The organism is Bradyrhizobium sp. 170 (genome assembly GCF_023101085.1).
Classification (GTDB): Bacteria; Pseudomonadota; Alphaproteobacteria; order Rhizobiales; family Xanthobacteraceae; genus Bradyrhizobium.
Genome location: NZ_CP064703.1, coordinates 6102275 through 6157052, shown reverse-complemented (window position 1 = coordinate 6157052; position 54778 = coordinate 6102275). Strand labels below are relative to the sequence as shown.

The following is a 54778-nucleotide window of genomic DNA, read 5'->3' as shown; positions in this document are numbered from 1 at the left end:
GGTCGACGTGGCGCAGGACTGCATCATCACGCAGGACGATTGCGGCACCAAGCTCGGCATCAAGATGCGCGCCATCGTCGATGCCGGTACGGTCGTAGCTTCCTTGGCGTCGCGTATCCTCGGCCGCACCACGGGCGAGGACCTGCGCGATCCCGCGACCAACAAGGTCGTGGTCAAGCGCGGCACGCTGATGGAAGAGACGCATGTCGACGCCATCCAGCAGGCCGGCATCCAGGAAGTGAAGATCCGTTCGGCCCTGACCTGCGAACTCGTCAACGGCATCTGCGGCAAGTGCTACGGCCGGGATCTCGCCCGCGGCACGCCGGTCAACCACGGCGAGGCGGTCGGCGTCATCGCCGCCCAGTCGATCGGTGAACCCGGCACGCAGTTGACGATGCGCACGTTCCACATCGGCGGCGCGGCGCAGATCAACGAGCAGTCGTTCGTGGAGTCGAACTTCGACGGCAAGGTGACCATCAAGAACAAGGCCATCGCCAGGAACAGCGAAGGCCACCTTGTGGCGATGGTTCGCAACATGGTGTTTGCGATCACCGATGCCGACGGCACCGAGCGTGCGACCCACCGCATTCAGTACGGCGCGCGCGTGCACGTCGATGAAGGCGACATGGTCAAGCGCGGCCAGCGCATCGCGGAGTGGGATCCGTACTCGCGTCCGGTTCTCACCGAAGTCGAAGGCACCATCGGGTTCGAGGACCTGGTCGAAGGCCAGTCGATCTCGGAAACGCTGGACGAATCCACCGGTATCGCCAAGCGCGTCGTCATCGACTGGCGCGCGTCGCGGGGCGGGGCGGATCTGCGCCCGGCCATCGTGGTCAAGGGCAAGGACGGCAAGGTGCTGAAGCTCGCACGTGGCGGCGATGCCCGCTACATGCTGTCGGTCGACGGCATCCTGTCGGTCGACGTCGGTGCCAAGGTCAAGGCCGGCGACATCCTGGCGCGTATCTCCACGGAAAGCGCCAAGACCCGCGACATCACCGGCGGTCTGCCGCGGGTGGCCGAACTGTTCGAGGCCCGCAAGCCAAAGGACGCGGCGATCATCGCGGAAATCGCGGGCACGATCCGCTTCGGCCGCGACTACAAGAACAAGCGCCGCATCTCGATCGAGCCGATGGACAAGACCGAGGAGCCGCGCGAGTACCTGATCCCGAAGGGCAAGCACATCCATCTGCAGGACGGCGACATCGTCGAAAAGGGCGATTTCATCGTCGAAGGCAATCCGGCGCCGCACGACATCCTGGCGATCAAGGGCATCGAGGAACTCGCTGCCTATCTGGTCAACGAAATCCAGGAAGTCTACCGGCTGCAGGGCGTGCTCATCAACGACAAGCACATCGAGGTGATTGTCCGTCAGATGCTGCAGAAGGTCGAGGTCACCGACCAGGGCGACACCGACATGATCTCGGGCGAGCAGGTCGACAAGATCGAGTTCGACGCGATCAACGTCAAGGCCAAGGAAGAGGGCAAGAAGCCCGCCACGGGAACGCCGGTTCTGCTCGGCATCACCAAGGCGAGCCTGCAGACTCGCTCGTTCTTCTCGGCGGCCTCGTTCCAGGAGACCACCCGCGTGCTCACCGAAGCCGCCGTCAACGGCAAGGTGGACCCGCTGGAAGGCCTCAAGGAGAACGTCATTGTCGGCCGGCTGATCCCGGCGGGCACCGGCGCCTCGATGGCCAAGATCCGCGAAGTCGCGGTCAAGCGCGACAAGCTGATTCTCGACGAGCGCGAGAAGCAGGCGACGATCGTGCCGACCGCTCCGGAAGCGGAACCGCTGGCATTGCCGCCGGCGGAGTAAGGGTTCCGTCAGGTTCCGATCGACAAGAAAGCCGGCTGCGAAGCCGGCTTTTGCTTTTTCAACGGCGTGACCCGTGCTTCACCCATAAGGGTGATACATGCTACCAAGTCACGACGTGATGTCTATGTCGGCAGTCCCTCCGAGTCCCCATGAACGCATCAATTGATTCAGAACGTCTGATCGACCGCATTTATGAGGCTGGACTGGTCCCGTCGCTTTGGCCAGCTCTGCTCGGCGAACTCAGTGCGGCGGTCGGCGGCAACGGTGGCTTTCTGTTCGGCGTGCGCGACGGATACACAAGCGCGGTCAATTCCGCCGAATATGACCAGCTGATGCCCGTTTTCTTGAAAGAGGGATGGAGCGAGCGCGATCCGAATCTGCCGCGCGCCCTCGCCCTGAATCGTGCGGGCTTCGTTACCGACCATGACCTCCTCTCGGAGGAGGAGATCGCGACCAACGACGTCTATTGCAACTTTTACCGCAAGCACGGCATTGGCTACCGGGCCGGCACGATCATTCCGATGCCGAGCGGCGATTCAATCGCGATCGTGATGCCGCGGCATCAGGATCATGGCCCGGTACCGCAAGAGGTCGTCAATCTCCTGGATGGACTGCGGCCGCATCTGGCCCGGGCCTCCCTTGCAGCAAACCGCCTTGGCTTCGAGCGCGCACTTGCTCAGGTTGACGCATTGCAGGCGCTGGGCCTGCCGGGCGCGGTGCTGCGCGGGCCCGGCCGGGTGTTCGCGGCGAACGGCCTGTTCGATGCGCTGATGCCTTCGCTGTTCCAGGATCGCGCCCAGCGCGTGACGATGACGGACGTTGCGGCGGATGCACTGCTCGCCGAAGCGCTCGGCACGCTGCCTCTTGCCGGCAGCCGGACCGTGAAATCCATACCGGTCGCGGCGACGCTCGGTCACGTGCCGATGGTGCTGCATGTCATCCCCGTACGCGGTTCCGCGCGCGATATCTTCACGCAGGCCACCGCGCTGCTGGTGGTGACGCCGGTCGATCGCGCCGCGGTGCCGACCGCGGAGGTCCTGCAAGGCCTGTTCGACCTGACGCCGGCGGAAGCGCGCGTGGCGCGGGGCATCGGCCAGGCCGAAACCATTGATACACTTGCCGACGCGACAGGCGTCAATCGGGAGACGGTGCGCAGCCAGCTCAAGGCCGTGCTGTCCAAGACCGGCCTTTCGCGCCAGCAGGAGCTGGTCAGCCTGCTCGCCGGCAAGGCGTTCCGCCGCGGTTAGGTGGCCGTCCCGGCTTCAGGGGCAGAATCGTCGGCCTTTCCGCCGGCGGAATAAGGCCTCCGCAAGAATACGGTGCGAAGACAAAAGGCCGGCACAAGCCGGCCATTTTGCTGCTTTCTTTCATTGCTGCGTTGCGAGGACCTGCTTTGTTCATCTTCCCTTCAGGGTGAAAAGCGCTTTTGCTAGTGTGGATTAGACCGGCTGCTTCCCGAAGGCAGGGGGGCCGGAGGGCGACGGAAAAGACATGTTGGATCTTGCAATCGTAGGCGGCGGCCCGGGCGGGCTGATGAGCGCTTGGTATTTGAAGAAAAAGCTCGGCGATCTCTGCCGCGTCACGATCTACGAGGCGTCCGACCGCGTCGGGGGCAAGATCGTTTCGCGCAAATTCGATTCCGCGCCGGCGATGTACGAGGCAGGCGTCGCCGAAATCTACGATTATTCGATGACCGGCCCGGATCCGCTGCGGGAACTGATCCAGCATTTCGGCCTGCAGACGATACCGATGGACGCCGAGCAGGTGCACCTCGACGGCGAGTTGCTCCACGATGTCCCGGGCATGCGCCGCAGGTATGGTGAGAAGACCGCGGCTGCGATCGAGGCGTTCCGCAAGCGTTGTTCCGATATGGTGTCGCCGATCGAATATTACGAAGGCGTCGGCGCCCACGACAACGAGCACCCCTGGGCCTACATGACCTGCGAGGAAGTGCTCGACGAGGAAGTCGACGATCCCATCGCCAGGCGCTTCTTCAAGGTGATGGCGCGCTCTGATATCGCGACCGAAAGCCACAGCACAAACGGCCTGAATGCGTTGAAGAACTTCGTGATGGATGTCGACGGCTATATCGGCCTGTACTCGATCCAGAACGGCAACGAGCAGCTGATCGAGTGCCTGCGCTCGGAAGTCGATGCCGACATCCAGCTCAACCATCGCGTGCTCAAGGTCGGCAAGACCGATAGCGGCCGCTATCAGCTCAATATGATGAACGGGAAGGGGCCGGAGACACGGGATTTCGATCTGGTGCTGATGTGCCTGCCGCATTCCTGGCTCGGCACCATGCGCTGGGATGGAGAAGAACTGCGCAAGTCGATGGTCAAGCACGTCGCCTATTTCGACCGCCCGGCGCATTACCTTCGGGTTTCGATCCTGTTCGACGAGCCGTTCTGGGGCGAGAAGATCTCCGGCGCCTGGTTCATGTCGGAGGCGTTCGGCGGCTGCTGCGTTTACAACGAGGGCGCCCGCCACGACGTCGGCAAGCACGGCGTGCTCAACTGGCTGATCGCCGGTTCCGATGCGCTGGCGTTTGCCAATCTCAGCGATCAGGAACTGATCGACGCCGCGCTCAAGTCGCTGCCGCCTTCGTTCGGCAACGCCCGCGATCATTTCCTGGAAGGCAAGATCCACCGCTGGCTGTCATCGGTGAATGCGCTTCCGGGCGGCCTGCCGGTGCGCGACGTCATGACCAACCACCGGCCGGAGCCGAAGCAGCATCCGGGGATCGTCGTGGTTGGCGATTATCTGTTCGATTCGACGCTGAACGGTCTGCTCGACTCCTCCGACGCCGCCACCGACATCATTCTGACCGAGATGATGCGGTTGCGCCGCGCCCGCGCGCAGGAGGACGGGGTATCGTCCGACAAGATCGACCGCAGCTATTTCGAGAATTACCGCGGCGCCGGGCCCTACAGTGAGGTCTGGAGCCGGTTTACCGATCCGGCCTATTTGACAGATCTGATCAAGATCGTCTGGAACAGGGCCAGGGGCTACAAGCTGCTCGTTGCCGGCTCCGCCAGCGGCGAACTGGTCGGTGCGCTCCGCGAGCGCGGCATCGATGCCTGGGGTATCGAAAACAACAAGGCGATCCACGCCAAAACGCCGAAGGCGCTGAAAAAGTACAACAAGCTCGGCTCCATCGCCGACATGCCGTTCAAGGACGACGAATTCGATTTCGTGTTCGAGACGAGCCTGTGTCATGTCGCCGAAAAGCAGGTCCCGCGGGCGGTACGCGAACTTAACCGCGTCGTGAAGACCGGACTGGTGTTCGGGTCGGTGACGTCGGACATGGCTCCCGCACTGATCGACCGTTACGACCTGTTGCGCGGCGTGAAGAAGCTCGGCACCTGGTGGGAATGGTCTGAATTGTTCTTCGGCAACGGATTCGACCTCTCGATGCACCGCCGCGACTGCACCGATGCGGTGTGGGCGGCGACGCTGGCTGCCAACAAGGGGCCGGGGCAGTGGTACGCCGACGCCGACAGCCTGCGCTATTCGTTCTTCGACAAGGTCGAATCGGACGATTGAGGTCCGACCGGTTGTATTAAGGCACGACCGGCTCTGATGATTCAGCGCCGGCCGCGCCAAATGTTTGCCGAATTGATCCCGATCGCATAGAATCCGTGGCGGTAGTGCTCGCCGCTGCCGCGTTCGATTTGCGGTCATGCCGGCCGTGCAGCATCGGTTGGTTTCATGGCGCCCAAGCCTCCTTCCTCGGATGATCAGAATCCCGCGCCGGCGGATGATCCTGAGCTTGCCAAGAAGCTTGTGCTGGAGGCTGTCGCGCCGCTTTCCGGCGGTAAGGGGGCCGGTGCGCCCCCCGACGATGCCAAGGACGACAAAGAGGACAAACTGGAGCTCGACGACGATGATGATGACGAGGACCTCGTCGTCTTCACCGCCAAGGAAGCCGCCGGCGCGATGGCGACCATCTACGGCTTCGTCAGGCCGTATCTGGGCAATTACAGGAAGCTGCTCGCCTTCGTGACCTTCGGCGTTCTCGTTGAGACGCTGTTCAACGTCATCATGCCGCTCAGCCTGAAGTTCCTGATCGACGACGCGCTCGGCGAGGAGGACTTTCAGGCGCTCTACAAGATCCTCGGCGTGCTGGCGGTCGCCGGCATCATCACTTCGATTATCGCGGTCTGGTATGAGCGCTGGGATGCGCGGCTGGCGGCGGGCATCATTGCCGATGTGCGGAGCCGGCTGTTCGAACACGTCCAGAACCTGCCGGCGTCGTATTTCGCCCGCACCAAGCGCGGCGAGATTCTCTCGCGCTTCTCGATCGACCTTGCGGCCTTCGAAAGTTCGGTCAAGACCTTCGCCAACAGCGCGGCGCTGCCGTTCCTGGAACTGATTGCCGGCATCATCCTGATGCTGTTCTTGAACTGGCAGCTTGCGGCGGTCGCCTTGCTGGTGTTCCCGATCACGCTGATCGGGCCGCGGATCCTGACGCCGAAGGCGGTGCAGGCGAATTACGAGCAGAAGCTCAACGAATCGGCGCTGCTCGGCACGGTCCAGGAAAACGTGGCCGCGCAGGCGGTGATCAAGGCGTTCAGCCTGCAGCGCCGCACGCTCGGCTGGTTCACCATGCGCAATCAGGAAGTGCGCATCAAGACCGCGTCCGCCGTCTTCCTCTCCACGATGGTGGAGCGCACCGTCACCATTTCAGTATTGCTGCTGCACCTCGTGGTGCTGGCGATCGGCGCCTATCTCGCCACCAAGGGCCAGATCACCATCGGCACCTTCGTCACCTTCGAGAGCGCATTCTGGGAGGTGTCCTACAACATCGCCCATCTGATGCACTTCATTCCGGTATCGATCCAGTCGGCGGCGGCGGTGCGGCATATGCAGGAGCTGCTGGATGAGCCGACGCGCGGCGCCGATCGCCCGGGCGCGCCCGATTTGCCGCGCATCACCAACGACATCACCTTCGACCGCGTCACCTTCGCCTACGAAGGCAGCGAGACGCCGGTGCTCGACAATTTCAGCCTCAAGCTCGGGGTCGGCAAGCGCATCGCGATCGTCGGTCCCAGCGGCTCGGGCAAGAGCACGCTGCTCAACCTGATCCTGCGTCTTTACACGCCGGACGAGGGGCGGGTGGCCATCGACGGCGTCGACATCCGCCGCGTGACCCGCGAATCCCTGCGCAGCGGCATGGCGGTCGTGTTCCAGGAGAACATGCTGTTCAACATGTCGCTCCGTGAAAACATCCGGCTCGGCAAGGAAGGCGCCAGCGACGAGGAGGTCGTGCAGGCCGCGCGCAAGGCCGAGATCCACAGCTACATCATGAGCCTGCCGCAGAAATACGACACGCCGGTCGGCGAGCGCGGCGACACGCTGTCGGGTGGCCAGCGCCAGCGCATCGCGATCGCGCGCGCGATCATCCGCAATCCCTCGCTGCTGCTGCTCGATGAGGCGACGTCGGCGCTCGACCAGACCACGGAAGCCGCGATCAACCGCACGCTTCTGAACGTGGCGGAGGGGCGCACCATGATCTGGTCGACCCACCGTCTGACGTCGGTGGTCGAGATGGACGAGATCATCGTGATTTCAGGCGGCAAGGCGATCGAGCGGGGCTCGCATGCGCAGTTGCTCGCGGCCAACGGCGTCTATCGCAAGCTCTGGGACGACCAGGGCCACACGCAGCACAACGCTGCCGGTCAGGCCGACGACGACAATGAAGACGACGATGACGAGGATGACGACGAGGAGTGAGCCCGGCGGTTTGACCCCGCGCTGCTCCCGTTTCGCATCCGCCGCAAGCAGCCTTCGCCGAACCACGCCAGGAAGCGCGCCCAGCGCTGCGCACGCCAGTATAGCCCGTTCTCGATCGTGACCTTGCGGAAGCTGACGGCTTTGGCCATCGACCAGGCGTCGCAAGCCTGCTTGACCGGATCGTCGTAAAAGGAAGCGATCTTGTCCGCGTCCATGCCCTCGGTCGCAAGCCAGGCGGGGATATGGACGTTGCAGAGCTGGGCTACGTCGGTGAACACCTTGTCGGTGCCGGTGCCGGTAACCGGGCAGGTGGCCGCAAAGGCGTCGCCGACCAGAACGACGCCGCCTTGGCGATAGCCGGTTGAGACATAGAGATCGGCGGGCCGGATCTTGACGTCGCCGGCAACGCCATATTCGCCCGTGATCCGACGCAGCCTGGGCAGCGCGGCGTTCATGGTCTCGACCGGCCGCTTCCGCATCTCGCGCAGCCAGGGATCGTCGACCTCACGGTAGACGAAAAGGTTGGCCCGCATCCGGTTTCCGACAGGGAACAGCGTCACATAGGCGACGCGCTCCTTTGCCCGTTCCGAGAAATAGGTCAGGGCGGGAAATTCGAAGGCCGGACGGCCGACCGGCACCATGTCAAATCCGATCGAGATGGAATGGCTGACGCTGAGGACCTGGCGCTCGATGCCGAGATTGCGGCGCAGCCCGATACTCAGTCCATTGGCCAGCACCACCAGGCGCGCCGAGATTGTTTCGCCGTCGGACAGCGTGAGCTTCTGCCGCTCCGCGCTGGTCGAGACATCGGTCACCTTGGCGTAGATGAGTTCGGCAGGGGCTGCGATTTCGGCGCGGACCGCGCCGATCAGCGCGTCGTACATGATGCCGTATTGGCGACTCGGCTTCTTGTCGAGGAGGTAGCCGAATCGCGCGATCCAGTTTTCGCCGTCGTGGGTGGCCGAGCGAAGCACCGAATCGGCGATTCCGGTCTGGTAAAAACGATCGAGCTGCTCGTCGCCGCTGATTTTTTCGACGCGGAAGTCGAACGGATAGACCTGATGCGGATCGATCAGGATCATCGGGATACCCGCGCGTCCGAGCATGGCGGCCGCGGTCGAGCCGGCAAGGCCGCCGCCGATGATCGCGATGTCGGTGTATTTCATGGGCAATCCCGGCGTCGAAGCGCCAGTTTTGCGCCCCGAAAGGCAAACAAATGCTTAGCCGGGAAAAACTGGAACCGGAAAATGTTGTTTCTGGATATATTTATCCGGGTATAATTACCGACTCGGGCGGCGTCGGGCAAGGCAGGATGTTGCTGATTCCGCGCCTCGCGAATTCATTTCCGCGCTCAGCGGATCGGTGCGAAGTCCTGAATCCGCAGACGCCATAGGCATTTCCAGTGTTCTCGTTTCGCTTGACTTAGCTATCCACCGCTTATAGAAGACGGCCACTTAACGACAGGCGGTGAGCAACGCCAGCGTCGGAACGGAACACCCTTTCAAATCCTTACGGAAGTTTCCTGAAGGACCTGGACGGGCACCAACCTCGACGAATGCCGCTCAAACGCTGTCGATCATATTGCTAGGCACTGCCAGGACGATTTTAGTTCTCTTGAGCACGTTCTCTTGAGAGTGAACTCGGATGCATGACCTCGGTAGCAGGCCGGACAGCGAACGCTGATCGGTCTTCACTTGCGGTCCTCTGTGGCGTCGAAGCGCTTTCCGCTCAGCGATGAGTGGTTGGCGTGATTTCGTTTTGCGTGGAAGTTTTTTCGCGCAAGGCGGGCCGAACGGAACGGCTAGTTCCGAGAAGAATTTGCGAAAGCCATTCAAGGTTTCGCGCGAACTAAAGGGTGAAGGCTGACATGCCGACGATCAACCAGCTGATCGCAAATCCGCGTGCGGTGCAGAAGTCACGCAAGAAGGTGCCGGCGCTGCAGCAGTCGCCGCAGAAGCGCGGTGTTTGCACGCGCGTCTACACCACGACCCCGAAGAAGCCGAACTCGGCGCTTCGTAAGGTCGCCAAGGTGCGCCTGACCAACGGCTTCGAAGTGATCGGTTACATCCCGGGTGAAGGCCATAACCTTCAGGAGCACTCGGTGGTCATGATCCGCGGCGGCCGCGTCAAGGACTTGCCCGGCGTTCGCTACCACATCCTCCGCGGCGTCCTCGATACCCAGGGCGTCAAGAACCGTAAGCAGCGTCGTTCGAAGTACGGCGCGAAGCGTCCGAAGTAAGCGGGAACAGATCAGATGTCTCGTCGCCATTCTGCTGAAAAGCGTGAAGTGAACCCGGATCCGAAGTTCGGGAACATCATCATCACGAAGTTCATGAACTCGATCATGTACGACGGCAAGAAGTCCGCCGCCGAGAGCATCGTCTACGGCGCGCTCGCCATGATCGAAGCCAAGACCAAGCAGGGTCCGCTGCCGGTTTTCGAGCAGGCGCTGGAAAACGTCATGCCGACGATCGAAGTGCGTTCGCGCCGCGTCGGTGGCGCCACCTACCAGGTGCCGGTCGAAGTGCGTTCGGTTCGCCGTCAGGCGCTGGGCATTCGCTGGATCATCACGGCAGCGCGCGATCGCAACGAAAAGACGATGACGGAGCGGCTCTCGGCCGAGCTGCTCGACGCGTCGAACAACCGGGGTAACGCCGTCAAGAAGCGTGAAGACGTGCATCGGATGGCGGAAGCCAACCGTGCCTTCTCGCACTATCGCTGGTAACGGCGAAACACGGATTTTAAGGAACAACCCATGTCCCGCGTTCATGCCATAGAGAACTACCGTAACTTCGGTATCATGGCGCATATCGATGCCGGCAAGACCACAACCACCGAACGCATCCTCTATTATACCGGCAAGAGCCACAAAATCGGCGAAGTGCACGAAGGTGCTGCGACGATGGACTGGATGGAGCAGGAGCAGGAGCGCGGCATTACGATCACGTCGGCTGCGACCACCGCTTTCTGGGAAGGCAAGCGTCTCAACATCATCGACACTCCCGGCCACGTCGACTTCACCATCGAAGTCGAGCGTTCGCTGCGCGTGCTCGACGGCGCGGTATGCGTGCTCGATTCCAACCAGGGCGTTGAGCCGCAGACCGAGACCGTCTGGCGTCAGGGCGACAAGTACAAGGTTCCGCGCATCGTCTTCGCCAACAAGATGGATAAGACCGGCGCCGACTTCTACAAATGCATGCAGGATATTGTCGATCGCCTCGGCGCCAAGCCGATTGCGATCCAGCTTCCGATCGGCTCCGAGAACAACTTCAAGGGTCTGGTCGATCTCGTTCGCATGAAGGGCGTGGTCTGGGAAGAAGAGAAGCTCGACGCCAAGTTCGTAGACATCGATATTCCCGAGGACATGGTCGAGAAGGCCAAGGAATATCGCGAGAAGCTGCTGGAAGCCGCCGTCGAACTCGACGACGAAGTCCTTGCCGCTTACCTCGACGGTAAGGAGCCCGATGAGGCGACGTTGAAGCGCATGATCCGCAAGGCCGTGCTGACTGGCGCGTTCTTCCCGGTACTGTGCGGCTCGGCGTTCAAGAACAAGGGCGTGCAGCCTTTGCTCGACGCGGTCGTGGATTATCTGCCGTCGCCGGTTGACGTGCCCGCCATCAAGGGTGTCGATGAAGACGGCAACGAGGTCGTTCGTCTGCCGAACGACAAGGAGCCGCTGGCTCTGTTGGCGTTCAAGATCATGGACGACCCGTTCGTCGGCACCATCACCTTCTGCCGCATCTATTCCGGCACGCTGCTGTCGGGTACCGGCGTCATCAATTCGACGCGCGACCGCAAGGAGCGCATCGGCCGCATGTTGTTGATGCATGCGAACAACCGCGAAGACATCAAGGAAGCCTATGCCGGCGACATCGTTGCGCTGGCTGGCCTGAAGGAAGCGCGCACCGGTGACACGCTGTGCGATCCCGACAAGGCGGTGATCCTCGAAAAGATGGAATTCCCGGAGCCGGTGATCGAAATCGCGATCGAGCCGAAATCGAAGGCCGACCAGGAAAAGCTCGGCGTCGCACTGGCGAAGCTCGCTGCGGAAGATCCGTCGTTCCGCGTCTCGACCGACCAGGAGTCCGGCCAGACCATCCTCAAGGGCATGGGCGAACTCCATCTCGACATCAAGGTCGACATCCTCCGCCGCACCTACAAGGTCGACGCCAACATCGGCGCGCCGCAGGTGGCGTTCCGCGAGCGGGTCACCAAGCGCGCTGAAGTCAAGTACACGCACAAGAAACAGACCGGCGGTACCGGTCAGTTCGCCGAAGTGTCGATCATCGTCGAGCCGAACGAGCCCGGCAAGGGCTACGAGTTCGAATCGAAGATCGTCGGCGGCGCGGTGCCGAAGGAATACATCCCCGGTGTCGAAAAGGGCCTCAACAGCGTGATGGGCTCGGGCGTGGTCGCCGGCTTCCCGGTGGTGGACGTCAAGGTTCAGCTGGTCGACGGCAAGTATCACGACGTCGACTCCTCGGCGCTGGCCTTCGAAATCGCATCGCGCGCGGCATTCCGCGAAGCGCTGCAGAAGGGCAAGTCCGTTCTGCTCGAGCCGATCATGAAGGTCGAAGTGGTAACCCCGGAAGACTACACCGGTTCCGTCATCGGCGACCTGAACTCGCGGCGCGGCCAGATCCAGGGCCAGGACATGCGCGGCAACGCCAACGTCATCAACGCGATGGTGCCGCTCATGAACATGTTCGGATACGTGAATAACCTGCGCTCGATGAGCCAGGGACGCGCGACCTTTACGATGCAATTCGATCACTACGCTGAAGCGCCGGCGAACGTGTCGGCAGAAGTCCAGAAGAAGTTTGCCTGATTGTCGTTGGTTCAAAGCTAACGACTGAACGGAGAGTCAAATGGCCAAAGCAAAGTTTGAACGTAATAAACCGCACTGCAACATCGGAACCATCGGTCACGTCGACCATGGCAAGACCTCGCTGACCGCAGCGATCACCAAGGTGCTGGCTGAAACCGGCGGTGCGACGTTCACGGCGTACGACCAGATCGACAAGGCGCCGGAAGAGAAGGCGCGCGGCATCACGATCTCGACCGCCCACGTCGAATACGAAACCACCAACCGGCACTACGCCCACGTCGACTGTCCGGGCCACGCCGACTACGTGAAGAACATGATCACCGGCGCAGCCCAGATGGATGGCGCGATCCTGGTCGTGTCGGCCGCCGACGGCCCGATGCCGCAGACCCGCGAACACATCCTGCTCGCCCGTCAGGTCGGCGTTCCCGCGCTCGTCGTGTTCCTGAACAAGTGCGACATGGTCGACGATCCGGAACTGCTCGAACTCGTCGAGCTCGAAGTTCGCGAACTGCTGTCGAAGTACGAATTCCCGGGCGACACCATCCCGATCGTCAAGGGTTCGGCGCTCGCCGCCCTTGAAGACAAGGACAAGGCGCTTGGTCACGACGCCATCCTCGAGCTGATGAAGCAGGTCGACGCGTACATTCCGCAGCCGGAGCGTCCGATCGACCAGCCGTTCCTGATGCCGGTGGAAGACGTGTTCTCGATCTCGGGCCGCGGCACCGTTGTGACCGGTCGTGTCGAGCGCGGCATCGTCAAGGTCGGCGAGGAAATCGAAATCGTCGGTCTGCGCGATACCCAGAAGACCATCGTCACCGGCGTCGAAATGTTCCGCAAGCTGCTCGATCAGGGCCAGGCCGGCGACAACATCGGTGCGCTGCTCCGCGGCACCAAGCGCGAGGAAGTCGAGCGCGGCCAGGTGCTGTGCAAGCCGGGTTCGGTCAAGCCGCACACCAAGTTCAAGGCTGAGGCCTACATCCTGACCAAGGAAGAGGGCGGTCGTCACACCCCGTTCTTCACCAACTACCGGCCCCAGTTCTACTTCCGCACCACCGACGTGACCGGCGTCGTGCATCTGCCCGAAGGCACCGAAATGGTGATGCCGGGCGACAACATCGCGATGGAAGTGCACCTGATCGTGCCGATCGCGATGGAAGAAAAGCTGCGCTTCGCGATCCGTGAAGGCGGCCGCACCGTCGGCGCCGGCGTCGTCGCCTCCATCATCGAGTAAAGAGAAAACGAAAAGCGAATAGCGAATGGTTTCATTCGCTATTCGCCGCTCACTACTCGCATCAAGCGACGAAGAAAGAGACAACGGCAATGAACGGCCAAAATATTCGCATCCGTCTCAAGGCGTTCGACCATCGTATCCTCGATACGTCGACCCGCGAGATCGTGAACACGGCGAAACGTACCGGTGCCCAGGTTCGCGGACCTATCCCGCTGCCCACCCGCATCGAGAAGTTCACCGTCAACCGTTCACCGCACGTCGACAAGAAGAGCCGCGAGCAATTCGAGATGCGCACCCACAAGCGCCTTCTCGACATCGTCGATCCGACCCCGCAGACCGTCGATGCCCTCATGAAGCTCGATCTGGCCGCCGGTGTCGACGTCGAGATCAAGCTCTAAGATTTTCAGGATCGTCCGAAGTTAGCGGACAGAAAGAACAGGAAGCACGCCGATGCGCTCCGGAGTGATCGCACAAAAGGTCGGGATGACGCGGGTCTTTACGGAGACCGGCGAACATATCCCTGTGACCGTGCTGAAGCTGGGCAATTGCCAGGTGCTGGGCCACCGCACGACCGAGAAGAACGGTTATGTCGCGCTGCAGCTCGGTTCGGGTACCCGCAAGACCGTCTATCTGCCGAAGGCAGAGCGCGGCCAGTTTGCGGTGTCCAAGGTCGAGCCCAAGCGGAAGGTCACCGAGTTCCGCGTGTCGGAAGACGCGCTGATCCCGGTTGGCGCCGAGATTCAGGCGGACCATTTCGTGGTCGGCCAGTTCGTCGACGTCACCGGCACCTCGGTCGGTAAGGGTTTTGCCGGCGGCATGAAGCGCTGGAATTTCGGCGGTCTGCGCGCCACCCACGGTGTGTCGGTTTCGCATCGTTCGATCGGTTCGACCGGCGGACGTCAGGATCCCGGCAAGACCTTCAAGAACAAGAAGATGCCCGGTCACATGGGTGTCGATCGCATCACCACGCTCAATCTGCGTGTGGTGCAGACCGACGTCGAGCGCGGCCTGATCCTCGTCGAAGGCGCCGTTCCCGGCTCCAAGGGCGGCTGGATCTCGGTACGCGACGCTGTCAAGAAGCCGCTGCCGAAGGATGCTCCGAAGCCCGGCAAGTTCAAGGTCGCCGGCGGTGAGCAGGCTCAGGCTCCGGCCGAGCAGGAGGGCGCGTGAGATGGAACTGAAAGTCACGACCCTTGAAGGCAAGGAAGCCGGTTCGGTCCAGCTCTCGGACGCGATCTTCGGTCTCGAGCCGCGCGCCGACATCATCCAGCGTTGCGTGCAATGGCAGCTCAACAAGCGCCAGGCCGGAACGCACAAGACGCAGGGCCGCGCCGACGTCTGGCGCACCGGCAAGAAGATGTACAAGCAGAAGGGCACCGGCGGCGCCCGTCACGGCTCGGCCCGCGTGCCGCAGTTCCGCGGCGGTGGCCGTGCGTTCGGTCCGGTGGTTCGCTCGCACGCGACCGACCTGCCGAAGAAGGTGCGCGCGCTGGCGCTCAAGCATGCCCTGTCGGCGAAGGCCAAGGACGGCGGCCTGATCGTGATCGACAATGCGCAGATCAAGGACGCCAAGACCAAGGCGCTGGTCGGTCATTTCTCAGGGTTGGGCCTGACCAATGCGCTGATCATCGACGGCGCCGAGGTGCATGCCGGTTTCGCGACCGCTGCGCGCAACATTCCGAATATCGACGTGCTGCCGATCCAGGGCATCAACGTCTACGACATTCTGCGTCGTCAGAAGCTGGTGCTGACGAAGGCGGCAGTCGATGCGCTGGAGGCGCGCTTCAAATGAAGAACATCGATCCGCGCCATTACGACGTGATCGTAGCTCCTGTCGTCACCGAAAAGGCGACGGTAGCGTCCGAGCACAACAAGGTCGTGTTCAGGGTCGCCAGCAAGGCGACCAAGCCGCAAATCAAGGAAGCCGTCGAAAAGCTGTTCGACGTCAAGGTGAAGCGCGTGAACACGCTGGTCCGCAAGGGCAAGACCAAGGTGTTCCGCGGCAATTTCGGTTCGCAGTCGGACGTGAAGCGGGCGGTCGTGACCCTCGAAGAGGGCCACCGCATCGACGTCACTACCGGACTATAAGGCGATACAGCGATGGCATTGAAAACATACAATCCGACGACGCCGGGCCAGCGCCAGCTGGTGATGGTCGACCGTTCGGCCCTCTATAAGGGCAAGCCCGTCAAGGCGTTGACCGAGGGCAAGATCAGCAATGGCGGCCGCAACAACACCGGCCGTATCACGGTGCGTTTCCGCGGCGGTGGCCACAAGAAGGCCTACCGCATGGTGGACTTCAAGCGGAACAAGGTCGATGTTCCCGCGGTCGTCGAGCGGCTGGAATACGATCCGAACCGCACCGCGTTCATCGCGCTGATCAAGTATCAGGACGGCGAGCAGGCCTACATCCTGGCGCCGCAGCGCCTGGCTGTTGGCGACAGCGTGGTTGCGGGCAACTATGTCGACGTCAAGCCCGGCAATGTCATGCCGCTCGGCAACATGCCGGTCGGCACCATCATCCACAATATCGAGATGAAGATCGGGAAGGGCGGCCAGATCGCGCGTTCGGCCGGCACCTACGCCCAGATCGTCGGCCGCGACCAGGACTACGTCATTCTGCGCCTCAACTCGGGCGAGCAGCGCCTGGTGCACGGCCGTTGCCGCGGCACCATCGGTGCGGTGTCGAACCCCGATCACATGAATATCTCGATCGGCAAGGCCGGCCGTACCCGCTGGCTGGGCTGGCGTCCGCATAACCGCGGCGTCGTCATGAACCCGATCGACCATCCGCACGGCGGCGGCGAAGGCCGCACCTCGGGCGGCCGCCACCCGGTCACGCCGTGGGGCAAGCCGACCAAGGGCAAGAAGACCCGTTCGAACAAGTCGACCAATCGATTCATCCTCCTAAGCCGCCACAAGCGGAAGAAGTAAGGAACGCCGGACATGGTACGTTCAGTCTGGAAAGGCCCGTTCGTCGAAGCCTCTCTGCTCAAGAAGGCAGATGCTGCGCGCGCGTCCGGCCGTCACGACGTCATCAAGATCTGGAGCCGCCGCTCGACCATCCTGCCGCAGTTCGTCGGCCTGGTTTTCGGCGTCTACAACGGCCAGAAGCATGTGCCGGTATCGATCAACGAGGAAATGGTGGGTCACAAGTTCGGCGAGTTCTCGCCGACCCGTACCTTCCATGGCCATTCTGGCGACAAGAAAGCCAAGAAGGCTTGAGGAATAGACGATGAGCAAACCAAAGCGCGAACGTGTCCTCGCGGACAACGAGGCCAAGGCAGTTGCCCGGATGCTGCGCGTCAGCCCGCAGAAGCTCAATCTTGTCGCGCAGTTGATCCGCGGCCGGAAGGCTTCGGCTGCGCTCGCCGACTTGCAGTTCTCGCGCAAGCGGATCGCGGTCGACGTCAAGAAGTGCCTGGAATCGGCGATCGCGAACGCCGAGAACAACCACGACCTCGAGGTCGACGATCTCGTCGTCGCCGAGGCGCATGTCGGCAACGGCATCGTGATGAAGCGTTTTTCACCGCGCGGCCGTGGCCGTTCGGGGCGTATCTATAAACCGTTCTCGCACCTGACCATCGTGGTTCGTCAGGTCGAGGCCGAGGCTGGCGCTTAAGGGCGCGGGAGAAAACGATGGGTCAAAAGATCAATCCAATCGGACTGCGTCTCGGCATCAACCGGACCTGGGATTCCCGTTGGTTCGCCGGCAAGAACGAGTACGGCAAGCTGTTGCATGAAGACGTCAAGATCCGCGAGATCCTGCACAAGGAACTCAAGCAGGCCGCCGTCGCCCGCATCGTGATCGAGCGTCCGCACAAGAAGTGCCGCGTGACGATCCATTCGGCGCGTCCCGGCGTCGTGATCGGCAAGAAGGGCGCCGATATCGACAAGCTACGCAAGCGGGTTGCCGACATCACGGCTTCCGACGTCGTCATCAACATCGTCGAAATCCGCAAGCCCGAACTCGACGCCACCCTGGTCGCCGAATCGATCGCCCAGCAGCTCGAGCGCCGCGTCGCGTTCCGTCGCGCCATGAAGCGCGCGGTGCAGTCGGCGATGCGTCTCGGCGCCGAAGGCATCCGCATCAACTGCTCGGGCCGTCTCGGCGGCGCCGAAATCGCGCGCATGGAATGGTATCGCGAAGGTCGCGTGCCGCTGCACACGCTGCGCGCCGACATCGATTACGGCGTGGCGACCGCGTTCACCACATTCGGCACCTGCGGCGTCAAGGTCTGGATCTTCAAGGGCGAGATCCTCGAGCATGATCCGATGGCCCAGGACAAGAAGATGGCCGAAGGCGACAACACACGGCCGCGCCGCGACGCTGCGTGAGACATCAGAAGAAGGTTTGAGGGCTTAAAGCCATGATGCAACCAAAGAAAACGAAGTTCCGGAAGGCGCATAAGGGCCGTATCCACGGCGTTGCGACTTCGGGTGCGACGTTGTCGTTCGGTCAGTTCGGCCTGAAGGCGATGGCGCCCGAGCGCATCACCGCCCGCCAGATCGAAGCCGCGCGCCGCGCGCTGACCCGTCACATGAAGCGCGCCGGCCGCGTCTGGATCCGCGTATTTCCCGACCTGCCAGTGTCGAAGAAGCCGGCCGAAGTCCGCATGGGCTCCGGCAAGGGTACGCCGGAATTGTGGGTGGCGCGGGTCAAGCCCGGCCGCGTGATTTTCGAGATCGACGGCGTCACCGTGCAGACCGCCAAGGAGGCGCTCTCGCTTGCCGCCGCCAAGCTGCCGATCAAGACGCGCTTCGTCGCGCGCATTGCGGAGTAACCGTCATGGCCCCGATGAAAGTTGAAGACATCCGCGCGATGAGCGACGACCAGAGGGAGGACGCCGTCCTCAATCTGAAGAAGGAACGTTTCAACCTGCGTTTCCAGCGCGCCACCGGGCAGCTGGAGAACACCTCGCGGCTGCGCGAAGCCCGCCGCGATATCGCCCGCATCAAGACCATCGCCGCGCAAACGCGCGCGAAGAAGAAGTAAGAGGCCGGATATGCCGAAACGAACCCTTCAGGGCGTGGTCGTGAGCGACAAGCAAACCAAGACGGTGGTGGTGCGCGTCGATCGCCGCTTCACCCATCCGATCTACAAGAAGACGATCCGCCGCTCCAAGAACTATCACGCGCACGACGAGAACAGCGAGTTCAAGCCGGGCGACATGGTTTGGATCGAGGAGAGCAAGCCGATCTCCAAGTTGAAGCGCTGGACTGTGGTCCGGGGCGAGCAGAAGAAAACCGCCTGAGATTCGTTCGGCTAGGCCGGACGGGTAATCAGGAAAAATTTTAGGCGCTAATTCGAGCGCATCAGAAAGAGGACGAGGTGCATCAATGATTCAGATGCAGACCAACCTCGACGTGGCCGATAATTCAGGCGCACGCCGTGTCATGTGCATCAAGGTGCTGGGGGGCTCCAAGCGCCGCTATGCCACCGTGGGCGACGTTATCGTCGTGTCGATCAAGGAAGCGATTCCGCGCGGCAAGGTGAAAAAGGGCGACGTGATGAAGGCCGTCGTGGTCCGGGTCCGCAAGGACATCCGCCGCGCCGACGGCTCGGTCATCCGCTTCGACCGCAACGCCGCCGTGTTGATCAACAACCAGTCGGAGCCGGTCGGCACCCGTATCTTCGGGCCCGTGCCGCGCGAGCTGCGCGCCAAGAACCACATGAAAATCATCTCGCTTGCGCCGGAGGTGCTGTGATGGCTGCCAAGATCCGGAAAGGTGACAAGGTCATCGTGCTGAACGGCCGCGACAAGGGCCGCACCGGCGAAGTATTCGAGGTCCGCCCCGCCGAGAACAAGGCGCTGGTGCGCGGCGTCAACATGGTGAAGCGTCACCAGAAGCAGACCCAGAACCAGGAAGGCGGCATCATCTCCAAGGAGTCGCCGATCCACCTGTCCAACGTCGCCTATGTCGGCAAGGACGGCAAGCCGACCCGCGTAGGCTTCAAGATTCAGGCTGATGGCAAGAAGGTACGCATTGCCAAGAGCTCGGGAGCAGAGATCGATGGCTGATACCGCTTATGTGCCGCGCCTGCGCGCGCAGTTCGACAAGGAAATTCGCGGCAAGCTGACCGAACAGTTCGGCTATGCCAACGTCATGCAGGTGCCGCGGCTGGACAAGGTCGTGCTCAACATGGGCGTCGGCGACGCCGTCAACGACCGCAAGAAGGCCGAGACCGCGGCTGGCGAACTGACGCAGATCGCGGGCCAGAAGGCGATCGTGACCTATTCGCGCGTTGCGATCGCGACCTTCAAGCTGCGTGAAAACCAGCCGATCGGCTGCAAGGTCACGCTGCGCAAGGCCAAGATGTATGAATTCATCGATCGCCTGGTGAACGTGGCGCTGCCGCGCGTGCGCGACTTCCGTGGCCTCAATCCGAAGAGCTTCGATGGTCGCGGCAATTACTCGCTCGGCCTCAAGGAGCACATCATTTTCCCCGAAATCGATTTCGACAAGGTTTCGGAAGCCCGCGGCATGGACATCACGGTCTGCACCACGGCGAAGACCGACGACGAGGCGCGTGCCTTGTTGACCGCATTCAATTTCCCGTTCCGGCAGTGAGACGCAGTTAAAGCCTCTCAAACGCGGAAACCCAGGAGCCAAGCATGGCAAAGAAGAGTTCGATCGAGAAGAACAACCGGCGCAAGCGGATGACCAAGAACGCCGCCCCCCAGCGCGCGAAGCTGAAGGCGATCATCGCCGACAAGACCCGCCCGATGGAAGAGCGGTTCGCGGCGACGCTGAAGCTCGCCCAGATGCCGCGCAATTCGTCGGCGACGCGCATCCGCAACCGCTGCGAGCTGACCGGTCGTCCGCGCTCGAACTACCGCAAGAACAAGCTTTCCCGCATCGCGCTGCGTGAACTCGGCTCCAAGGGCCTGGTTCCCGGGCTCGTGAAGTCGAGCTGGTAAGGAGGGTCGTCAAGATGTCAACGCACGATCCGATCTCCGATCTCATCACCCGCATCCGCAACGCGCAGATGCGTTCGAAGTCCAAGGTCTCGACCCCGGGCTCGAAGATGCGCGCCAGCGTGCTCGAAGTGCTGAAGTCCGAGGGTTACATCCGCGGCTACGCCAGCGTCGAACACGCTTCCGGCCGCAGCGAGCTCGAGATCGAGCTGAAGTATTTCGACGGCGAGCCCGTCATTCGCGAGATCGAGCGGGTCTCCAAGCCGGGCCGTCGCGTTTACGCCTCGGTGAAGAACCTGCCGCGGGTGAATAACGGTCTCGGTATTTCGGTGTTGTCGACGCCGAAGGGAATCATGGCTGACCACGCCGCGCGTGACGCGAATGTGGGCGGCGAAATTCTCTTCACGGTGTTCTGAGGAAGGATTTAGAGCCATGTCACGTGTTGGCAAACGGCCCGTTCCGATCCCGTCCGGTGTGACGGCGAGCGTCGAAGGGCAGACCGTCAAGATGAAGGGGCCGAAGGGCCAGCTTCAGTTCGTCGTGCATGACGACGTTGAAGTGAAGTTCGAGGACGGCGCGGTCAAGGTCGCACCGAAGCTTTCGACCAATCGCGCCCAGGCGATGTACGGCACGGCGCGCGCGCAGGTTGCTAACCTGGTCGAGGGCGTCACCAAGGGTTTCGAGAAGAAGCTCGAAATCACCGGCGTCGGTTACCGTGCTGCGCTGCAGGGCAAGAACCTGCAGCTCGCGCTCGGCTACAGCCACGACGTCGTCTACGCGATCCCCGAAGGCATCACCATCGTGGTGCCGAAGCCGACCGAGATCACGATCACGGGCACCGATTCCCAGCGCGTCGGCCAGGTCGCCGCGGAAATCCGCGCCTACCGCCCGCCGGAGCCCTACAAGGGCAAGGGCGTGAAGTACGCCAACGAATTCATCTTCCGCAAGGAAGGCAAGAAGAAGTAACGGAGCCGGTCATGTCACTCAAGGTCACGAATGCCCGGCGCAAGCAGCGCGTGCGCAACTCGCTGCGCCGGTCCGCCAATGGACGCCCGCGTCTGTCGGTGTTCCGTTCGTCGAAACACATCTACGCCCAGGTCATCGACGACCTGAAGGGCGAAACGCTGGCTTCCGCCTCGTCGCTGGAAAAGACCATGCGCGAGGGCGGCAATACGGGCGCCAACATCGATGCGGCCAAGGCCGTCGGCAAACTGCTGGCGGAACGCGCCGTGAAGAACGGCGTCAAGGAAGTGGTGTTCGATCGCGGCAGCTATCTCTATCACGGGCGCGTCAAGGCGCTTGCGGATGCGGCCCGCGAGAGCGGCCTGAGCTTCTAACGAACCGGTTTTGGAAATTTACGAGGACAGGGGCTTTCTTCCCCTAAAGATTGGAAAACACCATGGCAGGTGAACGCGAACGCGGCGGACGCGAACGGAGCAGGGATCGCGAAGAGCGCGACAGCGAGTTCGTCGACAAGCTCGTCCACATCAATCGCGTGGCGAAGGTCGTCAAGGGCGGCAAGCGCTTCGGCTTTGCGGCGCTGGTCGTGATCGGCGACCAGAAGGGCCGGGTCGGTTTCGGCCACGGCAAGGCGCGCGAGGTTCCCGAAGCGATCCGCAAGGCGACCGAGTCGGCCAAGCGCAACCTGACGCGCGTCGCTCTGCGCGAAGGCCGCACGCTGCATCATGACATCGCCGGCCGCCACGGCGCCGGCCGCGTCTACCTGCGCGCCGCTCCGGCCGGTACCGGCATCATCGCCGGCGGCCCGATGCGCGCGGTGTTCGAAACGCTCGGCATCCAGGACGTGGTGGCGAAGTCGATCGGCTCGTCGAATCCCTACAACATGGTTCGCGCCACCTTCGACGCGCTGAAGCATCAGGATTCGCCGCGTTCGGTGGCCGCACGCCGCAACATCAAGGTATCCACGCTGCAGTCGCGCCGCGTCGGCGGCGATGCCGAAGTGGTGGCTGAATAACCGGCGCGATTTTCAAGCGCTCTTTGGAGTTAAGACGATGGCCAAGGCCGCAAAGACGATCAAGGTCGAGCAGACCGGCAGCGCAATCCGCCGCCATCACTCGCAGCGTGCGACGCTGATCGGCCTCAAGCTCAACAAGATCGGTCGTGTCACCGAGCTGCAGGACACGCCTGCGATTCGCGGCATGATCGCCAAGGTTCAACATCTCGTCCGCATCGTCGGCGAGAAGTAAGTAGGGAGACAGGGCGATGAAGCTCAGCGATATCGCCGACAATGCCGGCTCGCGCAAGAAGCGTATGCGCGTCGGCCGTGGCATCGGTTCGGGCAAGGGCAAGACTTCGGGCCGCGGCGGCAAGGGCCAGACCGCGCGTTCGGGCGTGCGCATCAAGGGCTTCGAGGGCGGCCAGATGCCGCTGCATCGCCGCCTGCCGAAGCGCGGCTTCAACAACATCTTCCGGCTCGACTTCGCCGAGATCAATCTCGACCGGCTGCAGGAAGCGATCGACGCCAAGTTGGTCGATGCCAAGGAAACCGTCACCGTCGAATCGCTGGTGAAGGCGGGCGTGATCCGTCGCGCCAAGGACGGCCTGCGGCTGCTCGGCCGCGGCGAACTCAAGGCCAAGCTCGCGATCGAGGTGCATGGCGCCTCGAAATCGGCAGTTGCGGCGGTCGAGAAGGCCGGCGGCACGGTCAAGATCCTGGCCCCGGCCAAGAAGGACGAAGGCGAGGCGGCGTAACATCTGCGTCATCGCCCGTTTTGTCGCGGGCGATCCGCACGTGAGAGCAATGGACTTATCGAAGCCGAGCACCAAATAATGTCCGGCGTCTGCCGACCGCCCCGGGGGAGGGGCGGCGGTTTGAGGGGCGGCGGGAGAAAGCCTGAACATGGTCTCAGCAGCAGAACAACTTGCGGCAAACCTCAATTTCGGCGCTTTGGCGAAAGCCGACGAACTGAAGAAGCGCATCTGGTTCACGCTGGGTGCGCTGCTTGTTTATCGGCTCGGCACCTATATCCCGCTGCCCGGCATCGACCCCGCGATCTGGGAGCAGGTGTTCAAGTCGCAGGCCGGCGGCATTCTCGGCATGTTCAACATGTTCGCCGGCGGCGGCATCAACCGCATGGCGATCTTCGCGCTGAACATCATGCCGTACATCTCGGCATCGATCATCATCCAGCTGCTGACGACAGTATCGCCCAAGCTCGAAGCCTTGAAGAAGGAAGGCGAGGCGGGACGCAAGACGCTGAACCAGTATACCCGCTACCTCACGGTGGTTCTCGCCACGTTCCAGGCCTACGGCATCGCAATCGGACTTCAGGGCGCCGGTAACGTCGTCAGCGACCCCGGGATGTTCTTCCTGATCTCCACCACGGTCACGCTGACCGGCGGCACCATGTTTCTGATGTGGCTCGGCGAGCAGATCACCTCGCGCGGCATCGGCAACGGCATTTCGCTGATCATTCTGGCCGGCATCGTCGCCGAATTGCCTTCGGCGCTGGCCAACATGCTGGAACTGGGACGACAGGGTGCGCTGTCGACCGCCCTGATCCTGGTCGTGATCGTGATGGCGGTCGCCGTGATCGCCTTCATCGTGTTCATGGAGCGCGCGCAGCGCAGGCTTCTGATCCAGTATCCGAAGCGACAGGTCGGCAACAAGATGTTCGAGGGCCAGTCCTCGCATCTGCCGCTCAAGCTCAACACGTCAGGCGTGATCCCGCCGATCTTCGCCTCGTCGCTGTTGCTGCTGCCGGCCACCGTTGCGAATTTCAACGCCGGCAAGGGCCCGGAATGGTTCCAGTGGCTCAACACCCAGCTCAGCCACGGCCGTCCGCTGTTCCTGATTCTCTACCTGAGCCTGATCGTGTTCTTCGCATTCTTCTACACCGCGATCGTGTTCAACCCGACCGAGACCGCCGACAATCTGAAGAAGCATGGCGGCTTCATCCCGGGCATCCGGCCGGGCGAGCGCACTGCCGAATATATCGATTACGTGCTGTCGCGCGTTACCGTGCTCGGCGCGATCTATCTGGCGATCGTCTGCCTGATTCCCGAGATCCTGATTTCCTATGCTTCGGTGCCGTTCTACTTCGGCGGCACCTCGCTCCTGATCGTCGTCAGCGTGACCATGGATACGGTAGCGCAGGTGCAGGGCTATCTCCTGGCCCATCAGTATGAGGGGCTGATCAGGAAATCCAAGCTGAGGGGCCGCCGCCGCTGATCTCGCGGAAACGCTGCGGTCTGAATTTCAATAAGAGGGTGTGCGGCGGTTCGCTCACCAAGCCGGGGGGCGAATAGTCATGAGATTGATCCTTTTGGGTCCGCCGGGCGCGGGTAAGGGGACCCAGGCGCAGCGGCTGGTTCAGAAGTACGGCATCGTCCAGCTCTCGACCGGCGAGATGCTGCGCGCGGCAGTCGCAGCCCAAACGCCGGTGGGCCTGCAGGCCAAGGACATCATGGCCAGTGGCGCGCTGGTGCCGGATGAGATCGTGATCGGGATCATCTCCGACCGTCTCGACCAGCCGGACATGAAGAACGGTTTCATCCTCGACGGCTTTCCGCGCACGGTGCCGCAGGCGGCCGCCCTCGACGAACTCCTGAAGAAGAAGCACATCAAGCTCGACGCCGTGGTCGAATTGCGCGTCAACGAGAGCGCGCTCCTGAACCGCGTCGAGACGCGCGTCGCCGAGATGCAGGCCCGCGGCGAGGAAGTGCGAATCGACGATACCCCGGAGGTGCTGTCGAAGCGGCTGGCCAACTACCGGGCGCAGACCGAGCCCCTGATTCACTATTATTCGGAGCGGCGGAAGCTTCTGACGGTCGACGGAATGATGACCATCGAGCACGTCACCCGCGAGATCAACCGGATCCTGGCCGCGATCGGGGCAGTGGAACCCAGGGCTGCCAGGTCCGCGGCGCCGGCCAGGAAGGCCACAGCGGCCACCAGGAAGACCGCCAGGCCGGCGGGCAAAAAGGTCGCCAAAACCGCTCGGAAGGCTGCCAAATCGGCCCCAAAGGGCAGGAAAGCGGCCTCGAAGGCGGTCGGCAAGGCGAGCAAGAAGGCCGCTTCTCCGGCCAAGGGGCGGGGAGCCGGAAAGGCCAAAAAGGCGGCAAAAAAGACCGCAGGGAAGACTACCGCCAAGGCCTCGAAAAAGGTCACGAAAAAGCGAGCTAAGCGATAGAGGCGGTTGACGAAACCGAGTTGAATCCTTTAATAAGCCCCGCATCCAAGTCGGATAGTTTTTGACGATGCCGGGCCCCGAAGCAGATGAGGGGAAGGGCGTCGTGTTCGCGTTTGCGGAAACCTGCCCGAGATAGCAAGAACTTAAGGCCGGCCCATGAGGGATCGGCGACAGGAGAGAAGTCCGTGGCCCGTATTGCCGGCGTGAATATCCCGACCAACAAGCGCGTCCTGATCGCGCTCCAGTACATTCATGGTATCGGCCAGAAGAACGCGGCCGAGATCGTCGAGAAGGTCAAGATCCCCGTGGATCGTCGCGTCAGCCAGCTGAGCGACCAGGAAGTCCTGCAGATCCGCGAAGTGATCGACCGTGACTACCTCGTCGAAGGCGATCTTCGCCGTGAGACCGGTATCAACATCAAGCGTCTGATGGACCTCGGCTGCTATCGCGGCCTGCGTCATCGCCGCGGCCTGCCGGTGCGCGGCCAGCGCACCCACACCAATGCGCGCACGCGCAAGGGCCCGGCCAAGTCGATCGCCGGCAAGAAGAAGTAATTTTGCGAATAGCGAACAGGGAGCGGCGAATAGAACTATTCGCCGCTCACCATTCGTTTCTTAGGTGTAGCCGCTGGCAGTACGGCGGCGTTTGAGATCACAGGAAGGTTTTAGGAATGGGCAAGGAAGCCACCCGCGTACGCCGTCGCGAACGCAAGAACATCGCCTCGGGCATCGCGCACGTCAATTCGTCGTTCAACAACACGACCATCACCATCACCGATGCGCAGGGCAACACCATTGCCTGGTCCTCGGCCGGCACGATGGGCTTCAAGGGCTCGCGCAAGTCGACCCCCTATGCCGCGCAGGTCGCGGCCGAAGACGTTTCCAAGAAGGCGCAGGAACACGGCATGCGCACGCTGGAAGTGGAAGTTGCCGGTCCGGGTTCGGGCCGTGAATCGGCGCTTCGTGCGCTGCAGGCGGCGGGCTTCACCGTGACGTCGATCCGTGACGTGACGACGATCCCGCACAATGGTTGCCGTCCGCGCAAGCGCCGGCGCGTCTGACGTCTGGTCGCGGGCGCTCGATTCGCGCGTCTCGCGATTGTTTTTGGAATTTTGACTGCCGCGGACTGATCCGCGAATCTCCAACGCCAGTGATTTGAAGCCAAATCGACTGGCCGGTCTATTGACCCGAAGGGGTGACAAAGTGACGATCCAGAAAAATTGGCAAGAACTCATTCGACCGAACAAGCTGCAGATAACGCCGGGCACCGATGCGAACCGGTTTGCCACCGTCGTCGCCGAACCGCTCGAGCGCGGCTTCGGCCAGACGCTCGGTAACGCGCTGCGCCGCATCCTGCTGTCGTCGCTGCAAGGCGCCGCCGTGCAGTCGGTGCACATCGACGGCGTGCTGCACGAGTTCTCCTCGATCGCGGGCGTTCGCGAGGACGTCACCGACATCGTGCTCAACATCAAGGACATCGCGATCAAGATGCAGGGCGAAGGCCCCAAGCGCATGGTCGTGAAGAAGTCGGGCCCGGGCGCCGTCACCGCCGGCGACATCCAGACCGTCGGCGACGTCGTGGTGCTCAATCCCGACCTGCAGATCTGCACGCTGGACGAGGGCGCGGAAATCCGCATGGAGTTCACGGTCGCTTCCGGCAAGGGCTATGTCGCCGCCGAGCGCAACCGGCCTGAGGACGCGCCGATCGGCCTGATCCCGGTCGACAGCCTGTTCTCGCCCGTGCGCAAGGTCTCCTACAAGGTCGAGAACACCCGCGAGGGCCAGATCCTCGACTACGACAAGCTGACCATGACGATTGAGACCAACGGCGCGATCTCGCCGGAGGACGCGGTGGCCTATGCCGCCCGCATCCTGCAGGACCAGCTCAACGTGTTCGTGAACTTCGAAGAGCCGCGCAAGGAAGTGGCGCAGGAGATCATCCCCGATCTCGCCTTCAACCCCGCGTTCCTCAAGAAGGTCGACGAGCTCGAGCTGTCGGTGCGTTCGGCAAACTGCCTGAAGAACGACAACATCGTCTACATCGGCGACCTCGTGCAGAAGTCGGAAGCGGAAATGCTCCGCACCCCGAACTTCGGCCGCAAGTCGCTGAACGAGATCAAGGAAGTGCTGGCCCAGATGGGTCTGCATCTCGGCATGGAAGTGCCGGGCTGGCCGCCGGAGAACATCGACGAACTCGCCAAGCGCTTCGAAGATCACTACTGATCGAACGACAAGTCAGAGCGCGATGATGTTTCATCGCGCTTTTTAACGGGCGAACGCAGGCAGCCCACCTGAGCAACATGTCCGACGAACCGTCGTGACGAAGCCAAATCAAGGAATAGATCAATGCGTCACGGCAAGGTTCATCGTAAGCTCAACCGCACCGCCGAGCATCGCAATGCGATGTTCGCCAACATGTGCGCGGCGCTGATCAAGCACGAGCAGATCGTCACCACGCTCCCGAAGGCAAAGGAATTGCGCCCGATCGTCGAGAAGCTGGTCACCCTCGGCAAGAAGGGCGGGCTCGCCATGCGCCGCCAGGCGATCTCCGAGATGCGCGACAAGGACCAGGTCAGGAAGCTGTTCGACACGCTGGCGCCCCGCTACAAGGACCGCCAGGGCGGCTACACCCGCATCATCAAGGCCGGCTTCCGCTACGGCGACAACGCCCCGATGGCCGTGATCGAGTTCGTCGACCGCGACGTCGACGCCAAGGGCCTGGATTCCGGCCCGGTGCAGGAAAAGTCCGCCGAAGCGGCGTAAGTTTTCCGAAATCGCAAGTTTCAAAAGCGGCGCTTCCAGCGCCGCTTTTTATTTGCGGTTCAAACGCACAGACTCTTCCAAACTGTTTCAATGCGGTGAGACAATCGCAGGGCACCATTGGAGTTCGCCGGATGAGTGCATCGGAATTGCAGGTTGCTTATCAGCCCGACGATGATGGGACTGGTAAGATTGTCGCGACGGTGAAATCAGGTGAATTCTCGGCGCGGGGAGCGGCGTGGGTTAATCCGATCGACGTGAAACAAACCTTCGTCGCCGCCCTCAGATCTTTTCCACTGACAGCGACCACCCCAGCGCTCATCGAGGGTGGCTTCTGGAGCAAGGAGAAGCCGGGAAGCCTAGAGCAATGCCACCTCAGGATTGTTGTTAGACCGTACGACGTCCGTGGAACGCTTCTCGTGCACGTTGACCTTTCCTCGGAGGTCTGGACAACGCCTGATGCTGACCTCCAGAATTTGGCTACTATTCGTTTCACGACTGAGTATGTTGCTGTCGATAGGTTCGCCCAGGAGTTCGAGGCGGTCTTGGACGGCGAGCGAGATGTCGCGGTCTTGACTGGGATCAGCAGCTAAGGACCTGCCGCTCATGCGGTCTCGTCACCATTACGGGCGCGTGGGTTCATAGGAACCGTCGGGGGCCGCAGACGTTCAACATGCATGAGCCGTGCTTTCGTCAAGGAAACCGAGGACGTCGAGGATCTGCCTGACCGGCCGATCTCCGATCTTCCGAATGACGTGACCGCCGAGGGTCTCCGCCGGATCGAGGAAGCATTGGCCGAGGCCCAAGCGGCCCAGGCTGCAGCGCAATCCGCAGGAGATCGGGCGGCCCTGGCCGGCGCCCGCCGCGATGTCCGTTATTGGAGCGCGCGTCGCGCTACGGCGGCGGTGATCCCGGAGCCCGCGGACAATTCGGTCGTGCGGCTCGGCCACACCGTCACCATCGTGCGCGAGGATGACCGCCGGCAGACGTTCCGGATCGTCGGCGAAGACGAGGCCGATCCTGTGCGCGGGACGATCTCGCACGCATCGCCACTGGCGCGCGCGCTGTTCGGCAAGGGTGCCGGCGAAGTCGTCGTCATCGCCGGAGGCGAAGCGGAGATCCTGGAAATCCGGTGATCTGCAAAGCCATCCGGCGAGGTGAGGGATGCCAGCCTATGTCATTTCCGAAGTGGACGACGTGCGCGACCCAGCAGGCTTCGAGGCCTATCGCACCATCGCCGCGAAAACGATCGCGCAGTATGGCGGCCGCTATCTGGTGCGCGGCGGCGCTGCAAGTGTGATCGAAGGCGGCCCGCCGCCGAAGACCATCATCGTCGTCGAATTTCCGACGATGGAACGTTTGCGCGAATGGTACGCCTCGCCGGAATATGCCGAGGCGCTGAACGTGCGGCGGACTGCACTGGATCGGCGGTTGATCTTCGTTGAAGGCATCACGCCCGTTTGAGATGCATCGGAGTGCCGTTCTGAAAGCGTCGCGTCAGGCGATATCGTTGCCCATTCAACGCGTTGCGGTGCTGAATTCTTCTCGGAACAAGAGCGCGAAAAATCTGTTTTTCCTGCAGCCGCACTGATGCGGTTTGAGGAGGAACCAGATGAAGAAGCTATTCATGATTGCGGCGGCAGCGTCGCTGGTTGCGACGATGGCCAACGCTCAGAGCACTACCGTCGAGACGACGACCGGAGCCGCTGGCGCGACAGTCCGGATCGAGCCGGAGTATCGCACCCGCATCAAGAGTTACGTCACCGAGCACAAGATCCGTCCGGTGGAAACACAGGAAAGAATCATCGTCGGCGCCAAGGTACCGACCGAGGTCGAACTCACGGCGGTGCCGTCGGATTGGGGCCCGTCAGTGACCAAGTATCGCTACGTCTACTCGAACAATCGCGTGATGCTGGTTGATCCCGCCACCCGCACGGTGGTGCATGAAATCGACTAAGGTGCTCTCGTGGCGCCAAGCAAAAAGGGCCGCCAGTCGGGCGGCCCTTTTCATTTTGCTGGATTACCAGCGACGATAGTAGCCGCCGTAATACCGCGGACCATAGAATCGCGGACCGCCATAGTAGGCGTACGCCGGGCGGATCACGCGGCGATAGCGGACCACGGGATAAGGATTGCCGTAATAGCCGCCATAGTAGGCTGGCGCGTAACCGCCGTAATATCCGCCGTAATAGCCCGGGTAGCCGCCATAATATCCGTAACCCGGACCATAGGCGTAAGCGCTGGACGCGATGCCGCCGATTATTGCTCCCGCCAAAAGTCCGCCGGCCAGGCCTGGTCCCCATCCCCCTCCGCGCCAGTGGGCCTCCGCCGGCGAAGGTGCCGTTACCGCCGTCAGGCCCAGGACCGCCGCTGCGGCCAAAGCCAAAGGTGCTTTCCTCATGGATCACTCCTTTCCGTAAGACAGTCGCCGAACACATTACATTCGGACGACGTTCGTTCCTTCGCAAAAACAGACAATCGCTAAACACTTTCGAGTGAGATTCGTTGCCTAAGTGTCGGCTCCCAAACGGTTTTGGTGGCGGATTTAATTTTGATGAATGTGCGTTCAGGAGGCCGCTTGGCAGGAAATCTCGGGCGCGCGAGGCGAGGAGAGCTGTTGTTCCGTCCCTGGAACTTGTCCGCTGCACACCACCGCAAAGGACTCGACGCCGGGGCGTCGCTCAGTCCGTTCAATTTGAGGGCTTTGGAATTGGCAATAACCGCTAGGGAACATCGCCTCAGTCGAAATCCAGAAAACCCGGCCGGTCGGACATCGGTGGCTGGCGGCGCAGCCAGGCGAGATCCGGCACGGGACGGGCCGTCTCCGGATTGGCGGCAAGCAGCGCCTCGATCTCGCGGGCAACCGAAAGCGTCGCGACATCGCCGCCGCGCGGGCCGATGATCTGGATGCCGAACGGCAGTCCGACGCCGTCGCGGCCGGCCGGTATCGCCACCACCGGATGTCCGGCATTGGTGACGGCATAGGCCAGCGCCAGCCAGTGGAAATAGCTTTTGGTCGGCGTGCCGTCGATCATGGCCGGGTAGAGCTCCGACCACGGCCGCGGGCTGATCGTGACCGTCGGCGCAATGACAAAATCATGCTCGCCGAAGAATGTCTGCCAGCTCCGATAGAGCGCGGTCTGCAGCGACAGCGCACGCGCCACGTCGAGCGCGGAATAGCCGAGCCCCTCGGCGACATTGTCGCGAATATTGGGGCCCACCTTGTCCGGATATTTCTCGGCGAGTTCACGGTGACGCCCCAGAAATGCGACGGCGCGCAGGATCCGGAACACCTCGTCGGCATGGCTGCAATCCGGATGGGTCCATTCGAGGCTGCGGAACGCCGATCCGAATGTCGCGAGCTTCTTCCGGAACGTCTCGGCGATGGCGCGCTCCGTCGGCGCAAATCCGAAATCGGATGTCGCTGCGATCCGCAAGGTAGCGAGATCGACCCTTGGCGGATTGCGATAGGTCGCACGCTCGGGCGCTCCGCCGGCGTGAAGGATGGCCGACAGCGGATCCCGCGCGTCGCGATCCAGCATGCAGGAAAGCATCAGACAGGCATCCGATACATTTCTCGCCATTGGTCCAAGCTGTGAGATCTGCAGCCAGGCCATGTTGCGGCTGTTGCTCGCGATCAGCCCGGGCGAGGGGCGGAATCCGACGACACCGCAAAACGCGGCGGGGTTCCTGACCGAGCCCCCGGTATCCGACCCGGTCGCCAGCGGCACCATGCCGGTGGCAAGCGCTACCGCCGATCCGCCGGACGAGCCTGCGGCGGAGCGCTCGGGGTCAAAGGGATTGCCGGTGGCGCCATGAAGCGCATTGCGGGTGTTGCCGCCCGCGCCCCATTCGGGGACATTGGTCTTGCCGACGACGATGGCGCCGGAGCGCCTGAGCATCGCGACAACAGCCTCATCCTCGGCCGCGATGTTGTCTGCGAACAGCACGCTGCCAAAACTCGTCGGCAACCCCCTGGCGTCGATCAGGTCCTTGACCCCGAGCGGAAGCCCGTGCAGCGGACCGAGCGCATCTCCGCGCATCACGGCAGCCTCGCTCTCCCGCGCCGTTGCGCGCGCCGTCTCGAACGCGCGCGCAATGACCGCATTGACGGCGGGATCGATCTCCTCGATCCGCCGGATGCAACTGTCCATGAGTTCGACCGGCGAAAGCTTGCGCTCGCCGATCAGCGCCCGGGCCGTTACCGCGGGCAGATCGCACGGCTCGCTCATGTCAGGATTACTCTTCCTTGATCCCGCCCTGCCGAGCCAGTTCCTTCATCTCGGCGGTTTCCTTGGCGATGAAGCCCGGCCAATCCGGATAGCGCTTGAAGCCGGCCTCATACCCGACCTTCTTGAAGCGCTCGATCACCGCAGGGCTTGCGATCGCCTCTTCCAGCACCGAGGTCAGCCGATCGCGAATGGCTGGCGGGACTCCCTTCGGCACGACCACGGTACCCCAGGAGACAAGGTCGATATTAGGATAACCGAGTTCGGCGAGCGTCGGAACGTCGGGAAGGAACTGCGAGCGCTTGGCGGAGAACACCGCCAGCGGGCGAACCGTACCGGCTTCTATCTGCGGCCGGATCGCGATCACGGTGTCGACGTGGTACTCGATGTGCTTGCCCATCAGGTCGTTCATCGCCGGTGCGCTGCCCCTGTAGGGCAGGTGCACCATCTTGATGCCGGCACTCGATTTGAACAGCTCGCCGGCAAAATGCGAAATGGTCGCCACGCCAAAGGAAGCCAGCGATAGCTTGTCTGGATTGGCCTTGGCCGCCGCAACCAGCGCAGCAACGTCCTTGATCGGATTGTCGCGATGGGTGACCAGCACCATCGTTATGGTGCCGGTCTGGGCGATCGGCTCGAAATCCTTCGCGCTGTCATACGGCACGTTCTCCTTCACCGCATTCTGCAAGGTGAAGGTCGAATTCGAGCTGGAGAACAGGGTGTAGCCATCGGGAGCCGCGATGGCGACCTCCTTGGCGGCGATCGTGGTGCCGCCGCCGGGGCGATTGATCACGATGACGGGCTTGCCCAGACGGCTCTCGAGCTCGCCGGCAAGGATGCGCCCGACGACGTCGGAGGCGCCGCCCGCCGGAAAGGGCACGATCAACTGCAGCGGTTTTTCGGGGTAGCTGCCTTGCGCTGTTGCGATCGAGGCACAGCCCACCACACAGGCCGACGCTATCGCGGCCGTCAGAAACATCCGTATCATGTCGAAACAGGTCTCCTGTCTTCCGTGTTCCCCGGCAATTCGCGCCGGGGTTTTCGGCGACAGCCGTCCCGGATCGATGGAACAGCGTCCCTTGAATCGACCTCCCGATCAACCCCGTTTGTTGGGCAGCCGCTACCATCCCTCCAACACGATCTTGCCCCGCGATTTGCCTGACTCTAGCAACGCGTGCGCCCGTTTCAGATTGGCCGCGTTGATGGTGCCGAAAGTTTGGTCGAGGGTGGTGCGCAGCACGCCCTTGTCGATCAGGTCTGCCACATCGTTGAGCAGATGATGCTGCGCGATCATGTCAGCCGTCTGGAACGAAGAGCGGGTGAACATCGATTCCCAGTGGATCGAGACCGCCTTGCCCTTGAAGGCAGAGACCGTGAATTCCGGGGGATCGTCGATCAGCCCGAACTTGCCTTGCGGCGCGATGAAATCGGCGATCGCCTTGTAGTGCTGGTCGGTGAAGGTGAGGCTCGCGACGAGACCTACCGGCGGCACCTTCAGCTTTTCGATCTGCGCTTTCATCGGTTGGGAATGGTCGATCACGGCATGCGCCCCGAGGTCGAGGCACCATTTTTGCGACTCGGGGCGCGTGGCGGTGGCGACAACGGTCAGGCCGGTGAGGCGGCGCGCGAGCTGGATCAGGATCGAGCCGACGCCACCGGCGCCGCCGGTGATCAAGAGCGTGCGCGGATCGACGCTCTTGCCCGGCACGGCGCCGAGCCGGTCGAACAGCAATTCCCATGCGGTGATCGAAGTGAGCGGCAGCGCTGCGGCCTGCGCGAACGAAAGCGATTTCGGCTTGCGGCCGACGATCCGCTCATCGACCAGATGAAATTCGGCGTTGGTGCCCTGGCGCAGGATCGAGCCGGCGTAAAACACTTCGTCGCCCGCCTTGAACAGGGTCACGTCGGGGCCGACGGCATCGACGATGCCGGCCGCGTCATAGCCCAGGATCTTGGTCTCGCCCTCGGGCGGGGCGGCGCGCTTGCGGACCTTGTAGTCGACCGGGTTGGCCGAGATCGCCTTGACGGCGACCCTGACGTCGCGGCCCTGCGGTTCCGGCTTGGCGGTCTCGAAATCGATCAGCGAATCCGCATCCTCGATGGGGAGCGATTTTTTGTACCCGACGGCCTTCATGCCCGTGCCCTCCTGTTTGCTTGATCAAGCGGTTGCGACCTAACTGTCGCGCTGGCGTCAACTTGGCAAGTACTGTAAATTCGGGGAACTAGTCCCTGTTTGGATACTATTGGGAAATTGCCCAGGAAACAGCACATGAAGCGGCGGAATTTTGCTCATCGGCCGGGCTGCGCGGTCGAGACGACGCTCGATCTGATCGACGGCAAGTGGAAGGGCGTGATCCTGTTCCACCTGCAAGCCGGAACCCAGCGGTTCGGGGAGTTGCGGCGGCGGATGCCCGGGATTACCCAGCGCATGCTGACCAAGCAGCTTCGAGCGCTCGAAGACGACAAGCTCGTGATCCGCAAGGTCTATGCCGAGGTGCCACCACGGGTCGAGTACACGCTGTCGGAGATCGGCGAGAGCCTGCGGCCTGTGATCGATACGCTGCGCGCGTGGGGCGAGGGCCATCAGGAACGGCTATCCTGTGCGCCGGCGCCCGATGCCGTCAAAACGCCCGATCGCGCGGCCTGACTGCCGGTATTGTGTGCACCTTCATCTTCTCTCGTTGCCGCCGCGCATCTATATGTGGGGTGCCAAATTCCAGGATTTTCGCATGAATTTGATCCGCTCCTTCGCCCTGCTGCTGGTTGCGGCAGTCGTAGCAACGCCTGCGCTGGCGCAGGACCGGCGCGTGCCGTCTTCGGGCGCCGAGCTGCGGCTGTCCTACGCGCCGATCGTGCAGCGCGCGCAGCCGGCGGTGGTGAACGTCTATGCCGCCAAGACCGTGCAGAACCGCAACCCGCTTTTGGACGATCCGGTCTTCCGCCGCTTCTTCGGCGTGCCGGGCCAGCAGCCCGAGCAGATGCAGCGCTCGCTCGGATCGGGCGTGATGGTCGACCCCGTGGGGCTCGTGGTCACCAACAACCACGTCATCGAGGGTGCCGATCAGGTCAAGATTTCGCTCGCCGACAAGCGCGAGTTCGAGGCCGAGATCGTGCTCAAGGACAGCCGCACCGATCTGGCCGTGCTGCGCGTGAAGGACGGGAGAGAGAAGTTCGCGACGCTCGATTTTGCCAATTCCGATGAACTGCTGGTCGGCGACGTCGTGCTCGCGGTCGGCAACCCGTTCGGTGTCGGCCAGACCGTGACCCATGGCATCGTCTCCGCGCTGGCCCGCACCAAGGTCGGCATCACCGACTACCAGTTCTTCATCCAGACCGACGCCGCGATCAATCCCGGCAATTCGGGCGGCGCGCTGGTCGACATGACCGGCAAGCTCGTCGGCATCAACACAGCGATCTTCTCGCGCTCCGGCGGCTCGCAGGGCATTGGCTTTGCGATCCCGGCCAATATGGTGCGCGTGGTGGTGGCGTCGGCCAAGAGCGGCGGCAAGGCCGTCAAGCGGCCGTGGCTGGGTGCAAAGCTGCAGGCGGTGACGCCGGAAATTGCCGAGACGCTGGGGCTGAAACTGCCGAACGGCGCCTTGGTCGCCAACGTCGTGCCGAACAGTCCGGCCGCCCGCGCCGGCCTGAAGCCGTCCGACCTGATCGTCGCGATTGAAGGGCAGACGATCGACGAGCCCAACGCGTTCGACTATCGCTTCGCCACGCGGCCGCTCGGCGGTGCGGCGCAGATCGACGTGCAGCGTTCCAGCAAGACCGTGAAATTGACGGTGCCGCTGGAGACGGCGCCCGACACCAACCGCGATGAAATCGTGCTCACCGCGCGCTCGCCGTTCCAGGGCGCCAAGGTCTCCAATATCTCGCCGGCGATTGCCGACGAACTGCATCTGGATTCCCAGGCCGAGGGCGTCGTGGTGATCGATCTCGCCGACGGCGGCACCGCGGCAAGCGTCGGCTTCCAGAAGGGCGACATCATCCTTGCCGTCAATAGCCAGAAGATCGGCAAGACCAGCGACCTCGACAAGGCCTCGAAAGCGTCGAACAGGCTCTGGCGCATCGTGGTGGTGCGCGGCGGCCAGCAGATCAACGTGACGCTGGGCGGATGAGCCCGAAGCAACCCCGCGAGGCAACCAACCTCTTCGCCGCGGCGGGGATGGAACAGGATGCGCCGCATCCGCTGCCCGACCGGCTGCGCCCGCGCACGCTTGCCGACGTCGTCGGCCAGGATCACATCCTCGGTCCCGACGGCGCGCTGACGCGCATGCTGGCGACGCGCACGCTGGGCTCGCTGGTGTTCTGGGGACCGCCCGGCACCGGCAAGACCACCGTGGCGCGGCTGCTGGCTGATGCCACCGAACTGCATTTCGAGCAGATTTCGGCGGTGTTTTCCGGTGTCGCCGACCTGAAGAAGGTGTTCGATGCGGCGCGCGCCCGGCGCGAGATGGGCAAGGGCACACTGCTGTTCGTCGACGAGGTGCATCGTTTCAACCGCGCCCAGCAGGATTCATTTCTGCCCGTGATGGAAGACGGCACCGTGGTGCTGGTCGGTGCCACCACCGAAAACCCGTCGTTCGAACTCAACGCCGCGCTTTTGTCGCGGGCGAGGGTGCTGGTGTTTCACTCGCTCGATCCGGCCGCGATCGAAAAACTGTTTGTGCATGCCGAAAAGGTCGAGGGCCGAAAACTGCCGCTCGATCCGGAGGCGCGCGCCGTGCTGGTGCGGATGGCCGATGGCGACGGCCGCGCCGCGCTGACCCTGGCCGAAGAGGTCTGGCGCGCCGCGCGCAAGGATGAAATCTTCAACGCCGCGCAGTTGCAGGAAATTTTGCAGCGCCGCGCGCCGATCTACGACAAATCCGCCGACGGCCATTACAATCTGATCTCCGCGCTGCACAAATCGGTGCGCGGCTCCGATCCGGATGCGGCGCTATATTATCTGGCGCGCATGCTGGACGCCGGCGAAGATCCGCTGTTTTTGGCGCGGCGCGTGGTGCGGATGGCGGTGGAAGACATCGGCTTGGCCGACCCGCAGGCGCTGGTGATCTGCAACGCCGCCAAGGATGCCTTTGATTTTCTTGGGTCTCCCGAGGGCGAACTCGCGATCGCGCAGGCCGTGATCTATCTCGCCACCGCGCCGAAATCGAACGCCGCCTACAAGGCGTTTGGCGCGGCGATGCGCACGGCGAAGGAGGGCGGATCGCTGCTGCCGCCAAAACATATTCTCAATTCGCCGACCAAGCTGATGAAGTCGGAAGGCTATGGTTCGGGTTACGAATACGACCATGACGCGCCGGACGCCTTCTCCGGGCAGGACTACTTTCCGGAAGCGTTGGGGCGGAAAACCTTCTACGATCCGCCGGACCGCGGTTTTGAGCGCGAGATCCGCAAGCGGCTGGATTACTGGGCAAAGTTGCGAAGGGAACGTGAGCGCGAATGAACAGTTTCGGGAACTATCTTGTACAGACCATTCGCGCCGCAGCCTTTGTGGCGACGCTGGCGTCCACGCTTGCGGTTGCTGCCGAGACCGTTGAGGTGGTGCCGGGCATACAAGTGACGAAGCGGACATATTCCGCGCCGATCAACGAGCAGCCATTTTTCGGATTTGCGGCCAAGAGTCCGGAGGAGAAGGCCGCTGACGATAAATTCGTAAGCGCAATCGTTGAGGCTACCGGCTCGCGTGAAAAGGCCTTCGATGAAACAACCATGCGCGGCTGGAGAGCGATAAATACCGGCAAGATGAAGGAAGCCGCGGTGCGCTTTAATCAGGCATTTCTCATTTTGCCTGAACAGAGCCGCGTCTATCATGGCTTCGCGGTGGTTGCCCAGGCGCGATTCAATGACCTGGATGCCGCGGACGAATTCTTCAGGATCGCGCTGGAGCGGCCCAACCCGGTAAAGGCCCTCAAGGCCGATTATGGTCGCTTCCTGCTGGTCGCCAAGCGGCCGCGCGATGCGCAGTCGGTGCTGGAACAGGCGGTCAAGGACGCGCCGGATTTCGGCGACGCCTGGACCAATCTCGCCTGGGCGCGCTTCCAGAACGGCGACGCGGCGGCGGCCTGCGCGGCGGCGGAGGAGGCTGCCAAGCGCCGTCCGTCCAACAACTCCATGGGCGATCTGACCGCGGTCAGAAACGTCGCGCAGTGCAAATAGGCTCGAGCTATTTCCCGACGAACAGCCGGGGGCGGACCTTATATTTAGACCCTTTCCCAGAACTTCATGAACATGGAAAACTTTTCAAGTTTGGCTGTCGAAAGAAAGCTTGAAATCCAAGGCGGCAGGTTGATGCCAGCAAATGCAACTAGAACTGTTTTCGTTGTGAGCAGTTTGTACTGCACGGCAGGAATGAGGAATATCAGAACCGATATCATCAGGTAGAACAGGCCGAAATACAAAATGAAAAGTCCATCCGCGAATTGCGGAAGACGAATAGTGGTTTTAAATAGCAGTGCCGAGTAGGCCAGCATGATGAGCGTCAGCCCCGCATGCATCCAGAGCAGAAACCATCGGATCGTTTCATTCTGTTCATCGGTGCAGTCGCGCAGTGACGTGGCAAGGTTGGACACGACCGCGGCCGTCGACAAGGCGAGCGTTAAAGTCAGCAGCAGCACTATCGCCAACGTTTCGTGACTGGGATTCCTGATTTTCGGGTCGCTGACGAAAGCCAAAAATCTATCCCACGTGAAGGCCGACGGGTCGGCCGACTGGTAGCTGATTGCTCCCGCAACCAGCAGAGCGGTCATGCAAATAACAAGCACGAGGGTCACAACAAGCCATCGCCCCGCGGGACTCGTATGCGGTCCGATACCCGGCAACGTGGCAACTGCCAGGAAATATACGGAGAAGACAACGGTAACAGCGATCAGAACCACAAGGACGAGGCGTCCCATATTCACGTCGATGAAAGGCTGCAGAAGGAATGGCTCAGGGGGAGACATTCCCGTCAAGATTTTCAGCGCGGTAAATATCAGGACGGAGGAAACGAGCGTCCAGCCCAGAAACCATCGCCAGAGGAATCGCGGTCTGCCATGCATGGTGTCAGTCCGGTAATCGATTTATCTATGACTAAATTATAGGGTACATCATCGGTTGTTATTTGACGGAATGTCAACGGTGGAGGGTTGACGCCGCGAAGCAAAATCATCGATATCTTGACAATGGTCGAAGCTCCCGGGACGGACCACGTCCCGGCAAGGAGGCGCATTGCGCCCCGTATTCGGAATCTATTTCCCCGCCTTCACGAAATCCAAAATCTCGTCGGTAAGGTGCGTACCCACTGCGTTGATCGAATACATCTCCGACATATGACTGTGCTGCGGCACCATCGTCGCCCGCGCGCAGCCGTTCGGCCCCTTGCAGGTCGCCTGCTTCAACAAGTTGAACTGTTCGACGAAACGCGGCGGGTCGAGTTCGGCGGCGGCGATCATCAGCGGGATCTTCGTCGCGAGCAAGCCCTGGAGCGAGGAGCGCTCGTCATAGCGCGATGGGTCGGAGCCGAAATAGGCGATCTCGCCGTCGCCGAGTGGCGTCGCCCCCATTTCGTAAAAGCCTGATACCATCACGGCACCGGCGAGGCCGCCGCCCTTCACCTTGTGGAATTCGGGATGCGACACATAGTTCGCAACATGGATCGCGCCGGCGGAATGTCCCATCAGATAGACGCGCGCGGGATCGCCGCCGCGCTCGCCGATCCTGGCTGTGACCCAGGCCACGACGGCGGCGAGGTCTTCGGCGCCCGCCGGGTAGGGCGACTGCGGCGCGAGCCGATAGGTGGTGTTGACGCCGACAAAGCCGTTATTGACCGCCCACAGCATCACATTGTCGTAGAACGGGCTGGTCGGAGTTGTCCGCTTGTTGCCGCTGATGAAGGCGCCGCCGTGAACAAAGATCAGCACCGGCCGGGTTGATGTCGCCGTCTCCGGCGTGAAGACATCGAGCAGATGCCGGTCCGCCGGTCCGTATTTGACGTCGCGCTCGATCTTGACGCCCTGGTACGGTTCCTTCTGCTGCATCGGCGCGAACAGCGCGGCGGTCTTGGGCGGGTCGACGACGCGGCCCATCTCCAGGAGTTTCCAGACGAGGTCTTCCGACATCGGGGCTTGCTGCGCGGAAGCTGTGCTGACCACAAGGTTTGCAATAACGGCCAGCAGCGACGTCATCCGTACCATCCCGGCATCCTCTCCGTTTCTTGTGCGCTTCCAGTCAAAATGGCTGATACCACCGGGTAATTCACGCCTCTCATTCGTACTCCATGGAGCCTACAGTCTGCCACCACCCGGGCGGTTGGCTCAGTTTTGTCAGGACATTCCCATTAGTTGGTACAAGGGCTCGCAGGTTTCTGAAGAAGTCGCTCTCAACCATGTGGTCGTGGCGATAGCCAGTTATCGTGGCTGCCGTATCAAGCGGTACATCGAAGAAATAGTCCACGCCCCATTCGCCAGATTTGCTGCGTGCTTCCTGGGCTCGCTGCTTTTCCATTGCGATGTCGCGAAGGTCTGCGAATGCAGAAGGCAAATTCCCGCGAACCTCGAAATGTCCGCGTCCCTCATGTCGAATTTGCCAAACGAAGTGGCCATCTTGCCAAAGGCTTGCATATGAGACCATCGCATGCTCCAGGACCACACACGTGACACATCGGGATCTTGCCGGCAGCCGCGTAAGCCGCGCCGGGTTCGTACCCACGGTTGCGTCCATGACCAACGCGTATCTTGCGAATACCGCGCATCCTCCGGATTTGAGAGCAGCGCCCGCCAGAGGCACATAGCTGGTACCCAAATCATGCGGGTCGGGTGTTTCGCCGGTGGCTACCAGATCGAGAGCCTCGTACAGCGCATCTTCGTTGATCCCCTCGACAAAAATCCACGACATATTGAATCCCACGACTCACCTCCATGCGCCCGACTAACCGGCCGGCAAATTCAATAGCTTGTGGCTAACATGGCTGAAGTAATAGCGAATTTGTACTGCTTTTGCCGTGACGACCCACTGCTTTTGCGCTACGCAACCGTTTAACTCCGGAGCCGCAGAAACCATGAGCCGTCGCGTCAAGAGACCTCTCCGCCCAGCGGGCGATCGCCCCAAGGGCGCGCGTCCGTATCGGGGTTCGCAGGCCGAGCGCCCGCCGCCGTATCGTTCGGGCGGCAAGCCTCCGGTACGTTCTGCTGCACCCCGCGCAGCGAAGCCGGCGCCGTTCGTGACCGAGCCCGCGAAGGTTGCCGCCGAGCCGCCGCCGCTGCCGACGAAGGTCCAGACCGTCGTCGTCACCGCGGACGAGAATAACATGCGCGTCGACCGCTTCCTCGAGGCGCGCTTTCCTGGTCTGTCGTTCTCCCATATCCAGCGCATCGTCCGGAAGGGCGAGCTGCGCGTCAACGGCAAGCGCGCTGACAGCAAGGACCGGCTGGAGGAGGGGCAGAGCGTCCGCATCCCGCCGCTGAAGCTCGACACGCCGAAAGGCGCGGGTCAGCTCTCGGACGCTGCAACCAAGACGCTGCAAGCCATCAAGGACATGATCATCTTCGAGGACGCCGACGTCATGGTGCTGAACAAGCCCGCGGGGCTTGCCGTGCAGGGCGGCTCCGGCATCACGCGAAATGTCGACGACATGCTGGAGGTGATGCGCGACGCCAAGGGGCAGAAGCCGCGGCTGGTGCATCGGCTGGATCGGGAAACGTCGGGCTGTCTGCTGATCGCCAAGACGCGCTTTGCCGCCACCGCCTTGACCGGCTCGTTCCGCCACCGCTCGGCGCGCAAGATTTACTGGGCGCTGGTGGCCGGCGTGCCAAAGCCGAAGCAGGGCCGCATCTCGACCTACCTCGCCAAGGAAGAGAGCGAGGACGACAGCATCATGCGGGTTGCAAAACACGGCGACGAGGGCGCGAGCCACGCGGTGACTTACTATGCCGTGGTCGAGACCTCCGCCCAAAAACTCGCCTGGGTATCGCTGAAGCCGGTCACCGGGCGAACCCATCAATTGCGCGCCCATATGGCCCATATCGACCATGCCATCGTCGGCGATCCCAAATATTTCAACAAGGAGAACTGGGCGCTGCCGGGCGGCCTGCAGAACCGGCTGCATCTGTTGGCCCGGCGGATCGTGATCCCGCATCCGCGCGGCGGCGTCATCGATGCCACCGCGCCGCTGCCGCCGCACATGCTGCAGTCCTGGAATCTGCTGGGGCTTGAGCATGACCGGTTCGATCCAATCGAGAACGCGCCGGAGGAATGACGCGGCCATCCAGTGCCGCCGGCTGCGCAACAACTGTCAAACCGGAAGCGTACGCATCGCGTATTGTTCGGCCGTGTTATCCAGTTGAGGGCTCCGCATGATTGGAAATCTGTTCCGTACCGCGCTTTTCCATTGCCTTCTCGCGGCGGTCGCCGGCATCGGCGCTACGGCCAGCGCGCAGACCCTCGCCCTCGTCGGCGGCAAGGTCTACGTATCGCCTGATGCCGCGCCGCTCGACGATGCCATCGTCGTCACGGCCAACGGCGTCGTTGCCGAGATCGGTAGCCGCAGCGAGGTGAAAATCCCCAGCGATGCTCGGGTTATTGACTGCACCGGAAAGACCGTCGTTGCCGGTTTCTGGAACAGCCACGTCCACTTCACGCAAGAGGTATGGAAAAACGCCGGGTCCGCTCCCGCCGCGCCGCTGCAAGAGCATATGCGAGAGATGCTGACACGGTGGGGCTTCACCACCGTTTGGGACCTCGGCTCCGATCGCAGCGATACCTTGCCGCTGCGACGGCGGATCAACTCGGGCGAGGTGCCGGGCCCGGACATCCATGCGGCGGGCAGTATCTTTCCGCGGGGCGGCCATCCCGCCTATCTGCCGCCGGAGATGCAACTCCTCGAGGCCGCCACGTCCGACGAAGCCGCGCAAATGACGCGCGGCTATCTGCGGGCCGGCCTGGACGGCATGAAACTGTTCACTGGCTCGTTCAAGGGCTCCGGCAAGCCGGTCGTGAACATGGATCCGGCCATCGCCAAGGCGGCGGTCGACGTGGCGCATGCCGCGGGCAAGCCGGTGTTCGCCCATCCGCAAAACATGGCGGGCGTGGAGGCCGTGATTGCGGCCGGCGTCGACATCATGGCTCACACGGTCGCCGGCGAACCGGTCTATTCGCCCGAACAGCTCGTGCGATTCAAGCAGCAGGGCATTGCCCTGGTTCCGACGCTGTCGCTGTTTGCAAAACTGCCGGTCGGGCCTGATATCGCTAGGCGTCTCGTTGCTACGACCGTCAATCAGGTCAAGGCGTTCTCCGACAATGGCGGTCCGGTCCTGTTCGGCACCGATGTCGGCTTCACCACCTATTACGACACCACGCTCGAATACGAGCTGATGCATCGCGCGCTATCCGCACGCCAGATCCTGGCGTCGCTGACGACCAATCCCGCGCAATATTTCAAGGCTGCAAAGAAGGGGCGGGTCGAGAAGGGGTTTGACGCCGACGTCGTGGTGCTCGACGGCGATCCCACAGCCGATGTCACCAACCTCGCCAAGGTCGCCTACACCATCCGCGCCGGCAAGGTGATCTATCAAAAACCCTGACGTCGGTGGAACCCGGTATCCGCGGTTGCGGCCAGAACCAGCATCGCAGGATGTCGCCGCAACCTCCTCATCGGCTTTATTTGCATCCCCCGATATCGTATTGTCAGGGCTGGATTATCACCGACCTCTGGACGCCGCATGCGTGAACTCTTCGATGAAGTCGCCGGACATTCTCCATTCGATCCGGAGGAGGCGGTGCGACGCGCCACGCGCACGCCCAGGCGCAAGCGCTTCTACAAGGAGGCCGGCACTGCCGCGGCGGATGGCGGGTTTGCCGTCACGCTCGACGGCAAGCCGATCCGCACGCCTTCCGGCCGCCAAGTGGTGGCGCCGACCAGCGCCATCGCGGAAGCGATCGCCGCCGAATGGAGTGCGCAGGGTGAGACCATAGATCCCCTGACCATGCCGCTGACGCGCTTTGCCAACAGCGTCGCCGAGGTCAGCGAACGCGTCGATGCCGTGGCCGACGATGTCGCAAAATACCTCGGCACGGATTTGCTGTTCTATCGCGCCGGCCATCCCGAGGCGCTGGTCGCGCGCGAAGCCGCGCATTGGGACCCGGTACTGTCGTGGGCCGCGAACGAACTTGGGGCCCATTTCATCCTGTCCGAGGGCATCGTGCATGCCACCCAGCCGGCGCAGGCGATCAGCGCGGCTCGCGGCGTGTTCCCGTCCGACCCCTGGTCCGTGGCTGCCCTGCATGTGGTGACGACGCTCACGGGCTCGGCGCTGCTGGCGCTGGCGCTGCTGCACGGCGTCCGCGATCCCGATCAGGTCTGGGCGGCTGCCCATGTCGATGAGGACTGGAACGCCGAAAAATGGGGCGTGGACGAGGAGGTGGCGGCCCGCCGGGCCGCCCGGCTGGTCGATTTCCGGGCTGCGGTGCGCATTCTCAGGGAGCTGAACCCGGGCGGGCCTTCCGCGGGCTGAGGCTGGCGCCAAGGCGGTCGCCTGCCGCGAATCGGCGCGATGTGCTAGTATAAGTTGCAGTTTTCGACATGGTGACGGCGCATTGTCCGGACAATCGCGCAGTGGTTTTGCGCTTTGCCTTGGCGCGGGTGCGCATCTGTAAGGTGAAACGATTATCTGCCGTGAGCTGCGCTGATCAAAATTGTTGACCGCGGATCTACGAATGACCGTTTTCAAACCGGGAAATCTCGTGGTGCTGAAATCCGGCGGTCCGGTCATGACCGTGGATGCGGTGAACACCGACATTTTTGATGACAACAAAGTCACGGGTATCGTCTGCGTCTGGTTTGTCGGCGAGAAGCTTCAGCGCGTGCGGTTCGGACAGGATGCCATCGAACCTGCACGGTTGCAGAAGACCTCTTCAAGAAGACGAAAGGCGCGTTTGGAGGAGGTCGCCGGTGAGTACAAGATGGTTCTCGATGAGATGGTCACCGCCATGAACACCCCGGCGGATACCGGGGGTATTTCAAGCGAGGTGGCCGAACGACCAGAGTCCGCAAAGACCGTTGTTGAACAACCGGAGACCGCGCCGGCGTCCAAGGATGTCGCTGCCTGACAAGTCGAAGCGGCATTTGCCGCTACTAACGGGCCCAGCAGGGCATTGTCTTAACGAGAGGTTTACGACGCCGGGTTAGCCTCTAGCCTGGCCGAGACCTCAGATATGGCGATATCAATCAATCCCGTTCTCCCGGTGCTATCAGCCCAAGAGGCTGGCGGCGTGGCGCCCGAACTCGTGCTGCAGCCGGGGAGGGTGGTCAACGCGCAGGTCCTGAAAGTGCTGTCCGCCGATCTGGTGCGGATCGCGATCGCCAGCCTCTCGATCGACGTGGCCTCGGAAATTCCGTTGCAGCAGGGCCAGAACCTGCAGCTTGCGGTCACGCAGACCAGGGACGGCATCCGCCTCGCCGTGGTCGGGCAGGGCGGCGATGCCGCAGGTGCCGACGCCGTCACTTTGTCACCCGACGCGCTGGCCGATGCGGCCGCCAATCGGCCGGCCATCGTGTCACCGAAGAACGTGCTGACGCCGCTGGAGCGCGCAGCCGTCTCCGCAGCCGCTCAAGCCGCGGTCACCGAACAGGACAGCCTGGCGCCGTTGTTTGCCAATCTCGGCGCGGCGGTTTCCGCCAGCAATCTGCCGCCGAAATTGCAGGCGGCGATCGCGCAGGTGCTGGCGCAACAGACCAGCCTCGATCAAAACCTCGACGGCGGCGACATCAAGACGGCATTCCAGAAGTCCGGAATCTTTCTTGAAGCGTCGCTGGCGGCAGGCACAGTCCCCCCGAGCGGCGTTCCCGATCTCAAGGCCGCGCTGATCGTGCTTCGTCAGACGCTGCAGTCGGCGCTCGGCTTCAATTCGACGGTCGCGACGCCGGCGACACCGGCAGGAGCACAGCAAGCCGCGCCGACACAGGCCACCGCCCCGAACCTTGCGCCGTCTTCGTCGCCCAATCTCGATGTCCCGGAAATCCTGCTGCCGCAGGCGCGGTTGGTGGTCGCCGAAAACCTGGCGCTGGCCGGCCAGGTCGCGCGCAGTCCGCTTGCAGCTGCGCTCGACGGCGGACCTTCCGCCGGTGCGACCTTGAACCTGCTGCAGGAAGCGCTGCAGGAGCTTGGCAACCCGGTGCGCGTCGCCGCCACGTCGAAAGACGTTCGAGGCGGCGACATGACCTTTCACACCAACACGCCGCCGCCGCCAATCCGCGGCGCGCTGCCGGCCGCGCAGCCTATCGCGCAGCCCACCATCGCGCCGCATGCGCCGCTCGAGGCGACCGCGCATCATCTGCTCGACGACACCGATGCCGCCATCGCACGGCAAACCCTGCTGCAGGTGGCGTCCTTGCCGGATCGTATCGACACTTCGGCACCGAAGGCCGATATGAATGTGCCGCGCTGGAATTTCGAGATTCCGTTCGCGACGCCGCAGGGCACGGCGATGGCACAGTTCGAGATTTCCCGCGATGGCGGCGAACAGGAAATCGAGGCCGCCAAGCGGGTGTGGCGGGCGCGATTTTCGCTCGACGTCGAGCCGGCCGGTCCGGTTCACGCGCTGATATCGCTCACCGGCGAGAAGACCTCGGTGCGGATCTGGGCGGAACGGCACGCTACGGCAGAGCAACTGCGCGCCGGCGCATCCGACCTGAGCCAGGCGCTGAGCCGGGCCGAATTGCAGCCCGGCGATATCGTGATCCGCGACGGCGCGCCGCCGCAGCCCGCACAAGCCGCCCGTGCCGGGCATTTTCTGGACCGCGCGCTATGAGCGTCGAGACCAAAAGCAAGCTCGCGGTCGCGCTGCACTATGACAAGACCGGCGCCCCGCGCGTCGTCGCCAAGGGCAAGGGCGTCATCGGCGCGAAGATCATCGAACTCGCCCGCGAACATGACATCCCGATCGAGGAGAACGAGGTGCTGGCTGGCGCCTTGTCCCATGTCGACATCGGCGACGAAATTCCGCCGGATCTCTACAAGGCGGTCGCCGAAGTGCTGGTCTTCGTGCTGCGGCTGTCGGGCCGGATTCGCTGATTGCGAGAGCTTTTCGCGCGAGCGGACGGCCGCCTTGCGCCGGGAACACGGATCAAACTAAAGGCCCGATTGTCATTGTTTTACCACGATGCCATTTGCATCGTTTCTGCCTCCCTCAACCAGCCCGGATACCACCGTGATCAATCGTCGTCATGCGCTCGGCCTTCTTACCGCCGCGAGCATTCTTCCGTCCCGCAGTTTCGCCAATGTCTCCTACCAGCGCAGCGAGTTTCGCGACGATCTGGCCAAGCGGTTTTTCGACCTCGGAACGACAGGTACCTTCGTCGCCTACAAGGTGGACGATTATCTGATCATCGCCAGCGACAAGGTGCGCTCGGGCGAGGGCAGGCTGCCGGCCTCGACCTTCAAGATTCCGAATTCGGTCATCGCGCTGGAGACCGGCGTGGTCGAGGACCCCGACAAGGACGTCTTCAAGTGGGACGGCGTGACACGCAGCATCGAGCCCTGGAACAAGGACCACACGCTGCGCTCGGCGATCGCCGCTTCCGCAGTGCCGGTCTATCAGGAAATTGCCCGGCGCATCGGGCAGGAGCGGATGCAGAAATATCTCGACCTGTTCGACTATGGCAACCGCGACATCGGCGGCGGCATCGACCAGTTCTGGCTGACCGGCAATTTACGCATCGATCCCATTCAGCAGATCGATTTCGTCGACCGGCTGCGGCGCGGCGTGCTGCCGGTGTCCAAGCGCAGTCAGGAACTGACGCGCGATATCCTCACCGTGACGAAGGTCGGCGACGCCACCATCCGCGCCAAGAGCGGCCTGCTGGGCGCCGAGCAAGGCAAGCCGTCACTGGGCTGGATGGTCGGCTGGGCCGAGAAGGGCAGCCAGCAGACCGTGTTCGCCATGAACATGGACTGCAAGGAGCAGAGCCACATCGCCGCGCGCATGACGGTGGTGCAGCAGTGCCTCGCCGATATCGTGGCGATCTGACGAGCCGGCCCACGCAGACTTTACTGGTACGCAGGAATACGCCGGATTAGCATTGCCGGCCATGGGGCTCTGCGTACTGTCTCGCCGCTCGGTCGTGGTAGGAGGGTTGGCGCTTTCGCTTGGGCCGGCCCGCGCCTGGGCGCAGGCGTCGCCGGAGCACAGCGTTTCTGCCATCCTCAGGGAGCGCGTGGATGTCGGGCGCGAAAGCCTGGGGCTTGTCGCGGGCCTTCTTGACGGTGACCGGCGCAGCGTTTTCGCGTACGGGCAGTCCGGTTCTGAAAGCAATCGTGCCCTCGACGCTGACACGGTCTTCGAGATCGGTTCGATCACCAAGGTTTTCACCGCGTTGCTGTTTGCCGACATGGTGGTGCGTGGCGAAGTTTCGCCCGGCGATCCCGTGGCCAAATTTCTGCCGCGCGACGTGCACGTGCCCGAGTTCGATGGCAAGCCCATCACGCTGCTCGATCTCGCGACCTACACGTCGGGCTTGCCGCGCTTGCCATCCAACTTCAAGCCGGCTGACAAGAACAATCCTTATGCAGACTACACGGTCGGGCAGCTCTACGATTTTCTAGCCAGTTACAAATTATCGTTTGCGCCCGGAACGCATTATGAATACGCGAATCTCGGCTTCGGCCTGCTGGGCCATGCGCTCGCCTTGCGCGCGGGCTCGAGTTACGAGGAACTCGTCGTCTCGCGCATTTGCGCGCCACTCGGAATGGACAGCACCCGCATTACGCTGTCGCCTTCCATGAAGGAACGCCTGGCGCGCGGTCACGACGCCAGCCTCGCGCCGGTGGCGAACTGGGACATTCCGACATTGGCGGGCGCCGGTGCGCTCCGTTCGACGGCGAACGATCTCTTTACGTTTCTGGACGTGAGCATGGGCAACCGGCGTACGCCGCTGGCGGCTGCCATGGAGATGACCTTCGGCGAGCGCCGGCCGACCGGCCAGGGTACGCCATTGGTCGGGCAAGGCTGGTTTATCTCGACCCTTCACAATGATGAGGTCGTCTGGAAGGATGGCGGCACCGGCGGCTACGCATCCTTTGTCGGATTTTCGACGAAGAGCAGGCGTGCCCGCCTCCTGCTGTCCAATGCAGCCGACTACTCGGCCAATACGCGTGCGGGCATGCATTTGATCAATGCCGCTTACGCGCTTCCCAAGCTGCGCCGACAGGTGCCGGTCGATCCGCAAATTCTCGCAACCTATGCCGGCCGTTATGAGGTGACGCCGAGCTTCATCCTGACGGTGCGCCCCGATGGTGGACGGCTGTACATTCAGGCGACGGCGCAGCGCGAGTTCGAGGTCTTCGCCGAGAGCGAGGCCGAGTTTTTCTATCGCGTGGTCGACGCGCAGGTCAGCTTCGCTCGGCCGGAAGGTGGCGTGGCGCCGTCGCTGACGCTGCATCAGAACGGCAACGACATGCCGGGCAAGCGGCTGCCGTAAGGCTGGATAGCCGTGCGCCGGATCGCCTCGCCGATATCGCTAACGCCGGCTCAGCGCCAGCGAGACGGACGTGATGTTGGTGCCCTGAGGCTGGATCGACACCGTCTGCCGGCCGCCGCGTGTCGTCAAGGACAGGTTGGCCGAAAAACTGTCGCCTCGTGCTGCAGCCTCGACGTGATCGCCGGACGCACGTCCGGAAAGCGTGCCGGATGCGTTGCGGCTTGCTTCGCTCCATGAACCCCTGATCGCGCCGCCACGGTATTCGACCTCGCTTGCGAGATCGAAATTATAGCTCGCGCTGGCGCATCTCAGATTGAGCCGAAGTTGCTCGCCGCTTCCGGCGACGTCGTATGTCGCGCGGCAGCGCAATTGCTCCTGTTGTCCGTCGGTCGTATTCAGCATTCCTCCGCCGGACCAAGTGCCCGCCATGGCGACGAAAGGCGAGACAGGTGCGGCCACGGCCGCGCCTAAGGGCAGGCATAGTAATGTAAACAGCAACGCCTTTTGAGTGATACTGGATCCAGACATCTTCATGGCCTCCATTTAGGTATGGCCATCAACGCCAGAACCGCAAACGGGTTCATTGGTTTCACCCCCCGCCTGACCTGTGGGGCGGGTTCCATCACGCCGCCGCTACCCCAGCTTCAACAGCGCCTGCAGGAATTCGCTCACCGCCTTGCGCGCTTCCTGCGCGGTCGTCGGGTTGCCGCCGACATGCGGGTTGAGCGCGATGCAGGCGTCCTTGTAGGTGAAGGGCGCCTTCGTATCGTCGTTCATCAGCACGCCGCCTTCGCCTTCCTTGAGCCGGCAATCCCGCGCCGACTGTGCATTGGCTGATACGGTGACCGTGCTCAGGCCGAGCAGGCCGGCATCGAAGCCATGTGCGGAATCCGGATATTCCGTCAGCACCGCGTCGCGCCTGGCTTCCTGCAGGCGGGCGAGATAGGCCTTGCAGCTTGCGACCGGGTTATAGTCGTCCGGCGTGCCGTGGTAGATCCGGATCGGACGCGCCACGGTCTCGGCGTCGGTGGCATAGCTGGTCGAGCAATCCGGATAGAACGGAATGTAGGCGGCGAACTGCGCGCCGGACTTGTTCCATAGCTTGTGGAAGCGTTCGAGGCTGGCGTAGAGCGTGGCCTGTCCGCCGCGTGAAAATCCCATCAGCACGATCCTTTCAGGGTCGACGCGCGGATGTTTGGCAAGGATCTCCAGCGAGCGGTAGATATCGACGATGAAATTGAGCCGGCCGAGCAGGGCCTGGTTGGGGCCGACCGTCGTCAGCCCGCGGCCGCTGAAGCCGTCGATGACGAAGGTGGAAATCCCCATCGCATTGAAATGGCGCACCCACGGATCCATCCCGGCGCCGACGCCGCTCGATCCATGCATCAGCACCACGACGGGAAGCTTGCCGGCGCCTTGCGCGATGCGGAATTGGCCGGCAACCGTGACCTGCTTGCCGTTGGCATCGCCGATGAGGAATTGCTGGTCGGAAATCGTCAGCGACGGGATCGCGTAGATTTCGGTGCGCGCCGCGACGTCCTTCGGCATCGATTGCGCTGAGGTTTCGATGCTGGTGAACAATAGTCCCGTACAGAAAATCACAGCCGCAGCCGTGAAGCGCCAATCCGTCAGCATCAATCCCCCCAAATTTTATTGCTGTCCTGTGGGCAGCTTTGGGTGGGACTACATCAAGCGGTCAATCGGCTGTCAATTCGGAAGCTTCCCGATTCGTCCCATATGGGTGAAGCCAAAACCGGTGGCGTATTTCAGGCCGTAGCCGAGCGCGCGGTCGAAGCCGATATGGGCCAGCCAGATCATGGCGATCGAGAGAATGAGCGGCGAGGCGGTGGCAAATCCGCCGGTCATGATCGCGACTGGCGCCAGATAGCTGTGCACGGTGTTGTAGATGAGGGCGCCGAAACGCGGCCCCGACAGGTAGGCCGCAAAGCTGAGGTCCGGCACGAAGAACAGCAGGGCGTAAACCCACCAGTCGCCGTCCCAGATATAGTAAAGCAGCGTCATCCCGATAAAGAGCGCTAATCCCTCCAGCCGCAGCACCGTTCGCACACCCCCTGTAACGGCGCCCGAGGTGTCGGCGCTTGCGGTATCGGTCATTCCATTCCCCATGGTCAGGATGCGGATATAGGGGGCGTCAGGCGGCGGTACCAGAGGCCGGATGAGGTGTTTCCGCTTCCGAAAAGGCCGTGTTAGAAGGCCCTTAAATCGTTACCCAAAAGGCGGGCGGAGCAGCATGAAGGACATCCTGGACACCCTCGAAGAACGGCGCGCCGGCGCCAAGCTCGGCGGCGGCGAGAAGCGCATCGAGGCGCAGCACGCCCGCGGCAAGCTGACCGCGCGGGAGCGCATCGAATTGCTGCTCGACAAGGGCTCGTTCGAGGAATTCGACATGTTCGTCGAGCACCGCTCGACCGAATTCGGCATGGAGAAGTCAAAAGTGCCGGGCGACGGCGTCGTCACCGGCTGGGGCACCGTCAATGGCCGCAAGACGTTTGTGTTCGCCAAGGATTTTACGGTGTTCGGCGGCTCGCTGTCCGAGACCCACGCGCTGAAGATCACCAAACTTCAGGACATGGCGATGAAGGCGAGGGCGCCGATCATCGGCCTCTATGACGCCGGCGGCGCGCGCATCCAGGAGGGCGTGGCGGCGCTCGCAGGCTATTCCTACGTGTTCCGCCGCAACGTCATCGCCTCGGGCGTGATCCCGCAGATATCCGTCATCATGGGCCCGTGCGCCGGCGGCGACGTCTATTCGCCCGCGATGACCGACTTCATCTTCATGGTGAAGAACACCTCTTACATGTTCGTCACCGGCCCCGACGTGGTAAAGACCGTCACCAACGAGGTGGTCACGGCCGAAGAGCTCGGCGGGGCTTCCGTGCACGCCACGCGCTCCTCGATCGCGGATGGCGCGTTCGAGAACGACGTCGAGACGCTGCTGCAGATGCGCCGGCTGATCGATTTCCTGCCGTCCAACAACACCGACGGCGTGCCGGAATGGCCGAGCTTTGACGACATCGAGCGCGTGGACATGTCGCTGGATACGCTGATCCCCGACAATCCGAACAAGCCCTATGACATGAAGGAGCTGATCGGCAAGGTCGTGGACGAGGGCGACTTCTTCGAAATCTCCGAGACCTTTGCCCGGAACATCGTCACTGGATTCGGCCGCATCGCCGGCCGCACGGTCGGCTTCGTCGCCAACCAGCCGATGGTGCTGGCGGGCGTGCTCGACTCTGACGCCTCACGCAAGGCCGCGCGCTTCGTTCGTTTTTGTGATGCCTTCAACATCCCGATCGTGACGTTCGTCGACGTGCCGGGCTTCCTGCCGGGCACCGCGCAGGAGTATGGCGGCCTGATCAAGCACGGCGCGAAGCTGCTGTTCGCCTACTCGCAATGCACGGTGCCGCTCGTCACCATCATCACCCGCAAGGCCTATGGCGGCGCCTTCGACGTGATGGCGTCCAAGGAAATCGGCGCCGACATGAACTACGCCTGGCCGACCGCCCAGATCGCCGTGATGGGCGCCAAGGGCGCAGTCGAAATCATCTTCCGCAGCGACATGAACGATCCCGATGCGATCGCCAAACGCACCAAGGAATACGAAGACCGCTTCCTGTCCCCCTTCATCGCGGCCGAACGCGGCTACATCGACGACGTCATCATGCCGCATTCAACAAGGAAGCGGATCGCGCGGGCGCTCGCGATGCTGAAAGACAAGAAGGTCGAAATGCCGGCGAAGAAGCACGACAATTTGCCGTTGTGATGGACGGTAGATGCTAGGGGACAATGCTACTGCGGTTTCACGATACCTGGGGCGGCTTGGTCATGGAGCCGAGAGATGGATGAGGTTGAGATTGTCAACTACGATCCGCGCTGGCCGTCATTGTTCGACCAAGAGGCCAAACGGTTGCGCGCGACACTCGATTCGTCCTTCGTATTGGGACTTGAGCATTTCGGAAGTACGGCCGTTCCCGGCTTATCCGCCAAGCCTATCATAGATATTCTGATTGCGGTCCGATCACTGGCAGACGCGCAGGCTACCTTTGTCGAAGCCCTTCGAAATCTTGATTATATCTACTGGGCCGACAATCCGAAGAAGGATCGAATGTTCTTCGTTAAAGGCATGCCACCTTTTGGATCGAAGCGCTCCCACCATGTGCATGTGACGGAGGTGCATGGAGAGATGTGGCAGCGGTTGGCGTTCAGAGACTATTTGCGCATTCATCCAGAGGAAGCTGGGATTTACGAGCAGCTCAAGAGGCGACTTGCAACCGAATACCAGACGGATCGCGAGGCTTATACCGACGCCAAATCCGCCTATATTGAAAGTGTGATGCGAAAGGCAATCAAGCACTAGGCCGGATTAGCGAAGCGTAGTCCGCCCTAGTGTGTGTGTTGGAGCTGTCGAACGGTGGGCTACGGCTTCCGCCTAATTTAGCCGAAGGCGTAACCCACCAACGTGTCGATGCGCGGTTCGTGCAGCGGTGGGTTACGCTATGCTAACCCACCCTACGAAGCTAATCCGCCCCGCATCATTCTACAGCGAGGGGCGCTAGGCCGCCTTGTTTTGCTGCTTCATGAATTCCGTCGCGCGCTTCTTGAGCTCGGCAGGCGAAACGTCCTCGAC

65 protein-coding genes (2 of these 65 cut by a window edge) are annotated in these 54778 nt (G+C 62.5%); 53 read left to right on the top strand and 12 right to left on the bottom strand.

Features of this window, described 5'->3' with window-relative positions:
* The 4 genes from rpoC to IVB05_RS28730 form a co-directional block, all read left to right on the top strand.
* Positions 1 to 1813 carry the end of a DNA-directed RNA polymerase subunit beta' gene (gene rpoC / locus IVB05_RS28745; protein ID WP_247779290.1) on the top strand. It extends 2387 nt beyond the left edge of the window, so 1813 of the gene's 4200 nt are visible here — the last part of the coding sequence; the start codon falls outside the window, past its left edge; it ends in the stop codon at positions 1811 to 1813.
* A 149-nt stretch (positions 1814 to 1962) separates the two neighbouring features.
* Entirely contained in the window at positions 1963 to 3060 is a 1098-nt protein-coding gene (locus IVB05_RS28740) for a helix-turn-helix transcriptional regulator (protein WP_247779289.1), read from the top strand.
* 244 nt (positions 3061 to 3304) lie between these two features.
* Positions 3305 to 5359: an FAD-dependent oxidoreductase gene (locus IVB05_RS28735; RefSeq protein WP_247779288.1), complete on the top strand. Its 2055-nt coding sequence runs from the start codon at positions 3305 to 3307 to the stop codon at positions 5357 to 5359.
* A gap of 165 nt (positions 5360 to 5524) precedes the next feature.
* Positions 5525 to 7549: an ABC transporter ATP-binding protein gene (locus tag IVB05_RS28730; protein WP_247779287.1), complete on the top strand. Its 2025-nt coding sequence runs from the start codon at positions 5525 to 5527 to the stop codon at positions 7547 to 7549.
* On the opposite strand, the gene IVB05_RS28725 is transcribed toward IVB05_RS28730, so the two are convergent.
* Positions 7495 to 8715: an NAD(P)/FAD-dependent oxidoreductase gene (locus IVB05_RS28725; RefSeq protein ID WP_247779286.1), complete on the bottom strand. Its 1221-nt coding sequence runs from the start codon at positions 8713 to 8715 to the stop codon at positions 7495 to 7497. The genes IVB05_RS28730 and IVB05_RS28725 overlap by 55 nt on opposite strands.
* Before the next feature lie 701 nt (positions 8716 to 9416).
* Here IVB05_RS28725 and rpsL point away from each other — a divergent pair.
* The 35 genes from rpsL (at position 9417) to IVB05_RS28550 (ending at position 30397) form a co-directional block, all read left to right on the top strand.
* A complete protein-coding gene (gene rpsL, locus IVB05_RS28720; protein WP_025588683.1) occupies positions 9417 to 9788 on the top strand; it encodes a 30S ribosomal protein S12 in 372 nt (123 codons plus the stop codon).
* 15 nt (positions 9789 to 9803) lie between these two features.
* Positions 9804 to 10274: a 30S ribosomal protein S7 gene (gene rpsG, locus IVB05_RS28715; protein ID WP_192733871.1), complete on the top strand. Its 471-nt coding sequence runs from the start codon at positions 9804 to 9806 to the stop codon at positions 10272 to 10274.
* A gap of 30 nt (positions 10275 to 10304) precedes the next feature.
* Complete coding sequence (gene fusA, locus IVB05_RS28710) at positions 10305 to 12377, top strand: elongation factor G (protein ID WP_247779285.1); 2073 nt, start codon at positions 10305 to 10307, stop codon at positions 12375 to 12377.
* A gap of 40 nt (positions 12378 to 12417) precedes the next feature.
* Positions 12418 to 13608 carry an elongation factor Tu gene (gene tuf / locus IVB05_RS28705; protein WP_247515599.1) on the top strand — a complete coding sequence of 397 codons (1191 nt, stop codon included), beginning with the start codon at positions 12418 to 12420 and terminating at the stop codon, positions 13606 to 13608.
* Between the two features lie 89 nt (positions 13609 to 13697).
* Positions 13698 to 14006, top strand: a complete 309-nt coding sequence (rpsJ, locus tag IVB05_RS28700) for a 30S ribosomal protein S10 (RefSeq protein ID WP_002712302.1) — start codon at positions 13698 to 13700, stop codon at positions 14004 to 14006.
* A gap of 52 nt (positions 14007 to 14058) precedes the next feature.
* Positions 14059 to 14778: a 50S ribosomal protein L3 gene (gene rplC / locus IVB05_RS28695; RefSeq protein ID WP_025588659.1), complete on the top strand. Its 720-nt coding sequence runs from the start codon at positions 14059 to 14061 to the stop codon at positions 14776 to 14778.
* 1 nt (position 14779) lies between these two features.
* A complete protein-coding gene (gene rplD, locus IVB05_RS28690) occupies positions 14780 to 15400 on the top strand; it encodes a 50S ribosomal protein L4 (protein WP_025588657.1) in 621 nt (206 codons plus the stop codon).
* The gene (locus tag IVB05_RS28685) at positions 15397 to 15696 is read left to right on the top strand and encodes a 50S ribosomal protein L23 (protein WP_108518085.1); all 300 of its coding nucleotides are present in this window, start codon (positions 15397 to 15399) and stop codon (positions 15694 to 15696) included. The genes rplD and IVB05_RS28685 overlap by 4 nt, the downstream gene beginning before the upstream one ends.
* A 12-nt stretch (positions 15697 to 15708) precedes the next feature.
* A complete protein-coding gene (gene rplB, locus IVB05_RS28680) occupies positions 15709 to 16542 on the top strand; it encodes a 50S ribosomal protein L2 (RefSeq protein WP_247779284.1) in 834 nt (277 codons plus the stop codon).
* A gap of 12 nt (positions 16543 to 16554) precedes the next feature.
* On the top strand, positions 16555 to 16833 hold the full coding sequence (rpsS, locus tag IVB05_RS28675) for a 30S ribosomal protein S19 (RefSeq protein WP_108518089.1): 279 nt from the start codon (positions 16555 to 16557) through the stop codon (positions 16831 to 16833).
* A gap of 10 nt (positions 16834 to 16843) precedes the next feature.
* A complete protein-coding gene (rplV, locus tag IVB05_RS28670; RefSeq protein WP_192733864.1) occupies positions 16844 to 17230 on the top strand; it encodes a 50S ribosomal protein L22 in 387 nt (128 codons plus the stop codon).
* Positions 17231 to 17247: 17 nt separating this feature from the next.
* Entirely contained in the window at positions 17248 to 17946 is a 699-nt protein-coding gene (rpsC, locus tag IVB05_RS28665) for a 30S ribosomal protein S3 (RefSeq protein WP_074828492.1), read from the top strand.
* Positions 17947 to 17978: 32 nt separating this feature from the next.
* On the top strand, positions 17979 to 18392 hold the full coding sequence (gene rplP / locus IVB05_RS28660) for a 50S ribosomal protein L16 (protein ID WP_025588649.1): 414 nt from the start codon (positions 17979 to 17981) through the stop codon (positions 18390 to 18392).
* Positions 18393 to 18397: 5 nt separating this feature from the next.
* Positions 18398 to 18604 carry a 50S ribosomal protein L29 gene (rpmC, locus tag IVB05_RS28655; RefSeq protein WP_108518096.1) on the top strand — a complete coding sequence of 69 codons (207 nt, stop codon included), beginning with the start codon at positions 18398 to 18400 and terminating at the stop codon, positions 18602 to 18604.
* Positions 18605 to 18614: 10 nt separating this feature from the next.
* Complete coding sequence (gene rpsQ, locus IVB05_RS28650) at positions 18615 to 18863, top strand: 30S ribosomal protein S17 (RefSeq protein WP_247779283.1); 249 nt, start codon at positions 18615 to 18617, stop codon at positions 18861 to 18863.
* 85 nt (positions 18864 to 18948) lie between these two features.
* Positions 18949 to 19317 (top strand): 50S ribosomal protein L14, encoded by a 369-nt coding sequence (gene rplN, locus IVB05_RS28645; protein WP_011473865.1) that lies wholly within the window; start codon positions 18949 to 18951, stop codon positions 19315 to 19317.
* The gene (rplX, locus tag IVB05_RS28640) at positions 19317 to 19631 is read left to right on the top strand and encodes a 50S ribosomal protein L24 (protein WP_214491134.1); all 315 of its coding nucleotides are present in this window, start codon (positions 19317 to 19319) and stop codon (positions 19629 to 19631) included. The genes rplN and rplX overlap by 1 nt, the downstream gene beginning before the upstream one ends.
* Positions 19624 to 20181: a 50S ribosomal protein L5 gene (rplE, locus tag IVB05_RS28635; protein WP_247779282.1), complete on the top strand. Its 558-nt coding sequence runs from the start codon at positions 19624 to 19626 to the stop codon at positions 20179 to 20181. Before rplX ends, rplE begins: the two co-directional genes overlap by 8 nt.
* A gap of 44 nt (positions 20182 to 20225) precedes the next feature.
* Positions 20226 to 20531: a 30S ribosomal protein S14 gene (gene rpsN, locus IVB05_RS28630; RefSeq protein ID WP_025588640.1), complete on the top strand. Its 306-nt coding sequence runs from the start codon at positions 20226 to 20228 to the stop codon at positions 20529 to 20531.
* Positions 20532 to 20545: 14 nt separating this feature from the next.
* Positions 20546 to 20944 (top strand): 30S ribosomal protein S8, encoded by a 399-nt coding sequence (gene rpsH, locus IVB05_RS28625; RefSeq protein WP_057834252.1) that lies wholly within the window; start codon positions 20546 to 20548, stop codon positions 20942 to 20944.
* 16 nt (positions 20945 to 20960) lie between these two features.
* On the top strand, positions 20961 to 21494 hold the full coding sequence (gene rplF / locus IVB05_RS28620; RefSeq protein WP_247779281.1) for a 50S ribosomal protein L6: 534 nt from the start codon (positions 20961 to 20963) through the stop codon (positions 21492 to 21494).
* 11 nt (positions 21495 to 21505) lie between these two features.
* On the top strand, positions 21506 to 21865 hold the full coding sequence (gene rplR, locus IVB05_RS28615) for a 50S ribosomal protein L18 (protein ID WP_214491137.1): 360 nt from the start codon (positions 21506 to 21508) through the stop codon (positions 21863 to 21865).
* A gap of 62 nt (positions 21866 to 21927) precedes the next feature.
* Positions 21928 to 22503, top strand: coding sequence for a 30S ribosomal protein S5 (gene rpsE / locus IVB05_RS28610; RefSeq protein ID WP_028349043.1), 576 nt, complete (start codon positions 21928 to 21930; stop codon positions 22501 to 22503).
* 37 nt (positions 22504 to 22540) lie between these two features.
* A complete protein-coding gene (rpmD, locus tag IVB05_RS28605; RefSeq protein WP_247515610.1) occupies positions 22541 to 22735 on the top strand; it encodes a 50S ribosomal protein L30 in 195 nt (64 codons plus the stop codon).
* Positions 22736 to 22751: 16 nt separating this feature from the next.
* Positions 22752 to 23240 carry a 50S ribosomal protein L15 gene (gene rplO / locus IVB05_RS28600; protein ID WP_108518109.1) on the top strand — a complete coding sequence of 163 codons (489 nt, stop codon included), beginning with the start codon at positions 22752 to 22754 and terminating at the stop codon, positions 23238 to 23240.
* Positions 23241 to 23388: 148 nt separating this feature from the next.
* On the top strand, positions 23389 to 24720 hold the full coding sequence (gene secY, locus IVB05_RS28595; RefSeq protein ID WP_247779280.1) for a preprotein translocase subunit SecY: 1332 nt from the start codon (positions 23389 to 23391) through the stop codon (positions 24718 to 24720).
* Between the two features lie 79 nt (positions 24721 to 24799).
* Positions 24800 to 25681, top strand: coding sequence for an adenylate kinase (locus tag IVB05_RS28590; protein WP_247779279.1), 882 nt, complete (start codon positions 24800 to 24802; stop codon positions 25679 to 25681).
* A gap of 185 nt (positions 25682 to 25866) precedes the next feature.
* Entirely contained in the window at positions 25867 to 26235 is a 369-nt protein-coding gene (gene rpsM / locus IVB05_RS28585; RefSeq protein WP_247515614.1) for a 30S ribosomal protein S13, read from the top strand.
* Between the two features lie 116 nt (positions 26236 to 26351).
* A complete protein-coding gene (gene rpsK / locus IVB05_RS28580; RefSeq protein WP_006021048.1) occupies positions 26352 to 26741 on the top strand; it encodes a 30S ribosomal protein S11 in 390 nt (129 codons plus the stop codon).
* Between the two features lie 121 nt (positions 26742 to 26862).
* Complete coding sequence (locus tag IVB05_RS28575; RefSeq protein ID WP_247779278.1) at positions 26863 to 27903, top strand: DNA-directed RNA polymerase subunit alpha; 1041 nt, start codon at positions 26863 to 26865, stop codon at positions 27901 to 27903.
* A 123-nt stretch (positions 27904 to 28026) separates the two neighbouring features.
* Positions 28027 to 28443, top strand: coding sequence for a 50S ribosomal protein L17 (gene rplQ, locus IVB05_RS28570; RefSeq protein WP_247779277.1), 417 nt, complete (start codon positions 28027 to 28029; stop codon positions 28441 to 28443).
* Positions 28444 to 28574: 131 nt separating this feature from the next.
* Positions 28575 to 29033, top strand: a complete 459-nt coding sequence (locus IVB05_RS28565; protein WP_247779276.1) for a hypothetical protein — start codon at positions 28575 to 28577, stop codon at positions 29031 to 29033.
* An 84-nt stretch (positions 29034 to 29117) separates the two neighbouring features.
* Positions 29118 to 29576, top strand: a complete 459-nt coding sequence (gene greA / locus IVB05_RS28560; protein WP_247779275.1) for a transcription elongation factor GreA — start codon at positions 29118 to 29120, stop codon at positions 29574 to 29576.
* A 28-nt stretch (positions 29577 to 29604) separates the two neighbouring features.
* Complete coding sequence (locus IVB05_RS28555) at positions 29605 to 29904, top strand: DUF1330 domain-containing protein (protein ID WP_247779274.1); 300 nt, start codon at positions 29605 to 29607, stop codon at positions 29902 to 29904.
* Positions 29905 to 30052: 148 nt separating this feature from the next.
* On the top strand, positions 30053 to 30397 hold the full coding sequence (locus tag IVB05_RS28550; RefSeq protein ID WP_247779273.1) for a DUF1236 domain-containing protein: 345 nt from the start codon (positions 30053 to 30055) through the stop codon (positions 30395 to 30397).
* 63 nt (positions 30398 to 30460) lie between these two features.
* On the opposite strand, the gene IVB05_RS28545 is transcribed toward IVB05_RS28550, so the two are convergent.
* From IVB05_RS28545 to IVB05_RS28530, 4 genes are all read right to left on the bottom strand, one after another.
* Positions 30461 to 30841 carry a hypothetical protein gene (locus tag IVB05_RS28545; RefSeq protein WP_247779272.1) on the bottom strand — a complete coding sequence of 127 codons (381 nt, stop codon included), beginning with the start codon at positions 30839 to 30841 and terminating at the stop codon, positions 30461 to 30463.
* A 337-nt stretch (positions 30842 to 31178) separates the two neighbouring features.
* Entirely contained in the window at positions 31179 to 32672 is a 1494-nt protein-coding gene (locus IVB05_RS28540; protein ID WP_247779271.1) for an amidase family protein, read from the bottom strand.
* A gap of 7 nt (positions 32673 to 32679) precedes the next feature.
* Positions 32680 to 33657: a tripartite tricarboxylate transporter substrate binding protein gene (locus IVB05_RS28535; protein WP_247779270.1), complete on the bottom strand. Its 978-nt coding sequence runs from the start codon at positions 33655 to 33657 to the stop codon at positions 32680 to 32682.
* A 132-nt stretch (positions 33658 to 33789) separates the two neighbouring features.
* Positions 33790 to 34803 carry a zinc-binding alcohol dehydrogenase family protein gene (locus IVB05_RS28530; RefSeq protein ID WP_247779269.1) on the bottom strand — a complete coding sequence of 338 codons (1014 nt, stop codon included), beginning with the start codon at positions 34801 to 34803 and terminating at the stop codon, positions 33790 to 33792.
* A gap of 135 nt (positions 34804 to 34938) precedes the next feature.
* On the opposite strand from IVB05_RS28530, the gene IVB05_RS28525 reads away from it, so the two are divergent.
* The 4 genes from IVB05_RS28525 to IVB05_RS28510 all read left to right on the top strand — a co-directional run bounded on the left by IVB05_RS28525 (position 34939) and on the right by IVB05_RS28510 (position 38837).
* Positions 34939 to 35316 (top strand): helix-turn-helix domain-containing protein, encoded by a 378-nt coding sequence (locus IVB05_RS28525; protein ID WP_247779268.1) that lies wholly within the window; start codon positions 34939 to 34941, stop codon positions 35314 to 35316.
* Positions 35317 to 35398: 82 nt separating this feature from the next.
* Positions 35399 to 36793: a DegQ family serine endoprotease gene (locus IVB05_RS28520; protein ID WP_247779267.1), complete on the top strand. Its 1395-nt coding sequence runs from the start codon at positions 35399 to 35401 to the stop codon at positions 36791 to 36793.
* On the top strand, positions 36790 to 38124 hold the full coding sequence (locus IVB05_RS28515; protein ID WP_247779266.1) for a replication-associated recombination protein A: 1335 nt from the start codon (positions 36790 to 36792) through the stop codon (positions 38122 to 38124). Before IVB05_RS28520 ends, IVB05_RS28515 begins: the two co-directional genes overlap by 4 nt.
* Positions 38121 to 38837 carry a tetratricopeptide repeat protein gene (locus IVB05_RS28510; protein ID WP_247779265.1) on the top strand — a complete coding sequence of 239 codons (717 nt, stop codon included), beginning with the start codon at positions 38121 to 38123 and terminating at the stop codon, positions 38835 to 38837. Before IVB05_RS28515 ends, IVB05_RS28510 begins: the two co-directional genes overlap by 4 nt.
* Positions 38838 to 38881: 44 nt before the next feature.
* On the opposite strand, the gene IVB05_RS28505 is transcribed toward IVB05_RS28510, so the two are convergent.
* The 3 genes from IVB05_RS28505 to IVB05_RS28495 form a co-directional block, all read right to left on the bottom strand.
* Positions 38882 to 39718, bottom strand: a complete 837-nt coding sequence (locus IVB05_RS28505) for a hypothetical protein (protein ID WP_247779264.1) — start codon at positions 39716 to 39718, stop codon at positions 38882 to 38884.
* Between the two features lie 189 nt (positions 39719 to 39907).
* Positions 39908 to 40843: an alpha/beta hydrolase gene (locus IVB05_RS28500; RefSeq protein ID WP_247787037.1), complete on the bottom strand. Its 936-nt coding sequence runs from the start codon at positions 40841 to 40843 to the stop codon at positions 39908 to 39910.
* Between the two features lie 79 nt (positions 40844 to 40922).
* Positions 40923 to 41564, bottom strand: a complete 642-nt coding sequence (locus tag IVB05_RS28495) for a hypothetical protein (protein ID WP_247779263.1) — start codon at positions 41562 to 41564, stop codon at positions 40923 to 40925.
* Positions 41565 to 41715: 151 nt separating this feature from the next.
* Between IVB05_RS28495 and IVB05_RS28490 the strand changes: the two genes are divergently transcribed.
* From IVB05_RS28490 to IVB05_RS28455, 8 genes are all read left to right on the top strand, one after another.
* A complete protein-coding gene (locus IVB05_RS28490; RefSeq protein ID WP_247779262.1) occupies positions 41716 to 42912 on the top strand; it encodes an RluA family pseudouridine synthase in 1197 nt (398 codons plus the stop codon).
* A gap of 97 nt (positions 42913 to 43009) precedes the next feature.
* A complete protein-coding gene (locus IVB05_RS28485; protein WP_247779261.1) occupies positions 43010 to 44236 on the top strand; it encodes an amidohydrolase family protein in 1227 nt (408 codons plus the stop codon).
* Between the two features lie 138 nt (positions 44237 to 44374).
* A complete protein-coding gene (locus IVB05_RS28480; RefSeq protein ID WP_247779260.1) occupies positions 44375 to 45166 on the top strand; it encodes an ATP12 family protein in 792 nt (263 codons plus the stop codon).
* Between the two features lie 202 nt (positions 45167 to 45368).
* On the top strand, positions 45369 to 45761 hold the full coding sequence (locus IVB05_RS28475; protein ID WP_247779259.1) for a DUF2158 domain-containing protein: 393 nt from the start codon (positions 45369 to 45371) through the stop codon (positions 45759 to 45761).
* Between the two features lie 105 nt (positions 45762 to 45866).
* A complete protein-coding gene (locus tag IVB05_RS28470) occupies positions 45867 to 47462 on the top strand; it encodes a flagellar hook-length control protein FliK (RefSeq protein ID WP_247779258.1) in 1596 nt (531 codons plus the stop codon).
* A complete protein-coding gene (locus IVB05_RS28465; RefSeq protein ID WP_247779257.1) occupies positions 47459 to 47725 on the top strand; it encodes an EscU/YscU/HrcU family type III secretion system export apparatus switch protein in 267 nt (88 codons plus the stop codon). Before IVB05_RS28470 ends, IVB05_RS28465 begins: the two co-directional genes overlap by 4 nt.
* 136 nt (positions 47726 to 47861) lie before the next feature.
* Positions 47862 to 48680: a class D beta-lactamase gene (gene blaOXA, locus IVB05_RS28460; RefSeq protein ID WP_247779256.1), complete on the top strand. Its 819-nt coding sequence runs from the start codon at positions 47862 to 47864 to the stop codon at positions 48678 to 48680.
* A gap of 61 nt (positions 48681 to 48741) precedes the next feature.
* Complete coding sequence (locus tag IVB05_RS28455; RefSeq protein ID WP_247779255.1) at positions 48742 to 50130, top strand: serine hydrolase; 1389 nt, start codon at positions 48742 to 48744, stop codon at positions 50128 to 50130.
* A gap of 39 nt (positions 50131 to 50169) precedes the next feature.
* On the opposite strand, the gene IVB05_RS28450 is transcribed toward IVB05_RS28455, so the two are convergent.
* From IVB05_RS28450 to IVB05_RS28440, 3 genes are all read right to left on the bottom strand, one after another.
* Entirely contained in the window at positions 50170 to 50673 is a 504-nt protein-coding gene (locus IVB05_RS28450) for a hypothetical protein (RefSeq protein ID WP_247779254.1), read from the bottom strand.
* Between the two features lie 90 nt (positions 50674 to 50763).
* Entirely contained in the window at positions 50764 to 51765 is a 1002-nt protein-coding gene (locus IVB05_RS28445; RefSeq protein WP_247779253.1) for a dienelactone hydrolase family protein, read from the bottom strand.
* 72 nt (positions 51766 to 51837) lie between these two features.
* Positions 51838 to 52245: a DUF4260 domain-containing protein gene (locus tag IVB05_RS28440; protein WP_247779252.1), complete on the bottom strand. Its 408-nt coding sequence runs from the start codon at positions 52243 to 52245 to the stop codon at positions 51838 to 51840.
* A 136-nt stretch (positions 52246 to 52381) separates the two neighbouring features.
* Here IVB05_RS28440 and IVB05_RS28435 point away from each other — a divergent pair, with 136 nt between their 5' ends.
* Entirely contained in the window at positions 52382 to 53914 is a 1533-nt protein-coding gene (locus IVB05_RS28435; protein ID WP_247779251.1) for an acyl-CoA carboxylase subunit beta, read from the top strand.
* Positions 53915 to 53989: 75 nt separating this feature from the next.
* Positions 53990 to 54508 carry a GrpB family protein gene (locus IVB05_RS28430; protein WP_247779250.1) on the top strand — a complete coding sequence of 173 codons (519 nt, stop codon included), beginning with the start codon at positions 53990 to 53992 and terminating at the stop codon, positions 54506 to 54508.
* Positions 54509 to 54703: 195 nt separating this feature from the next.
* Here the strand turns inward: IVB05_RS28430 and IVB05_RS28425 are convergent, their stop codons facing one another.
* A protein-coding gene (locus tag IVB05_RS28425) for a VOC family protein (protein WP_247779249.1) crosses the window boundary here: on the bottom strand, positions 54704 to 54778 show its final stretch. Its footprint extends 387 nt past the window's final position; the window shows 75 of its 462 coding nt (coding positions 388-462); its start codon lies off the right edge, out of view; its stop codon occupies positions 54704 to 54706.

Coding starts and splice junctions, on each gene's coding strand:
- IVB05_RS28430 (WP_247779250.1), top strand. CDS start 53,990: ATGGATGAGGTTGAGATTGTCAACTACGATCCGCGCTGGCCGTCATTG.
- rplX (WP_214491134.1), top strand. CDS start 19,317: ATGGCTGCCAAGATCCGGAAAGGTGACAAGGTCATCGTGCTGAACGGC.
- IVB05_RS28520 (WP_247779267.1), top strand. CDS start 35,399: ATGAATTTGATCCGCTCCTTCGCCCTGCTGCTGGTTGCGGCAGTCGTA.
- rpsJ (WP_002712302.1), top strand. CDS start 13,698: ATGAACGGCCAAAATATTCGCATCCGTCTCAAGGCGTTCGACCATCGT.
- rplO (WP_108518109.1), top strand. CDS start 22,752: ATGAAGCTCAGCGATATCGCCGACAATGCCGGCTCGCGCAAGAAGCGT.
- IVB05_RS28730 (WP_247779287.1), top strand. CDS start 5,525: ATGGCGCCCAAGCCTCCTTCCTCGGATGATCAGAATCCCGCGCCGGCG.
- rplR (WP_214491137.1), top strand. CDS start 21,506: ATGTCACTCAAGGTCACGAATGCCCGGCGCAAGCAGCGCGTGCGCAAC.
- rpsN (WP_025588640.1), top strand. CDS start 20,226: ATGGCAAAGAAGAGTTCGATCGAGAAGAACAACCGGCGCAAGCGGATG.
- IVB05_RS28565 (WP_247779276.1), top strand. CDS start 28,575: ATGAGTGCATCGGAATTGCAGGTTGCTTATCAGCCCGACGATGATGGG.
- IVB05_RS28505 (WP_247779264.1), bottom strand. CDS start 39,718: ATGCATGGCAGACCGCGATTCCTCTGGCGATGGTTTCTGGGCTGGACG.
- rpsQ (WP_247779283.1), top strand. CDS start 18,615: ATGCCGAAACGAACCCTTCAGGGCGTGGTCGTGAGCGACAAGCAAACC.
- rplC (WP_025588659.1), top strand. CDS start 14,059: ATGCGCTCCGGAGTGATCGCACAAAAGGTCGGGATGACGCGGGTCTTT.
- rplQ (WP_247779277.1), top strand. CDS start 28,027: ATGCGTCACGGCAAGGTTCATCGTAAGCTCAACCGCACCGCCGAGCAT.
- IVB05_RS28510 (WP_247779265.1), top strand. CDS start 38,121: ATGAACAGTTTCGGGAACTATCTTGTACAGACCATTCGCGCCGCAGCC.
- rplE (WP_247779282.1), top strand. CDS start 19,624: ATGGCTGATACCGCTTATGTGCCGCGCCTGCGCGCGCAGTTCGACAAG.
- rpsC (WP_074828492.1), top strand. CDS start 17,248: ATGGGTCAAAAGATCAATCCAATCGGACTGCGTCTCGGCATCAACCGG.
- tuf (WP_247515599.1), top strand. CDS start 12,418: ATGGCCAAAGCAAAGTTTGAACGTAATAAACCGCACTGCAACATCGGA.
- greA (WP_247779275.1), top strand. CDS start 29,118: ATGAGCCGTGCTTTCGTCAAGGAAACCGAGGACGTCGAGGATCTGCCT.
- IVB05_RS28685 (WP_108518085.1), top strand. CDS start 15,397: ATGAAGAACATCGATCCGCGCCATTACGACGTGATCGTAGCTCCTGTC.
- IVB05_RS28455 (WP_247779255.1), top strand. CDS start 48,742: ATGGGGCTCTGCGTACTGTCTCGCCGCTCGGTCGTGGTAGGAGGGTTG.
- IVB05_RS28485 (WP_247779261.1), top strand. CDS start 43,010: ATGATTGGAAATCTGTTCCGTACCGCGCTTTTCCATTGCCTTCTCGCG.
- fusA (WP_247779285.1), top strand. CDS start 10,305: ATGTCCCGCGTTCATGCCATAGAGAACTACCGTAACTTCGGTATCATG.
- rpsS (WP_108518089.1), top strand. CDS start 16,555: ATGGTACGTTCAGTCTGGAAAGGCCCGTTCGTCGAAGCCTCTCTGCTC.
- IVB05_RS28545 (WP_247779272.1), bottom strand. CDS start 30,841: ATGAGGAAAGCACCTTTGGCTTTGGCCGCAGCGGCGGTCCTGGGCCTG.
- IVB05_RS28725 (WP_247779286.1), bottom strand. CDS start 8,715: ATGAAATACACCGACATCGCGATCATCGGCGGCGGCCTTGCCGGCTCG.
- rplD (WP_025588657.1), top strand. CDS start 14,780: ATGGAACTGAAAGTCACGACCCTTGAAGGCAAGGAAGCCGGTTCGGTC.
- IVB05_RS28440 (WP_247779252.1), bottom strand. CDS start 52,245: ATGACCGATACCGCAAGCGCCGACACCTCGGGCGCCGTTACAGGGGGT.
- rpsE (WP_028349043.1), top strand. CDS start 21,928: ATGGCAGGTGAACGCGAACGCGGCGGACGCGAACGGAGCAGGGATCGC.
- IVB05_RS28445 (WP_247779253.1), bottom strand. CDS start 51,765: ATGCTGACGGATTGGCGCTTCACGGCTGCGGCTGTGATTTTCTGTACG.
- IVB05_RS28480 (WP_247779260.1), top strand. CDS start 44,375: ATGCGTGAACTCTTCGATGAAGTCGCCGGACATTCTCCATTCGATCCG.
- rpmC (WP_108518096.1), top strand. CDS start 18,398: ATGGCCCCGATGAAAGTTGAAGACATCCGCGCGATGAGCGACGACCAG.
- rpsL (WP_025588683.1), top strand. CDS start 9,417: ATGCCGACGATCAACCAGCTGATCGCAAATCCGCGTGCGGTGCAGAAG.
- IVB05_RS28540 (WP_247779271.1), bottom strand. CDS start 32,672: ATGAGCGAGCCGTGCGATCTGCCCGCGGTAACGGCCCGGGCGCTGATC.
- rpsK (WP_006021048.1), top strand. CDS start 26,352: ATGGGCAAGGAAGCCACCCGCGTACGCCGTCGCGAACGCAAGAACATC.
- rplF (WP_247779281.1), top strand. CDS start 20,961: ATGTCACGTGTTGGCAAACGGCCCGTTCCGATCCCGTCCGGTGTGACG.
- IVB05_RS28470 (WP_247779258.1), top strand. CDS start 45,867: ATGGCGATATCAATCAATCCCGTTCTCCCGGTGCTATCAGCCCAAGAG.
- IVB05_RS28740 (WP_247779289.1), top strand. CDS start 1,963: ATGAACGCATCAATTGATTCAGAACGTCTGATCGACCGCATTTATGAG.
- IVB05_RS28500 (WP_247787037.1), bottom strand. CDS start 40,843: ATGACGTCGCTGCTGGCCGTTATTGCAAACCTTGTGGTCAGCACAGCT.
- IVB05_RS28525 (WP_247779268.1), top strand. CDS start 34,939: ATGAAGCGGCGGAATTTTGCTCATCGGCCGGGCTGCGCGGTCGAGACG.
- IVB05_RS28435 (WP_247779251.1), top strand. CDS start 52,382: ATGAAGGACATCCTGGACACCCTCGAAGAACGGCGCGCCGGCGCCAAG.
- rplN (WP_011473865.1), top strand. CDS start 18,949: ATGATTCAGATGCAGACCAACCTCGACGTGGCCGATAATTCAGGCGCA.
- rplP (WP_025588649.1), top strand. CDS start 17,979: ATGATGCAACCAAAGAAAACGAAGTTCCGGAAGGCGCATAAGGGCCGT.
- IVB05_RS28555 (WP_247779274.1), top strand. CDS start 29,605: ATGCCAGCCTATGTCATTTCCGAAGTGGACGACGTGCGCGACCCAGCA.
- IVB05_RS28550 (WP_247779273.1), top strand. CDS start 30,053: ATGAAGAAGCTATTCATGATTGCGGCGGCAGCGTCGCTGGTTGCGACG.
- IVB05_RS28530 (WP_247779269.1), bottom strand. CDS start 34,803: ATGAAGGCCGTCGGGTACAAAAAATCGCTCCCCATCGAGGATGCGGAT.
- IVB05_RS28590 (WP_247779279.1), top strand. CDS start 24,800: ATGAGATTGATCCTTTTGGGTCCGCCGGGCGCGGGTAAGGGGACCCAG.
- IVB05_RS28490 (WP_247779262.1), top strand. CDS start 41,716: ATGAGCCGTCGCGTCAAGAGACCTCTCCGCCCAGCGGGCGATCGCCCC.
- IVB05_RS28735 (WP_247779288.1), top strand. CDS start 3,305: ATGTTGGATCTTGCAATCGTAGGCGGCGGCCCGGGCGGGCTGATGAGC.
- IVB05_RS28475 (WP_247779259.1), top strand. CDS start 45,369: ATGACCGTTTTCAAACCGGGAAATCTCGTGGTGCTGAAATCCGGCGGT.
- rpsH (WP_057834252.1), top strand. CDS start 20,546: ATGTCAACGCACGATCCGATCTCCGATCTCATCACCCGCATCCGCAAC.
- IVB05_RS28535 (WP_247779270.1), bottom strand. CDS start 33,657: ATGATACGGATGTTTCTGACGGCCGCGATAGCGTCGGCCTGTGTGGTG.
- rplB (WP_247779284.1), top strand. CDS start 15,709: ATGGCATTGAAAACATACAATCCGACGACGCCGGGCCAGCGCCAGCTG.
- rpmD (WP_247515610.1), top strand. CDS start 22,541: ATGGCCAAGGCCGCAAAGACGATCAAGGTCGAGCAGACCGGCAGCGCA.
- rpsG (WP_192733871.1), top strand. CDS start 9,804: ATGTCTCGTCGCCATTCTGCTGAAAAGCGTGAAGTGAACCCGGATCCG.
- rplV (WP_192733864.1), top strand. CDS start 16,844: ATGAGCAAACCAAAGCGCGAACGTGTCCTCGCGGACAACGAGGCCAAG.
- IVB05_RS28450 (WP_247779254.1), bottom strand. CDS start 50,673: ATGGAGGCCATGAAGATGTCTGGATCCAGTATCACTCAAAAGGCGTTG.
- secY (WP_247779280.1), top strand. CDS start 23,389: ATGGTCTCAGCAGCAGAACAACTTGCGGCAAACCTCAATTTCGGCGCT.
- IVB05_RS28515 (WP_247779266.1), top strand. CDS start 36,790: ATGAGCCCGAAGCAACCCCGCGAGGCAACCAACCTCTTCGCCGCGGCG.
- IVB05_RS28465 (WP_247779257.1), top strand. CDS start 47,459: ATGAGCGTCGAGACCAAAAGCAAGCTCGCGGTCGCGCTGCACTATGAC.